The 57,671-nt window shown below is 44.3% G+C and carries 52 protein-coding genes and 2 pseudogenes (1 of these 54 running past the window's edge); 31 read left to right on the forward strand and 23 right to left on the reverse strand.

All coding sequences use genetic code 11. The features are described 5' to 3' along the window. The 6 genes and pseudogenes from L2W36_RS24645 to L2W36_RS27580 all read left to right on the forward strand — a co-directional run. Positions 1-92 (forward strand): annotated as a pseudogene (locus L2W36_RS24645) (DUF1456 family protein); the annotation flags it as partial. 627 nt (positions 93-719) lie between these two features. Next, positions 720-1,571 carry a hypothetical protein gene (locus L2W36_RS24650; RefSeq protein ID WP_198559036.1) on the forward strand — a complete coding sequence of 284 codons (852 nt, stop codon included), beginning with the start codon at positions 720-722 and terminating at the stop codon, positions 1,569-1,571. Further along, a complete protein-coding gene (locus L2W36_RS24655; RefSeq protein ID WP_198559037.1) occupies positions 1,568-2,011 on the forward strand; it encodes a hypothetical protein in 444 nt (147 codons plus the stop codon). The genes L2W36_RS24650 and L2W36_RS24655 overlap by 4 nt, the downstream gene beginning before the upstream one ends. Before the next feature lie 126 nt (positions 2,012-2,137). Continuing rightward, entirely contained in the window at positions 2,138-2,389 is a 252-nt protein-coding gene (locus tag L2W36_RS24660) for an SMI1/KNR4 family protein (RefSeq protein WP_236111832.1), read from the forward strand. Beyond that, a complete protein-coding gene (locus L2W36_RS24665; RefSeq protein WP_236111859.1) occupies positions 2,308-2,496 on the forward strand; it encodes an SMI1/KNR4 family protein in 189 nt (62 codons plus the stop codon). Before L2W36_RS24660 ends, L2W36_RS24665 begins: the two co-directional genes overlap by 82 nt. 18 nt (positions 2,497-2,514) lie before the next feature. Continuing rightward, positions 2,515-2,598, forward strand: a pseudogene (locus tag L2W36_RS27580) (IS200/IS605 family transposase); the annotation flags it as partial. 223 nt (positions 2,599-2,821) lie between these two features. On the opposite strand, the gene xylB reads toward L2W36_RS27580, so the two are convergent. The 4 genes from xylB to xylF are packed head-to-tail and all read right to left on the reverse strand — an operon-like array spanning position 2,822 to position 8,034. Next, positions 2,822-4,273, reverse strand: coding sequence for a xylulokinase (gene xylB, locus L2W36_RS24670; RefSeq protein WP_236111833.1), 1,452 nt, complete (start codon positions 4,271-4,273; stop codon positions 2,822-2,824). 15 nt (positions 4,274-4,288) lie between these two features. Next, positions 4,289-5,461, reverse strand: a complete 1,173-nt coding sequence (locus L2W36_RS24675; protein ID WP_423250104.1) for a sugar ABC transporter permease — start codon at positions 5,459-5,461, stop codon at positions 4,289-4,291. Next, entirely contained in the window at positions 5,461-6,984 is a 1,524-nt protein-coding gene (locus tag L2W36_RS24680; protein WP_236111834.1) for a xylose ABC transporter ATP-binding protein, read from the reverse strand. Before L2W36_RS24680 ends, L2W36_RS24675 begins: the two co-directional genes overlap by 1 nt. A gap of 57 nt (positions 6,985-7,041) precedes the next feature. Beyond that, positions 7,042-8,034, reverse strand: a complete 993-nt coding sequence (xylF, locus tag L2W36_RS24685; RefSeq protein WP_236111835.1) for a D-xylose ABC transporter substrate-binding protein — start codon at positions 8,032-8,034, stop codon at positions 7,042-7,044. 367 nt (positions 8,035-8,401) lie between these two features. Between xylF and xylA the strand changes: the two genes are divergently transcribed. From xylA to L2W36_RS24700, 3 genes are all read left to right on the forward strand, one after another. Beyond that, complete coding sequence (xylA, locus tag L2W36_RS24690; RefSeq protein WP_198559042.1) at positions 8,402-9,721, forward strand: xylose isomerase; 1,320 nt, start codon at positions 8,402-8,404, stop codon at positions 9,719-9,721. 152 nt (positions 9,722-9,873) lie between these two features. Beyond that, positions 9,874-11,049, forward strand: a complete 1,176-nt coding sequence (locus tag L2W36_RS24695; protein WP_198559043.1) for a XylR family transcriptional regulator — start codon at positions 9,874-9,876, stop codon at positions 11,047-11,049. A gap of 580 nt (positions 11,050-11,629) precedes the next feature. Next, a complete protein-coding gene (locus L2W36_RS24700) occupies positions 11,630-12,229 on the forward strand; it encodes a hypothetical protein (protein ID WP_236111836.1) in 600 nt (199 codons plus the stop codon). Positions 12,230-12,349: 120 nt separating this feature from the next. Here the strand turns inward: L2W36_RS24700 and L2W36_RS24705 are convergent, their stop codons facing one another. Continuing rightward, positions 12,350-14,521, reverse strand: a complete 2,172-nt coding sequence (locus tag L2W36_RS24705) for an immunoglobulin-like domain-containing protein (protein ID WP_236111837.1) — start codon at positions 14,519-14,521, stop codon at positions 12,350-12,352. A gap of 333 nt (positions 14,522-14,854) precedes the next feature. After that, positions 14,855-15,337, reverse strand: a complete 483-nt coding sequence (locus tag L2W36_RS24710; RefSeq protein WP_031494763.1) for an Lrp/AsnC family transcriptional regulator — start codon at positions 15,335-15,337, stop codon at positions 14,855-14,857. A gap of 119 nt (positions 15,338-15,456) precedes the next feature. Between L2W36_RS24710 and L2W36_RS24715 the strand changes: the two genes are divergently transcribed. Further along, complete coding sequence (locus L2W36_RS24715) at positions 15,457-16,056, forward strand: LysE family translocator (RefSeq protein WP_062462227.1); 600 nt, start codon at positions 15,457-15,459, stop codon at positions 16,054-16,056. A gap of 64 nt (positions 16,057-16,120) precedes the next feature. Here the strand turns inward: L2W36_RS24715 and L2W36_RS24720 are convergent, their stop codons facing one another. The 4 genes from L2W36_RS24720 to L2W36_RS24735 form a co-directional block, all read right to left on the reverse strand. Then, positions 16,121-16,951, reverse strand: coding sequence for a hypothetical protein (locus L2W36_RS24720; protein ID WP_062462224.1), 831 nt, complete (start codon positions 16,949-16,951; stop codon positions 16,121-16,123). Next, positions 16,951-17,808, reverse strand: coding sequence for an ABC transporter ATP-binding protein (locus L2W36_RS24725; protein ID WP_236111838.1), 858 nt, complete (start codon positions 17,806-17,808; stop codon positions 16,951-16,953). Before L2W36_RS24725 ends, L2W36_RS24720 begins: the two co-directional genes overlap by 1 nt. Further along, entirely contained in the window at positions 17,805-18,176 is a 372-nt protein-coding gene (locus L2W36_RS24730; protein WP_236111839.1) for a GntR family transcriptional regulator, read from the reverse strand. The genes L2W36_RS24725 and L2W36_RS24730 overlap by 4 nt, the downstream gene beginning before the upstream one ends. A gap of 148 nt (positions 18,177-18,324) precedes the next feature. Continuing rightward, positions 18,325-18,846: an RNA methyltransferase gene (locus L2W36_RS24735; RefSeq protein WP_006069496.1), complete on the reverse strand. Its 522-nt coding sequence runs from the start codon at positions 18,844-18,846 to the stop codon at positions 18,325-18,327. A 325-nt stretch (positions 18,847-19,171) separates the two neighbouring features. Between L2W36_RS24735 and L2W36_RS24740 the strand changes: the two genes are divergently transcribed. The 3 genes from L2W36_RS24740 (at position 19,172) to L2W36_RS24750 (ending at position 20,959) form a co-directional block, all read left to right on the forward strand. Then, positions 19,172-19,705, forward strand: a complete 534-nt coding sequence (locus tag L2W36_RS24740) for a YbhB/YbcL family Raf kinase inhibitor-like protein (protein ID WP_006069495.1) — start codon at positions 19,172-19,174, stop codon at positions 19,703-19,705. Positions 19,706-19,723: 18 nt separating this feature from the next. After that, a complete protein-coding gene (locus tag L2W36_RS24745; protein WP_236111860.1) occupies positions 19,724-20,503 on the forward strand; it encodes a helix-turn-helix transcriptional regulator in 780 nt (259 codons plus the stop codon). Positions 20,504-20,602: 99 nt separating this feature from the next. Continuing rightward, a complete protein-coding gene (locus tag L2W36_RS24750) occupies positions 20,603-20,959 on the forward strand; it encodes a DsrE/DsrF/TusD sulfur relay family protein (protein ID WP_038227068.1) in 357 nt (118 codons plus the stop codon). 104 nt (positions 20,960-21,063) lie between these two features. Here the strand turns inward: L2W36_RS24750 and L2W36_RS24755 are convergent, their stop codons facing one another. Beyond that, positions 21,064-21,531 carry a hypothetical protein gene (locus L2W36_RS24755; protein ID WP_006069492.1) on the reverse strand — a complete coding sequence of 156 codons (468 nt, stop codon included), beginning with the start codon at positions 21,529-21,531 and terminating at the stop codon, positions 21,064-21,066. A 120-nt stretch (positions 21,532-21,651) separates the two neighbouring features. After that, entirely contained in the window at positions 21,652-22,077 is a 426-nt protein-coding gene (locus tag L2W36_RS24760; RefSeq protein ID WP_006069491.1) for a MarR family winged helix-turn-helix transcriptional regulator, read from the reverse strand. Between the two features lie 97 nt (positions 22,078-22,174). Between L2W36_RS24760 and L2W36_RS24765 the strand changes: the two genes are divergently transcribed. From L2W36_RS24765 to L2W36_RS24780, 4 genes are all read left to right on the forward strand, one after another. Next, on the forward strand, positions 22,175-22,666 hold the full coding sequence (locus L2W36_RS24765; RefSeq protein WP_236111840.1) for a DUF2798 domain-containing protein: 492 nt from the start codon (positions 22,175-22,177) through the stop codon (positions 22,664-22,666). A 36-nt stretch (positions 22,667-22,702) separates the two neighbouring features. Next, complete coding sequence (locus L2W36_RS24770) at positions 22,703-23,008, forward strand: DUF3861 domain-containing protein (protein WP_006069489.1); 306 nt, start codon at positions 22,703-22,705, stop codon at positions 23,006-23,008. A gap of 109 nt (positions 23,009-23,117) precedes the next feature. Further along, a complete protein-coding gene (locus L2W36_RS24775) occupies positions 23,118-23,864 on the forward strand; it encodes a nuclear transport factor 2 family protein (RefSeq protein ID WP_236111841.1) in 747 nt (248 codons plus the stop codon). Positions 23,865-23,903: 39 nt separating this feature from the next. Continuing rightward, the gene (locus tag L2W36_RS24780; RefSeq protein WP_031494115.1) at positions 23,904-24,170 is read left to right on the forward strand and encodes a DUF5062 family protein; all 267 of its coding nucleotides are present in this window, start codon (positions 23,904-23,906) and stop codon (positions 24,168-24,170) included. Between the two features lie 49 nt (positions 24,171-24,219). Here the strand turns inward: L2W36_RS24780 and L2W36_RS24785 are convergent, their stop codons facing one another. After that, positions 24,220-25,968 carry an SgrR family transcriptional regulator gene (locus L2W36_RS24785; protein WP_236111842.1) on the reverse strand — a complete coding sequence of 583 codons (1,749 nt, stop codon included), beginning with the start codon at positions 25,966-25,968 and terminating at the stop codon, positions 24,220-24,222. 278 nt (positions 25,969-26,246) lie between these two features. Between L2W36_RS24785 and L2W36_RS24790 the strand changes: the two genes are divergently transcribed. Further along, positions 26,247-27,638 carry a glycoside hydrolase family 1 protein gene (locus L2W36_RS24790; RefSeq protein WP_236111843.1) on the forward strand — a complete coding sequence of 464 codons (1,392 nt, stop codon included), beginning with the start codon at positions 26,247-26,249 and terminating at the stop codon, positions 27,636-27,638. Between the two features lie 50 nt (positions 27,639-27,688). On the opposite strand, the gene L2W36_RS24795 is transcribed toward L2W36_RS24790, so the two are convergent. The 4 genes from L2W36_RS24795 to L2W36_RS24810 all read right to left on the reverse strand — a co-directional run bounded on the left by L2W36_RS24795 (position 27,689) and on the right by L2W36_RS24810 (position 33,865). After that, on the reverse strand, positions 27,689-30,034 hold the full coding sequence (locus L2W36_RS24795) for an exo-alpha-sialidase (RefSeq protein WP_236111844.1): 2,346 nt from the start codon (positions 30,032-30,034) through the stop codon (positions 27,689-27,691). A gap of 281 nt (positions 30,035-30,315) precedes the next feature. Further along, positions 30,316-31,317 carry a LacI family DNA-binding transcriptional regulator gene (locus tag L2W36_RS24800; protein ID WP_006069483.1) on the reverse strand — a complete coding sequence of 334 codons (1,002 nt, stop codon included), beginning with the start codon at positions 31,315-31,317 and terminating at the stop codon, positions 30,316-30,318. Further along, entirely contained in the window at positions 31,314-32,360 is a 1,047-nt protein-coding gene (locus tag L2W36_RS24805) for a substrate-binding domain-containing protein (protein WP_038221737.1), read from the reverse strand. Before L2W36_RS24805 ends, L2W36_RS24800 begins: the two co-directional genes overlap by 4 nt. An 89-nt stretch (positions 32,361-32,449) precedes the next feature. Continuing rightward, positions 32,450-33,865: a GH1 family beta-glucosidase gene (locus tag L2W36_RS24810; protein WP_006069481.1), complete on the reverse strand. Its 1,416-nt coding sequence runs from the start codon at positions 33,863-33,865 to the stop codon at positions 32,450-32,452. A 393-nt stretch (positions 33,866-34,258) separates the two neighbouring features. Between L2W36_RS24810 and L2W36_RS24815 the strand changes: the two genes are divergently transcribed. The 6 genes from L2W36_RS24815 (at position 34,259) to L2W36_RS24840 (ending at position 41,093) form a co-directional block, all read left to right on the forward strand. Next, positions 34,259-36,367 (forward strand): ADP-ribosylglycohydrolase family protein, encoded by a 2,109-nt coding sequence (locus L2W36_RS24815; RefSeq protein WP_236111845.1) that lies wholly within the window; start codon positions 34,259-34,261, stop codon positions 36,365-36,367. A gap of 119 nt (positions 36,368-36,486) precedes the next feature. Further along, positions 36,487-37,737, forward strand: coding sequence for an ABC transporter substrate-binding protein (locus tag L2W36_RS24820; protein WP_006069479.1), 1,251 nt, complete (start codon positions 36,487-36,489; stop codon positions 37,735-37,737). A 76-nt stretch (positions 37,738-37,813) separates the two neighbouring features. Further along, positions 37,814-38,899, forward strand: a complete 1,086-nt coding sequence (locus L2W36_RS24825) for an ABC transporter ATP-binding protein (RefSeq protein ID WP_236111846.1) — start codon at positions 37,814-37,816, stop codon at positions 38,897-38,899. A gap of 26 nt (positions 38,900-38,925) precedes the next feature. Next, positions 38,926-39,930, forward strand: coding sequence for a carbohydrate ABC transporter permease (locus L2W36_RS24830; protein ID WP_236111847.1), 1,005 nt, complete (start codon positions 38,926-38,928; stop codon positions 39,928-39,930). Next, the gene (locus tag L2W36_RS24835; protein WP_006069476.1) at positions 39,920-40,756 is read left to right on the forward strand and encodes a carbohydrate ABC transporter permease; all 837 of its coding nucleotides are present in this window, start codon (positions 39,920-39,922) and stop codon (positions 40,754-40,756) included. The genes L2W36_RS24830 and L2W36_RS24835 overlap by 11 nt, the downstream gene beginning before the upstream one ends. A 163-nt stretch (positions 40,757-40,919) precedes the next feature. Beyond that, a complete protein-coding gene (locus L2W36_RS24840) occupies positions 40,920-41,093 on the forward strand; it encodes a hypothetical protein (protein WP_006069475.1) in 174 nt (57 codons plus the stop codon). A 41-nt stretch (positions 41,094-41,134) separates the two neighbouring features. Here L2W36_RS24840 and L2W36_RS24845 read toward each other — a convergent pair whose 3' ends face one another. Further along, entirely contained in the window at positions 41,135-42,802 is a 1,668-nt protein-coding gene (locus L2W36_RS24845) for a glycoside hydrolase family 9 protein (RefSeq protein WP_236111848.1), read from the reverse strand. Positions 42,803-42,954: 152 nt separating this feature from the next. Next, a complete protein-coding gene (gene cra / locus L2W36_RS24850) occupies positions 42,955-43,932 on the reverse strand; it encodes a catabolite repressor/activator (protein ID WP_006069473.1) in 978 nt (325 codons plus the stop codon). A gap of 311 nt (positions 43,933-44,243) precedes the next feature. Here cra and fruB point away from each other — a divergent pair, with 311 nt between their 5' ends. The 4 genes from fruB to L2W36_RS24870 all read left to right on the forward strand — a co-directional run bounded on the left by fruB (position 44,244) and on the right by L2W36_RS24870 (position 48,880). Then, a complete protein-coding gene (gene fruB / locus L2W36_RS24855; protein ID WP_236111849.1) occupies positions 44,244-45,377 on the forward strand; it encodes a fused PTS fructose transporter subunit IIA/HPr protein in 1,134 nt (377 codons plus the stop codon). A 9-nt stretch (positions 45,378-45,386) separates the two neighbouring features. After that, positions 45,387-46,337 carry a 1-phosphofructokinase gene (gene pfkB, locus L2W36_RS24860; RefSeq protein ID WP_031495977.1) on the forward strand — a complete coding sequence of 317 codons (951 nt, stop codon included), beginning with the start codon at positions 45,387-45,389 and terminating at the stop codon, positions 46,335-46,337. Positions 46,338-46,394: 57 nt separating this feature from the next. Further along, positions 46,395-48,131 (forward strand): PTS fructose transporter subunit IIBC, encoded by a 1,737-nt coding sequence (fruA, locus tag L2W36_RS24865; protein WP_198559059.1) that lies wholly within the window; start codon positions 46,395-46,397, stop codon positions 48,129-48,131. A 167-nt stretch (positions 48,132-48,298) separates the two neighbouring features. Further along, positions 48,299-48,880, forward strand: coding sequence for a mechanosensitive ion channel family protein (locus L2W36_RS24870; RefSeq protein WP_006069468.1), 582 nt, complete (start codon positions 48,299-48,301; stop codon positions 48,878-48,880). A gap of 1 nt (position 48,881) precedes the next feature. Here L2W36_RS24870 and L2W36_RS24875 read toward each other — a convergent pair whose 3' ends face one another. The 4 genes from L2W36_RS24875 to L2W36_RS24890 form a co-directional block, all read right to left on the reverse strand. Beyond that, positions 48,882-49,934: a S1 family peptidase gene (locus tag L2W36_RS24875; protein WP_236111850.1), complete on the reverse strand. Its 1,053-nt coding sequence runs from the start codon at positions 49,932-49,934 to the stop codon at positions 48,882-48,884. 125 nt (positions 49,935-50,059) lie between these two features. Then, the gene (locus tag L2W36_RS24880; protein ID WP_236111851.1) at positions 50,060-51,133 is read right to left on the reverse strand and encodes a S1 family peptidase; all 1,074 of its coding nucleotides are present in this window, start codon (positions 51,131-51,133) and stop codon (positions 50,060-50,062) included. A 244-nt stretch (positions 51,134-51,377) separates the two neighbouring features. Then, the gene (gene gcvT / locus L2W36_RS24885; RefSeq protein ID WP_236111852.1) at positions 51,378-52,511 is read right to left on the reverse strand and encodes a glycine cleavage system aminomethyltransferase GcvT; all 1,134 of its coding nucleotides are present in this window, start codon (positions 52,509-52,511) and stop codon (positions 51,378-51,380) included. Positions 52,512-52,902: 391 nt separating this feature from the next. Further along, complete coding sequence (locus tag L2W36_RS24890) at positions 52,903-53,523, reverse strand: helix-turn-helix domain-containing protein (RefSeq protein WP_006069464.1); 621 nt, start codon at positions 53,521-53,523, stop codon at positions 52,903-52,905. Between the two features lie 394 nt (positions 53,524-53,917). Here L2W36_RS24890 and L2W36_RS24895 point away from each other — a divergent pair, with 394 nt between their 5' ends. From L2W36_RS24895 to gcvP, 3 genes are all read left to right on the forward strand, one after another. Continuing rightward, positions 53,918-55,225 carry a serine hydroxymethyltransferase gene (locus L2W36_RS24895; protein ID WP_006069463.1) on the forward strand — a complete coding sequence of 436 codons (1,308 nt, stop codon included), beginning with the start codon at positions 53,918-53,920 and terminating at the stop codon, positions 55,223-55,225. Positions 55,226-55,259: 34 nt separating this feature from the next. Further along, the gene (gene gcvH, locus L2W36_RS24900) at positions 55,260-55,640 is read left to right on the forward strand and encodes a glycine cleavage system protein GcvH (protein ID WP_006069462.1); all 381 of its coding nucleotides are present in this window, start codon (positions 55,260-55,262) and stop codon (positions 55,638-55,640) included. A gap of 229 nt (positions 55,641-55,869) precedes the next feature. Next, a protein-coding gene (gcvP, locus tag L2W36_RS24905; protein WP_236111853.1) for an aminomethyl-transferring glycine dehydrogenase crosses the window boundary here: on the forward strand, positions 55,870-57,671 show its 5' portion. It continues 1,063 nt past the right edge of the window; the window shows 1,802 of its 2,865 coding nt (coding positions 1-1,802); the start codon lies at positions 55,870-55,872; its stop codon lies beyond the right edge, outside the window.

Raw genomic sequence — 57,671 nt, forward strand, 5'->3', positions numbered from 1 at the left:
ACTACAAACAGTGTGAAGACCAACTGCTGTGCGACTTCTTAAATGGTGTGCAGTTTACCAATCGTCCCGATTCTGAAGAGTTTACTGGGTAATTTTTATTTCGAATCGAACATAGTAATTGACTCAAAAAGCGAGAACCATTTCATTTTGGCTACTCGCTTTTATCATGTTAAGGAACAATACTAGAGCTTCACAATCACGTCTACTCTTTGTCTTTCTTCAGTAGATACCTATCAAACCAAGCTGAAATCTGGTCAGCTTTTAGAATCAAGACACACACCGCCCCCTATGACCCTACCAAGATAACCCCAAGCTAAAGCCTTAAGCCAGTTAGGGGCCTCTATTCTGTTCAAGCTATTCCAGACATCTTGTAGTGATTCACTAAAACTGGCCACGTATATAGAGTTTTTCCATACTTTTGGTCATGCGAGCAGGGTCACGACTGACGACATTGGTAACACGAATTTGCCCCAAACCTTCTCAGAACCTGCAAACGGAACACCTGATCAGTACACCAATAGACCAAGTTAATCTAATCCGTACTTTTATCTCTCGTACGGAATTTTTCCGTATTTCAATCCCACAACTAGATGCCGATTCACATAACAGGTTGATACTAGTTGAGTTTCATAATAAATGGCAGCAACATAGACGGAATGCAAAGACGGAAAAAGTCCGTTTATAAAGCGTTAACCGTCAAGGGATAATTTCGGTGTATTATGAGTAGTAAAACGAACACATTCGAGTTGTTTAGGTATCAAATTCTTCCAGTAGACCGATACTTTCAAGGTGACTTCTTTAACGGAGTTCATAATGTTGAAGAATTAATCAAACATAAAAACAAGTTTTTTGCTGAAGCTTTGCAAGGTCAATCGGACTTTTCAAATAAACGGCATAAGACTGTGGTCAAGCAGCTACTTCATCACGGTGATTTTTACTTGTATCGAATTGCCCACAATAAGACTCTTCATAGAGAAACCCGTGACTTCAAAGATGAAACCATTGATAGTTGGCCGTCTATTCTCGTCGCGATCTGGAACCATCCTGATAAGCAGTACATAGCTGTTCAAAAAAGAACAACCGCATTTGCAAAATGTGAAACCGTAGCGAAACTCATACTAGAAAAAATAGAGCCGCAGTTAACTCATTTTCAACTTCGAGCGATATACGAACCATTATTTGAAAAGCAACAATTTTGGACTTTATTGCGAAAATATCGTGGCAAAGTAAAGTCAGTTGATTTTGAAATAATAACTCCAAATATGGCAAATATCTCTGGGACATTACCCGATGATCTTAAGTTGTTTGCCAAATGTACAAACTCGACAAGAAATAATTTAAAAATTGAATCTGAGCCTGACTCAGCACTGCATCTTGAAGAGGATAACTCTGCGTTGAGAGGTTTGGTTGACTATAGTAGTGAGGGGGGAGGTAATATTTCACTTAAAATTGATGGCATTAAGAAACATCATCAGACTTCCCGCACAGTCAAGGAAATAACGTTAGGCGAAATGGAATTAACGGGTAATGCAGAACAAATCGCCCAAGTTTTAAAAGAGTTGCTCAAATGATAGGACACGTTGTAAAAACCACATTCATTGCCTTGGGAGTTGGCTTCATTACTGAGCTGACAAATTCATGGCTTGGGTCTGAGTTTTTACATGCGTTTTTAGCACAAAACCTAGTTACGATACTCATTGCTTTGCTAGCAATTAACGCTACTACGATGGGCATTGTTTTGACTAAAGTGCGTGAAATGGTTGATTCTAAAGGTAGTGCTGGTTGTTTCAAACGTACACGCGACCAAATGTTACTTTCAATAAAAGAACAAATAGCACTGGTCGTCACAGCAATCAGCATACTTAGTATTAAAGGCTCAGAGCACATTATTGCTATAGATAATGCTGAACTACTTCTAAATGTTGCCATTATTGGTGTTTTTGTATATTCACTTATGGTTCTTTACGACACTGCAAAGAGTGTTCTTATCATCATCGACTTTGACGGTTAACAAAGCCTTTAATTCTGATTCGCAAACGCGTGCCGAACTAGATGAAGCTCAAACATGGCACACGTTCACTCACAGCTTAAGACGGCGTTAGTTGTACTTGTTTGCGTTGTGAAAACGGATAGGTTTATGTTTAAAACAATTACAGATGCCCAGCTAGATGAAGCTCAAGAAATCCTAGGTTTTGAATTTCCAGATGAATACACAGAGTTCATTAAATCTGGTTATGACCCAGGCGATGCGCCTATTGAAGCGTTAGACATATTGGATCCTCCCAGCTATGCGAACATTTTCGAGACATTAAAAATGCTCGCGAGTATTACGATTTACCAGAGGAACTATTACCCATATGCGAAGATAACTCTGACTATTACTGTTTAAACCTCAGCGGTGAAGTAGTGTTTTGGTCACACAACGGAGTAACAGGTGAGAAATGGGCAAATGTAGCAGATTGGCGAGCGCAAGTGACCGCGGAGTCTGAGGAGTAAACGTAAAACTAAAGGCCTAATGTTGGTGGCTATCTGAAAGGAAAAATCGCTACCTCGATAGCTAAGAAGTTCCGATGTAGGCAGCGAAATTTTATAGGTGAGCGCTGTGACCAATTAAAACTTGAAACCTATCGCCTTGAACGCTCAATGAAGCTATTTGAAGACGTCACCTAGTAATATCCAGCTCTGCCGTTGGTCATTTAACTTGTCACGTTCGTCATCTCTAAACAAAAAAAGCGACTTTACTCGAAAGCCGCCATAAACTCGTAATATACCTCGTGCTTAAAACGGGGGGCGTCAGCACAACAAGAGCAAAACATTCCAGTTAGAACAGAGCTTTCAACCTCTCATAGAGTTGACGATAAGTATCGCGTTTGACCGACAACGCTTTGGTTCTTTCCGCTTGAGGCTGATGCACCGCCACTAATTCAGGTACTGGACAAACGTCCGAAATCGTCGCGCCATGTTCAGTTCCAAGGCGTGCCAGTCTAGCAGCACCCAATGCAGGGCCGACTTCTCCGCCAGAGCGATAAACAAGCTTCATGTCAAAAATATCCGTCAGCATCTGACGCCAATATGCACTTCGAGCGCCTCCGCCAATTAGTGAAACTTCTTCTGGAGTTAATCCGGTTTGATGTAGTGCATCTAAGCCATCGGCAAGCGCAAAACCTACGCCTTCCAGCACCGCTTGGGCAATATCAGCCTTTGAGGTTTCGTGCGTCATTCCAAAAAAGACACCTTTCGCTTTAGGGTCGTTATGTGGCGTGCGTTCACCAGAAAGATGAGGCAAGAAGATAACTTTTGACTCTGGATTCGCATTAACTTCTACGTCATTGAGCATGGTCCCTACATCGGGTTGTCCTGTCAGTTTTGCTACCCAATCTAAGCACGATGCAGCACTTAAGATTACCGACATAGTGTGCCAAGTTTTCGGCAAAGCATGACAGAAGCTATGCAATGCAGAGTCAGGGTTAGCTAAGAAGCCATCACTCACCGCAAAGTAGACGCCAGAAGTGCCAAGAGACAACATCGCCTGTTTTGGTTCAGTGATCCCCACCCCAACAGCACCTGCCGCATTATCACCCGCACCTGCTACTATAGGAACACATTTCATACCCCATCGTTTTGCAAATTCAGCTATCAGGTTACCCGTCACTTCACTGCCTTCATAAAGTGTTGGCATCTGCTCTCGATTTAAACCTGTGGCGTGCAACAGTTCATCATTCCAGCTTCGAGTTGCGACATCTAGCCACAAAGTACCTGCCGAGTCCGACATATCCGACGCGAAATCACCAGACAACTTGTAGCGCAAATAATCTTTAGGCAACAGAACCTTGGCAATTTTGGCGAACACATCAGGTTCATGATTCTGTACCCACTTCACCTTTGGCGCAGTGAATCCGGGCATCATGATATTGCCTGTTATCTCGCGCGAATTTGGAACAAGTTTTTCAAGTTGTTCGCACTCCGCAAAACAGCGGCCGTCATTCCATAAAATTGCTGGGCGAAGCACTTCGCCTTGACCATCAAGCAGAGTGGCACCATGCATTTGCCCTGATAAACCGATGGCCTCAACTTTGGATAAATCAACTTGTTCACTCAGCTTATCCATCGCATCACATGTTGCATCCCACCAGCGATTCGGCTCTTGTTCAGACCACAACTCATAAGGGCGTGAAACCGTCAAGGGTTGAGTTTGAGATGCAAGGATTTTATCGTGGCAGTCTAGGAGGATGACCTTTACTCCAGACGTCCCTAAATCAATACCAATGTACATACGTTCTCTACCTCTCTAACGTTTCTGCTTAGTAGCGCTATCCATCCACACCGCAAGCAATAGAATCGAACCCTTCACTATGTACTGCCAGAACGTGGGTACATCCATCATACTCATACCGTTATCTAACGATGCCATAATGAATGCACCAATCACTGCGCCAATAACAGTACCAACGCCACCGGCCAAGCTCGCACCGCCAATAACACACGCAGCAATCGCATCTAGTTCAGCGATATTACCCGCCGAAGGAGAGCCTGCACCTAAACGTGAACTGAGGATTAGAGCAGCTACCGCGACCAAGAATCCGTTCATTGCAAAGACAGCTAGTTTAGTTTTCTCTACATCAATACCAGATAAGCGTGATGCATCAATGTTACCACCAATCGCATAGATACGGCGTCCAAAACGGGTTTTCAAACCAATGAACGACCCTACAACAAGGAAAGCAGTCAGTAATAAAACAGGTGTAGGCACGCCACGATAATCGTTTAGCAGCAGAATGATGCTCAATACTGCAATACCCAAAATGGTATTCTTCATTAAAGAAATTTGTGTGGCAGGAACTGGTAAATCGTACTTGACTCGCTGAGTGTTGCGTTTTTTCTGCCAACCAAAGTATATCGCCAAACAGCCGACACCCATCGCCAAGCTAACCATATTAGGTAAATAGCTTTGACCAATAATCGACATCGCATCAGAAGTTGGTGCAACCGTAGTACCATCAGTAATACCTATTAAGATTCCTCTAAAAGCCAACATACCGGCGAGCGTTACGATAAACGAAGGAACTTTACGATAGGCAACCCACCAACCACTCCATGTGCCAAGCAGCAAGCCAGCAGCAAGGGTAAAGATGATTGTCACGACCAAGGGCAACCCTAGCCAAACATCGAGAATCGCCGCAACACCTCCAAGTAAACCCATCATAGAGCCAACGGAGAGATCAATTTCACCGCTGATGATGACAAAAACCATACCGATAGCAAGAATACCCGTGATGGCAGTTTGACGGAAAAGGTTGGAGATATTTCGTGGAGTGAGGTAACTCCAATCAGTCATCACACTGAAAAAAAGCATAATAATCAGTATTGCCGCAGCCATAACCAGCAACTGCACGTTCATCTGCTTGAGTTGATGAACTAACCCACCCTCTGGTTTTTTATTGAGTAATGTTGAATGTTCCATCATGCTACCTCTCCTTCAGATAAAGCGCAGTCCAAAATAATTTCTTGTGTAAGATTCTCGTTAACTAAGTCGCCTTTGACTTCCCCTTCATGCATCACTAATACGCGATCACTGATGCCAAGCACTTCAGGAAGCTCAGAGGAAACCATAATGATGCTGATGCCTTGTTTTACTAGGCTAAACATCAACTTGTAGATTTCATACTTGGCACCGACGTCAATGCCACGTGTTGGCTCGTCAAGAATAAGTACTGTCGGTTTAACCATGAGAAAACGTGCAAGAATTGCTTTTTGCTGATTTCCTCCAGAAAGGTTTTTAATTGCTAATTCAGCATTCGGCGTTTTAACAGTAAGGCGTTTAATCGAATCCTCAATTGCATTCGCTTCTAGCGTGTCATTGATCACGCCTTGACGAGTGAAGGTATCGATCGCTGATAGAGATATATTGGCTCCCACGCCCATGATTGGCACAATACCGTTACGTTTCCTATCTTCAGGTACCATTGCGATACCACAGCTCAAGGCATCTCTGCTATTTGAAATAAGTAGTTGTTCGCCATGCAGAAAATACTCACCTTGATATTTTCCCTGATAGCACCCATACAGGCATTCCATCAACTCTGTACGGCCTGCGCCAACCAGTCCAGAAACACCTAGTATCTCGCCTTTTCGCAATTTAAAGCTGGCGTCTCTAACTTTAGGGATAGATGAGTTAGATTTATCCCATGCGTTTACCTTTTTAACCTCCAGAACAACTTCACCAATATCATGCTCTTCTCTAGGAAAAAGTTGTTTCATTTCTCGACCAACCATCATAGTTATGATGTCATCCGTGGACATTTCTGACGCAAGACGAGTGCCAATATGCTGTCCATCACGAATCACACAGATATGATCAGAGATCTCCTTAACTTCCCCCAATTTATGAGAGATATAAATACAGGCCACACCACTAGATCTAAGCTCTTTGACCAGCGAGAGAAGAATCTCTGTTTCTGATTCCGTTAGCGGGGCCGTTGGTTCATCCAATACAAGTAGTTGTGCATCTTTGGACAACGCCTTCGCTATCTCTACCAATTGCTGTTGACCAACGCCGAGATCACCAACGATCGTTTCTGGTGAAACATCTAATCGTACTTTTTTAAGTAGTTTCTTCGCTTCCAAATGCATCAATTCATAGTCCATGATGCCGTGGGTACATAACTCAGAGCCTAAAAAGAGGTTCTCTAATATACTGAGCTCTTTAACCAGCGTGAGCTCTTGGTGAATAATCGCAATACCTAGCGACTCTGTATCAGAGATTTTGGTCGGCTTGATTGATTGACCTTTATAGATGATTTCACCTTCGTAATCACCATGAGGATAAATACCGCAAAGAACCTTCATCAGCGTCGATTTTCCGGAACCATTTTCTCCACAAAGAGACAGCACTTCGCCCTCTTCTAGATGAATACTCACACCGTCCAACGCCTTCACTGCACCGAATCTCTTAACGATGCTGCGCATTTCCAGTAGTATGGACATAGTCACTCCTCAGTTGAGCTGGCACTGGCAAGACCGCCTCGCCAGCACCTGTTCAAATTAACGGTAAACTTCTTGTTCAGAATGGAATTTGTCAGCAATAACCGTAGTTTTCAGATTGGTTCTAGTCACTGCAACTGGCTCTAGTAGCCAAGAAGGAACATCTTTCACACCGTTGTTAAGGCTGGCATTACTCGCAGGTGTTTTCTGTTGTCCTAGTTCGACTGCAATTTCTGCGGCCCGTGTTGCTAACGCGGTAATTGGCTTGTAGACCGTCATTGTCTGAGTACCATCAACAATTCGGCGAACAGCTGCTAAATCAGCATCTTGACCAGAGATAAGAACTTTACCAGCTAGACCTTGAGCATCTAACGCTTGAATTGCACCGCCTGCGGTAGCGTCATTTGACGCGACTACTACGTCAATGTCATTGTGGTTAGCAGTCAATGCGTTTTCCATAATTTTTAGTGCGTTTTCAGCTAGCCATGAATCTACCCACTGGTCACCCACAACTTCTACGGCACCAGAGTCAATTTTTGGTTGAAGAATGTTCATCTGTCCCTGACGGAATAGCTTGGCATTGTTGTCGGTTGGGGCACCGCCCATTAGGAAGTATTTACCGCTAGGTTTTGCGTCAACTAGAGATTGAGCCTGCATTTCGCCTACTTTTTCATTATCAAATGACAAGTAGAAGTCGATGTCCGCATTGCTGATTAATCGGTCATAAGCCAAAACATTAATGCCATCACGCTTTGCTTCCTTAATAACGTTTGAAAGAACTTCACCGTTAGTCGGAATAATCACTAATACATCAACACCACGTGAGATCATATTCTCAATCTGCGAGATTTGAGTTTGCTCATTACCATTCGCAGACTGAACGTACACTTTAGCGCCCAATGACTCTGCCTTATCCACAAATATGTCACGGTCTTTTTGCCAACGCTCTAGGCGTAAATCATCAATTACCATCCCAACTTTAATATCCTTTGCAAAAGTTGGTCCGCTAAGTGCTATTAGAGCAGTACATAGAAGTGTTATTAATTTTTTCATTTCACTATCCTTTGTATCACGTTCATGTAGGGTTAGTTGCTTAATTCACAACTTGAGAAAAACTATACAATAAGAATCCAAGCCTTTCTTTTGACAGATTTAATAACGTATTTATGTTTTTTCATTAACTATTATTTTTGTGACCCAGGCAGCCTTAAAACAATCAAATTACATGAAGATAAAATAAAAACAACATAATAATCATACACTTAAGATATTTTCAAAATATGGCCAGATAATAGTTTGAGATCTAACTCACACAAACAAAATAGATAAAAACCATTACAAAAAATCGTAATTGAACCAATAAAACAAAACATAAAGAATGAAATGGAAAGCTTAAATACATTCATTGGGAGTTATCTTTATGACACAGTACTTCAAAGGTATAGAAAACATTAAGTATGAGGGAAGCGCTTCTGATAACCCTCTTTCATTTAAATATTATGATGCAGACAAAATGGTGCTCGGCAAATCAATGAAAGAGCACCTAAGATTTGCCGCTTGTTATTGGCATAACTTCTGTTGGCCAGGTTCAGATGTATTTGGTTCCGGCACCTATGATCGTCAATGGATGAAAGGTGGCGACCCGATGGAAATGGCAAGAATGAAAGCAGACGCTGCATTTGAATTTTTCACTAAATTAGGCGTGCCTTATTACTGTTTCCACGACGCAGATGTTTCACCAGAGGGTCGTAATATTAAAGAGTACGTCAATAATTTCGCTGAAATGATTGACTACTTGGAAAAGAAACAGCAAGAAACAGGTATGAAGCTATTGTGGAGCACCGCAAATGCCTTCTCAAACCCAAGATATATGGCTGGTGCAGCGACCAACCCTGATCCAAAAGTATTTGCTTACGCGGCAACTCAGATCTTCAACGCAATGGGCGCAGCAAAACGTTTAGGTGCTGAGAACTACGTATTGTGGGGCGGACGCGAGGGCTATGAAACGCTACTCAATACTGACTTGCGCCAAGAGCGTGAACAGCTAGGCCGAATGATGCAGATGGTTGTTGAACACAAACATAAAATTGGATTCAACGGTACAATCTTAATTGAGCCAAAACCACAAGAGCCAACTAAGCATCAGTACGACTACGACACTGCAACTGTCTATGGTTTCCTTAAACAGTTTGGTCTTGAAAAAGAGGTCAAAGTTAATATTGAGGCCAACCACGCAACGTTGGCTGGGCATAGCTTCCAACACGAAGTAGCTACGGCGACGTCACTAGGGCTGTTTGGCTCTATTGATGCAAACCGAGGCGACCCTCAACTAGGGTGGGATACAGACCAGTTCCCTTCAAGTGTCGAAGAGAATACGTTAATCATGTACGAGATCCTTAAAGCGGGTGGATTCACGACCGGCGGATTGAACTTCGATGCGAAGTTGCGTCGTCCATCTATAGATTCAGTCGATCTGTTCCACGGCCACATAGGTGGTATGGATACGATGGCGCTTTCACTTACCCGTGCAGCAAGAATGATCGAGAACGACAAACTGTCACAAAACATTGCTCAACGTTATGCTGGCTGGAACGACGGATTGGGTAGAAAAATCCTCGCTGGTGATATGAGCCTTGAAGCAGTAGCAAACTTCGCGCTAGATAACGACATTGAACCCACAGTCGAGTCTGGCCGCCAGGAGTACCTTGAAAACATCGTCAACCGAGTAATTTTCGAATAATTCTCGCCACTACCTCACAGTAGAGCCCACCTTTGTGAGCTCTACTATTGTGAAGCCCATCCCAACCATTTTCTTTAACTGAGTTTCGAGTCAAAGTCATCACTCTCTATAAATTATACAATTAGTTGAAATTCAATCGGTTTATCTAAGATATGGACAAACGTTTTCGAATAACACTCCTGTTTAATGCGAATAAAGTTTATGACCGCCAAGTAATAGAAGGCGTGGGTGAATACCTCCAAGCTTCCCAGTGCGAATGGGATATTTTTCTGGAAGAGGACTTTATCACCCACCTAGAGCACTTTGACGAGTGGGAAGGAGATGGCATTATTGCCGACTTTGATAACCCTGAGATCGCTGAAAGGTTAGCTTCTGTTGATGTTCCTATCGTTGCGGTTGGAGGTTCATATCAAGATCAAACTAAATACCCCGATATCCCCTACATTGCCACAGACAACTACGCACTGGTCGAGCTTGCTTTTCAACACCTAAAAGACAAGGGACTCGAAAACTTCGCTTTTTATGGCATTCCATCAAACTCATGGAAATGCTGGGCTAAAGAGCGTGAAATGGCGTTCACTTCGATTGCCCAAAAGGCGGGTTATCAAGGGGCTGTTTTCCACGGAGCTGAAACCTCCTCCAAAACTTGGCAATATGATATGAACCGCCTAGCTGACTGGCTTCAAATGCTTCCGACTCCAGTGGGAATTATTGCGGTTACAGACTCTAGGGCCAGACACATACTACAAATTTGTGAACAACTAGGGCTAATGGTACCTGACAAGGTGTCCGTCATCGGAATTGATAACGAAGAGCTGGCAAGGTATCTCACCCGTGTATCCCTCAGCTCCGTTGGGCAGGGTTGTAAAGAAATGGGATATCGAGCAGCTAAACTTCTTCATAAAATGCTCGATGGAGAAAAGAGCTATTCAAGCAACCTAGCCAGACAACTAATCCCTCCAACACGAGTTTATGAGCGTCAAAGTAGCGATTTCAAAGCACTCAAAGACCCTTATGTTATCCAAGCAATGCATTACATTAGGCACAATGCATGTAAAGGCATCAAGGTTGATCAAGTATTGACGTATGTCGGCATTTCTCGCTCAAATATGGAAAATCGCTTTAAACTCGAACGTGGTCACTCCATTCACCAAGAGCTCCACAACGCCAAATTGAACAGAGCTTGCCAACTGCTGATTTCAACCTCGCTTCCCATTGCCGAGATATCCGAGCTATGTGGTTACCCATCACTTCAATATATGTACTCGGTGTTCAAGAAGAACCTTAACCAGACGCCGAAAGATTATCGCAGCGATGAGGTGAACTGAATTGACAGCTGAACTATTTGCTTAACTTATAGGCATCCACTCCATTAAAACGGTCAAACAGCTGTTCTTGAACGTCTTCGTTAGGGCTAACTCCCTCATAACTGGAAGTAATTCGATAACGTTTTTACCTGGTTGAATAGAAGGATGAACCAGTAAAATTGGATAATTTATTAAGCGATATTCTTATCTAAAAAGTTATCTGCTTGGCAATAATTTAAGTGATTACTCTAAGTAACTTCTGTCCAAAAGCTTCTTAGAAATTGCTCACAAAGTTCATTGTCAGGCGACAATTCTCTGAAATACCCGAAATAATAGTGGGAAAAGTAAGACCCGATCCCATTGATTCTTGTTAAAGCACTGCCAGTACATGTGACCAGAGCTTAGTGCTCTCGGCCTTTCATAGCAACATTTTGAGTAACTTTTTCTGACCATACTTCGTTAACGCCCTATAGATTGTTCGTTGTGGAAATTATTCTATAAAACGCAACGCGATATGAATGTTGTGCCATACTAACTCTCAAACGCACTATCGAAGTATGAGCTGTCATTTTCACTACTAGTTATTTAAAGAGGTCATACCATGTTTCCATCACCTTTATTATTATCTCGACAGTTATTACAGCAGTCTAAAAACCTAGTTACACCAACTCAACTGTGTAATGCTTTAGCCGTTATCGACAAAACCTCTACCGCTCTCATGCCGGTGAAAAACTATAAGCTTAATATTCCAGTCTGCGTGTTTCCTAGGAATATCTTTGAGCAGTATGTGAAATCCAACAGGACACTCGGAAGAAAAGACGGTGTTTTCTGGGTTACAGACCGCAGTACATTTGATAGCTTTGGCATAGGCCTGTCACACCTAAGAATAGAGCGCTTATTGGGTATGGACCCAGGTTACTACCCAAGGGACCAAGACTTAGTTATGGTCGTCATCGATAAAGCCGAAGAGGATGACTTTCGATTACCAAGTGGTAGTGAAGGTGGTGCGAATGATAACTGGCGAGAAGGTGGCTATGCAGGTTGGCCACATGCTGGTATGTCGACTCCAGAGAGGGTTGCTAGTTCGAGAAACAGTACGCTAGCCGAAATTAGCTCCGCTATGATGTTAGTGCAAGGGCAAGAAAATCCACTCGATGTATCATGTTCAATTGATGACGTATTCAGCCGCTTTCAAAAATAGTGCTGTTTAGTCTACGAATCACGTAAAAGAACACATTTCCGAGCAAAGCTTACTCTCCTCCAACAAAAAAGCCCCTTTGATATTCAGAGAGGCTTATCTTTGGAACTCAGAAGTTAATTATTAGAGTTTGTCCCAAGCGTCTGACCAATGCACCGTTTCACCCGGTGCATACGATGGGTTTGAGCACCAACCTGTATAAGGCCATGGTTTACATTGGTATAAGCCGCCATCAGAGCCAGCGACGATATCCCCTTCGGTATAGGTCGCGTTAGGATCGTAAGCCGGATGCTCTCCCGGAGGAGGTGTCACTGATTCATCCACCACTTTAAATCCATGAGTCGCTACTTCCGAGTTGCCGTCACCGTCTGTCGCAGTGGCTCTGAATACAAAGTTACCAGCTTCAATAGCTGACAATGTCACGGTTAACGTCGCTTCATCATTCACCTGCTGGGTTTGCTCGTATATCTTAGCGCTAGAGCTATCTTCAACTGTAACGGCAACAGAAGCAGACTCACTGGTATTTATGACTGGGTTTAAAGTAACGCTACCACCAGTCAAAGTGTACTGAGAGCTCAATCCATCGATAGTGAGGTCAAAACCCGGCGCTGGCGTTCCGCAACCATTATCATCCACTTTTCGCCATACTCCCCACTCTCCAGTAGTGCCTGGTTCATCACCACGAGTCCACCATTCAGCACGCCACGTTGAGCCGTTATGAGAAACGAGATCTCCTTTAGAGTATGTAGCGCTAACATCCCATGCGTTTGCACAAGAACTGCCATCAGCGACCGTTACCACACGATTTGCCGTAGTGGTTTGATTAGCACTGTCTGTTACTCGGTAAACTAAGTCGTATTTACCTAGTTTGTTTACATCCACGCTGCCTTCTACACGCACTTGAGAGGTTAAGTCACCATCTTCTGCGTCAATGGCTTTTACCCCTTGCATTGGATCAAAGCTATCGCCCAATTTGATGGTGACGTCGGCGACGCCTTCAAACTCTGGAGCTAAACTGTACACTTCCACATTACGGCTCTGTTTGGTCTCGTTACTATCACTATCTGTCACACTATAAATCAATACATAAGTACCGATGGTGTTAGTGTCGACCGAGCCTTCAACAGAAATGCTATTGGTTAAGTCTCCATCTTCTTTGTCTTTTGCGGTCACGCCTGCATAAGGGTCGAACGCATTACCATGACGCACACGAACATCAGATACTCCACTAAATACGGGCTTACCTTCACTAGGTGGTGGCGGTGTCTGACCATGTACAAACGCACCGTAGTCGTTAATAAACTGTTCACCGTAAGCCTGACCTGAAGCGTTGGTGCCCATGTCCCAGTTTACTGACCATGTCATCACACCTCTCAGCGCCTGACCTTGAGCCTTTAGTTGGTTAAACGCGTTATAGAGGTCTTGAGGATCTTGGACAAAACCAGTCGCCGCAGCGTCAATATTGGCAGGAATACCAAATACTAATTTATCGTGCGGAATCTTGTGGAAACCTCGTGTTCCGTTAGCAAGAGAATCCGAGATGTAATAAATAAATTCTTGTTTCAAAGCGTCGTTGTTCTGAGCAATCCAACCAACGCCATCCACCCATATACCATCCCCACCTTGGTTATAAAACTGTGGGTTTATCCAATCGTAGTAGCCTTCTAGTCCGGTGATATACGGAACATATTTGCCACCTTCCGTTAAGTAAGGAAATTCAGGGGCCATCGTGATTAGGAAGTTCTTACCTTGCTGCTGGTAGTGCTCTTTTACTATACGTAGCGCAGCAGGAATGACAGTTTGGTTGTCTGAAGCGGTTACCGCCGACTGTTCTAAGTCGATGTCCAAACCATCAAAACCGAACTTGTCAGTCAGTCGAATGATCTCTTGTGCGAATGCTTGTTCATCACCTGTCTTTAATTCGACATGAGCATCAGCACCACCTAACGCGATCAACACTGCTCGATTTTGCTGATTAAGCTTCTCAATTTGTGCGATAAATTCCGGTTCAGAAAGGCCAATAGCAGGGTCTAGTTTAAAAGTGGGAATACGGCCTTCGCTGGTGTTAAATACCTTCATAAATGAAACGTTGACAACGTTGTACATAGGATCAACATCATCCAACGTAATACAAGGCGAATTACCACCTTTATAGCCAGCGCCATCACACCAGTTATGCCAATAACCAACTACAACACCAGCTTCCGGGTTCACCATCTCATTCGCTGATGCTGCACTCGCAATACTGCCTAAACCTAGAGCCACAGCAAGATAGAGCGTTTTTTGCTTCATCATATTACCTCTTATTTATTCAATTTCATTACGGGATTCACTCAGCATTTAGATACAGCAACGCATTGAGTTCCGTAAGAATTATATGATTGAAGTAAGAAATTAATCACATGATATACAGATACTTTTTGTATAGATTTTCGATATCGTGATCTTAATTCACGATGAAAAATCAATTAGTGAATAATTCTAGACCAAGGTAATTAAATGAGGCATATAGGCGAAATTTGCTTATATTTTTATCAAAGAGTAGGAAATTTCACCAAGCAACCTATTGATAGTTTTCTCTAGAAATTAAGTGACAGTGGTCAACGTTTGAGCTGAAATTGCTCGTGTTCAGCCAATCGGTAAGTGGGAGGTACTCTTTATTTCTTTTATCGACATATTCGACTGTAGCGCCGTGACACCTTTGACACGTCGCAACTCGCTAAGCCTGTCGTAGTATTGCTCAAGGCTTTGGGCAACTATTTGGACAATGTAATCGGCGCTGCCAGCAATGCAGCTACACATAACCACCCACTCTACCAAACCCACAAATTCTTCAAACGGTTCTGTACTTTCAACATCGTGATTACCTAGCGTTACCAATGTAAAGCCTGACACTTGTAGGTTGAGTTTCTGTCGATTGAGAACCGTTGTGTAGTTGTCGATATAACCCGCTTCTTCAAGTCGTTTCCAACGCCTCCAACATGGCGTTTCACTCAAATTCACTCGTTCAGCAAGTTTATTATTACTAATTCGACCTTCACGTTGAATGATCCTCAGTATGGCAATATCTATATCATCCAACTCATATGTAGCGCTTTCTTTCTTATTCATAGTTAATTTGGAAATTTCCTGCTCAATATGAGTTCGATATTAACGTAAATGGCAATTCTATTTCTAGTGGTTTCGATAAGCTAAATAGTGACTGCAACATTACACTATCAGGGGATTTTATGAGTGCACAATTGCTCTTTGCGTTTATCGTTTTTTCATTTTCTATATCGATAGCACCTGGCGCTGGTAATATCGCGCTACTTAGTTTGTCGAGTCGGTATGGCTTTGTTGCTGTGTTACCTTTTATCGCAGGCAGTGCTTTAGGCGTCTCGATTATTCTTGTTGGCTCAAGTCTCGGACTGACTAACCTTTTGAACTCCGAACCAATGTTATACACAGCGCTAAAAGTACTAGGGACCTGTTACCTACTTTATCTCGCTTGGTCGATTTCAACCCTCAAACTGAGCGATAGTGAGACGGACAAACAAACTGGCTTTTTCAGTGGTACGCTGGTTCAAATTCTGAACCCCAAGGCTTGGGTTGCGTCTTTAACTCTACTGACGCAGTTTCTGCCTGGTCAAAACAGAGTTCTATCGGATGACGCGGTGATTATGGCTATTTTCATTGCAATTGGAGTGTCGTCTATGTGCATTTGGGCATACTGTGGTTCAGCACTCAATAAGCTACTGACATCGCCTAAATACTTCTTGTGGGTCAACCGCGGCCTTGGAGCAAGCTTAGGAGTTGTTGCCATTGTGATGGCTGGACAATCTATTTAACCTCAATACAAAACAGCCGTCCCTTGTTCAAGCAGGAGACGGCTGTCAGTTAGAGTGATATCGATTAGCTAACGGTTTTACTAAACCTCAAACTCAATGTCCAAGCAGCGAACCCGATAATTGCGTACACACTAACATTCATCCAACCGGCGGCTGGAATCGCACTCAACGGATTTGGTGCCAAGATCGCATGTAATGGCAGATAGAAAATGTCCGAAAAGAACTGGTCGACACCGTAAAATCCAAACATGGCTATCGGCATCCATCGCAGTACATAGATTGCAATAAGCATAATCAATAATGGAGAGTTTACTTTTTGCGATATTGCCATAGCGCTAAGGGCCAATGGGAGCAAGAGTACACCGGCTATCACCATTCTCAAGTAGAAGCCTACCCAACTAAACATAACTGCTAGTAAAGAAGACTGTTTATGTAACAATGCCAATTGATGATCGGTTGAAGTATTGAGCAACCACAACAGAAAATCGGCAAAAAACACCAATATTGAACACACCAGTGGAATCACTAGCAATCCAAAAGCTAACTTAACTAGGTGCGTTTTCACATCACTGACTGGCATACTACGCCAAAACATAATGCTGCCTTCAGTACGTTCTTTACGCAGTGTTCGTGGAAAATACTGAGTACCCAGCAGTATTGATAAAAGCCCCGCACCACCTGCAATCAGCATGTTGACGTCGTTAGCCATTTCTTTATGGATGTCACTCACGTCACCACTAAAGTTCATGTGAAAGAACATATTGTGCTGCAAGGTCGAACTGCTCATTAAGCTAATAAACAAAAGTAAACCACAAGCAAATAGGAATAACGGAACTCGCGTTACAAGCGGGTTCTCTATCCACTCTTTACGTAGCATTGCCATAATAGAACGCATTACACCGCCTCCTTTTGCAAAGCCAAAAATAAGTCTGCCAATTTCACGCCGTATACCGCCCCTAGCGTTTCTGCCTGTTCTGAATAGTGTGAGTGCAGCAACCACTTGGTGCTGCCCAGTCCTTTCTGAGAAGAGAGCGGCTTCATCGCTTCAATTTCAGCGCGATATTCATCGCTAGCATCCAGAATGAAGTAATCTTCGCTGATGGCTTCCATTGAGCTTTGTAGCACTGTACGCCCTTGTTTAAGAATCAACACATCGGTAAGTAGATGCTCGATTTCACTCACCTCGTGGCTGGCGATAATTAGTACTCGATCACCATCATGGAACCACTCTAGAAGGTGGCGGTAGAAAGTATCTCGATAAACCAAGTCGAGTCCTAATGTTGGTTCATCTAAAATCAGTATTTGGGTATTGGTCGCAATGACTACCGCTAGGTGCAATTGCACTTTCATACCTTTAGACAAAGCTTTGATTCGAGCACGTGGTTTGATGTCAGTTTGGCGCAGTAGTTCATCCGCTTTACTGCGGTCAAACCCTGTGTGCACCCCTTCGGTGTAATCCAATAACTGCGCCACGGTCATCCACCCAGGAAGCACATTAACATCCGAAATGTACGACAAGCTTTGCATGATCTTGTCACGCTGAGTTATCGGTTCGAATCCATTGATACGGATGGTTCCGTTGTAATCGTGTGCGCCGAGTAAGGCGTTAATGAGTGTCGATTTACCTGCACCGTTGTGTCCAAGCAAACCTAGTACCTGACCAGCCTGTAACTCAAAACTGATATCGTGCAAGCCTTCACCTTGCTTACTATATTGCTTGGATGCATTTTGCACACTGACTAAAGCGCTCATTGGTCACCTTTAATATGGGGTTTAATTTGCTGGACAAACTCGTCTAATGACATATCCAGACGCTGCAAAGTTACAGCAATTTGAGGGATTTGCTGTTCAAGAAAACGGGCTTTTTCATCAGCCAGTAATTTGTTTTTAGCCCCTATCGCCACAAACATGCCTTGGCCACGCTTCTTTGCTACTAGCCCTTCATCTACCAACAACTGATAACCTTTCATTACCGTTAAATGGTTAATCTTCATGTCTGCAGAGACATTACGAACTGACGGTAACGGCTCGCCTTCTTGCCATATACCTTGGAGTATTTGTTGAGTAATTTGATCAGCCAACTGACGGAAAATCGGTTGACGATCATGCCAATGCGTCATTAGCGCCCCTTGACTGAAATGGTGTTATATATATGTATAACACCTAAGCTAACAGATTGGAAGGTAATTGTTTTTCACATAGGATTAGTGAAAACAAAGCCCACCTTAGAAAGTGGGCTTTACTCAACTATTTGAGGTCTTGAAGTCGTCACACGGCGACTGTTTTCACCTTTAGACGATTCTTATTATCTCGATTGCTAATAACTTGTTGATGATCGTCGATCGGTCCTAACGACTTGGCCAAACGGTCATACAAGACAACATTGACGGTTGCCGCAAGATTCATGCAGCCATGGGTAGGCACATAAACCACATGGTCGGCTTTATCTACTAGTTCTTGTGGTAATGAGCCATCTTCAGGGCCAAATACATAAACGGCATTGTCTGGATGATTAAATGAAGGAAGCGACGTCGCGCCGACGGCGAACTCGACACAAACAACTGAAACGTTATCTGCGACGTCAGCCGTTAAGTCATTCATCTCAACCAGCTCAATCCGTTCATGGGTGTTTTGCGTGTCCGTTTGAAATCTCACAGCTCGGCTATAACGGGTTCCGTTATAACGAACTTGGGTTGCGTTATAGCACCCTGCTGCTCGCATTACGGCACCGACATTCGTTGGGCTCTTCGGATTGTGTAATCCGATAATGACGGTAGATTCTGTTGTCATTGATAGGGTTCTACTTGGTTTGTCAGATAATAAAAAGCGTACTTTGATGGCGCAGGATTATGCCATAGAAACGTTATTCGTGCTGTTTTTGGTGCGCGTCAATATCTAGTCACCGTTCAGAGTTAGGGGTCTTCCTACTACAACAATATCTTTCCTATACAACAAAAGTGGCACCCCAATTCATTTAAACCTCTATTGAGGTGTTTGCCTTTATCATTAAGTATCATAAAATTATTAATTACCGTTAACTTTGACACTTTTTGATAACCTGAAGTGTGAATGAAGGAATACACTTAGCTTCGAACTCACACAAAAGGACACCACAATGAAAGTATTTACTCCGTCAGTATTAGCGCTAAGCCTGTTAGCCATGGGATCAGCACACGCCTTTGAATTAAAAAGCAATGATATTCAAGAAGGCCATCCAATGGCTAAAACTTTTGAATATAACAGTTGGGGTTGTGATGGTGGCAATCAGTCACCGCAACTAACATGGAGCGACGTTCCAGAGGGAACAAAGAGCTTTGCAATCACCGCCTATGACCCAGATGCCCCAACCGGCAGTGGTTTCTGGCATTGGGTCGCCTTTAATATTCCAGCTTCTGTGACCGAGTTACCGCGAGGTGTGGACATCAAAAAACTAGGGGGGCAAGAATCTCGAATCGATTATGGTAGTGTTGGATTTGGTGGTGCTTGCCCACCGAAGGCCGATGGTATGCATCGTTACCAATTTACCGTCTGGGCGTTGCCAACAGAGAAACTCGATCTTAATCAGGACACACCATCTGCGGTTATCGGCTTTACGCTTAATAATATGGCGATAGGCAAAGCAAAACTGACTGCTACTTATACACGCTAACTTATTCAAGGGGGAATGATGAACCATCCATACCAAGTAACGTTATTTCGAGCCGAACAACTTCAACGACTCAGAAATGTGCGGATTCATTCCCCTAGTATTATTCAAATCATTTCTGGCAGTAAGCGACTTTTTTGGAAAGACAATGCCATGGATGTGTCGCACTCTCAATTGCTGCTTTGCGAAGCCTCTGCATCACTCAGCTTTGAAAACCTACCACAAAAAGGACGATTTCTTTCCAGAGTATTCAGTTTCCACTGCTTACCGACACAATCCATGTTAGAGACAAGCAGAAACCGTAGCCAAGAAGACGACCTACCACTCTTAGAGGCGACAAACGCCTTACAAGACATACTCAATGCTTTGTTTTCATTTGAACAACACCACATGAGTAACGCAACCCAGACTTTCTGGGTGATGGGGCTTTACCAACAATTAGCGGAATGCGGCGCGTTGCATCAGTTGTTCTCTGACTCAGAGGCTCGATTTAGTCAAAAACTGAGTCGCTATCTTTCCTACTCACCAAGCGAAGAACATGCCCTAGAAACCGTCGCACAACATTTCGCTATGAGTCGTGCTACTCTGATTCGTCGGTTAAAACAAGAAGGTACACAGTATCGAGAAGTGCTGGCAGAAGTGCGTTTAAACCATGCTCTGTTTTTAATCCAAAACGGCTCTTATAACGTCGCACTATTAGCCCAATCGTGTGGATATCAATCCGAGGGTCGATTCAGCCAACGCTTCAAAGGAAAATTTGGTTTATCACCTCGAGACTATATTAAGACAGTGGCAGTCTAAGCTTGCGAACAGAACCTATAACGTGATCCCATTAACCCTTTAATTTATGGGGTAATGTTACCCTTCTTACGGTTATTTTTTGCGAGAGGGAAAATTCAAATGCAGCAGGTCCTGATTATCGTCAATGATGCACCTTATGGTTCCGAGAAGCTCTTTAATGCCTTGCGACTCGCCATTCAACTCAATGAGCAAGACAGTCAGAACGTTAAGGTGAATCTATTTTTGCTTTCCGATGCTGTCACTGCAGTCTTACCAAGACAATCCCCGAACGAAGGCTACAACATACAACAAATGCTAGAGATAGTGATTGCCCAAGATAGTGAGGTCAAATTCTGCGGCTCTTGTATTCAGGCGCGTGGATTATCAGGACTTGATGTTATTGAAGGCTGTGAACTCGCCACAATGGATGATTTGGCAAATTGGGTATTAATGGCGGACAAAACAGTCAGTTTTTAGCTAGGTAATCATTCGGCTCTGAGCGATAGCTCTACCTAGCTATGCATTGAGAAGGCGCGACCACCTTCTCAATTCATATATAACTAAACTCTAAATGCCAGCAATTATTCGGCGTCTTGTTGCGGATTCTGTTCAGCGTTTATCTTCGCGTACGTGTGCAGCAGCTCAGTGAGTATTTTGACCCAGCCAAACGCATCTTGTGGCGGATCAATCAGCAGTTTTTCGACCTGTTCACAGTGCACCTCTAGGGTAATTGCCTGCTCTAAATTGAATGAGATGGCATAGAAATGCCACAAAACAAGTCGTGTCATTCGCTCACTGTTCTGTTTTGCATTTTCAGAATCATCAAATGCCTGTTGAATCTCGCTCAGAGCAATTGCCGTCATTCGCAACGTTGCGTCAAGACGGGCCGACATCATGCGCTCTTCGCTGTCCACTTCTTCTTGTTCAAAGGTAAACAGCTCACTCATAACATCTTCTGGCACCATTCGGCTAATCATTCGAAGGCTGAATTCTTCCAGTTCATGACGAGGCATGGTCACAAGGCAGTTAAAGGTGTAATCACGAAGCATAGTAAGTTGCTCTGGTTAACGATCAAATTGAACCGCGCATTCTAATCAGATTGCAGCAATTTTCCAATTTTTCCTATATTGCGGACCGTTTAGGTAACCCACACTATCAGGACTGCTACGCTAGTTTGTTAGGTTATCCGTCATCGCGTCCGCAACGGCAGCAAACTTGGCCAAGTCTTGCTTATCAATACCCGCCGTCATTTGAAGCAACATCGCTTTATCAATCTCAGCCACTTTACTCATGATGGTTTCACCTGCGGGCGTCAATATCAGGAAGTGGCTTCGCTTGTCTTCAGGGTTTGGTGCTTTCTCCAACAACCCTTCTGAAATCAACGTATTAATAAGCCTTGTAACCTGCGCTTTATCTCTACTTAGCAGGTTCGCAATATCAATTGATGTACAAGGTGCTCGCTTAGTAATGATCTTCATTACTCTGATATGCATCGGCGCAACATCGCAATCAAGGCTTTCAATTTGTTCACTCATTTGACGCTTCAGCGTATGGACGAGGCGGAAAATTGATTCAAGTGAGGTGTTTTCAGACATAGTGATCCTTAAAAATATAGTTGACATTATCAACCATCATATTTATAGTTGACATTATCAACTTAATTCTACGCAATTTCAAGACCGGAGAACCTAAATGACGACACAAACAATGACTGCTTCCCCTGTCACTAATGATGCAAGCACCCCTATCCTATATAAGGTGCTTGTCATTGTCAGTTTGATGACAATGATTGGAGGAACTCTAACAGGTGTGATGACTTACATGAATGTCGGCTTAGGTGAAACCTTTTACAGCGATTGGTTATCTTCATTTGCCCTAGCCGCTATCGTAATGATGCCTTTCGGGATGGTGATGATGACTTTACTTACTAAGCTAGCTAATCGACTGCTACCGTCAAAAAGCGCAACATTTCGCAACCTTATCGTTGGGATAAGTATGGCGGTCGTGATGGAATCGCTATTGGCTTTGGTTACCGCAGCCAACAACATTGGATTTGCTGATATGACGGTATTCACCAATGAATGGTTCAAAGGCTTTATTGCCGCACTACCTGTTGGCCTAACGATCATGGTCGTTATGTCAATGACAGTGAAACCTAAAATCGAAACCTTCTTAAAAAGCTAGACTTTAGAAAAATAATCCCCCCTACAGGAGCGCACTATGAATTCACTCAATAGTAAACACAACACTTATCGAATCACTATCGAAGAAACTAATACTAAAGCGGAACGCGAGCTTCAAACCATGACGTTTGAAATCGAGGATAGAGAAGATATGTTTGCCATTGTCGAAAAAATGAAGCAGTCGAGTGGACTGGATGAGCAAGCGGCGACTCGTCTTGGAGTCAGTATCCGTCTATTGGGTCCTTTGATGATGCAAGATCGTAAGCATCCGCTATTCTCTGACTTTATGCCACACTTCAAAACCTTCATGCAAAATTTGAAGAAGACCATTAAAGGACAATAGTCTTATCCTAGCCTCTCGGTAACGCGAGGCTTTTTGTTTCTCTCCTCATTAAATAAGATTCAACTACGCTTAATACTCTAACAATGACACTTTATTGACGGGGTTAGATATGAGCAAGAAGCTGGAAAATGCCACCAATCTATATATGGAAGGAATTCGCGATGGTCACGTAAGAGAAGCTGTGACCAAATATACAGGAATTCGTTATACCCAGCACAGTACTGGTGTCCGAAATGGAATTGAGGGTTTCGTGGAGTTTTTTGAGCCATTCATTGAACGCTGTCGAGTCAGAGATATCCAGATCATTCGCTCTGTTGTCGACGGACAATATGTTTTTGTTCAAGCTTATCAAGATATCAATAACGGCGAAGCTTATTGGCTCACAACTGACCTTTTCGACACCGACCAACACGACAAGATAGTTGAGCATTGGGACGTCATTTCTGCCTATCAAAATAGTCCGGATGACCAACTCGACCAGATCAGTGGGCCAACTGAAATCACTGATTTAGAGCACACCGAGTCCAACAAAGAACTAGTACGTCGCTTTCTTTGTGATGTAATGGTTCTTGGTCAAACGGAATCAATAGACAACTACATCACCTTTGACGATATTCCTATTCATGCCTCCTCGAACGTGGTTCACCCATCAAAACTCATCGGCGCTTACAACCAAGTATTTAAAATCATCGGACAGGGTGATACGGTGGTGGCGTACAGTCGCGTAATCCATCAAAAACAAGAGTATGCGCGCTTTGAGATATTCAGAGTGAGTAATGCGAAAATAGTCGAAATTTGGATCAATGAAGAGCCTGTTCCACCAAAGCATGAGTGGGTCAACGGCGGTAAATTCTAATCGCAGAACAGCACAGTTATCAGTGTACGAGGTAAACAGATGTCAAAAACAACCAAACTTGAGAACGAAGACAAGTTATTCAAAAAGGCATTGGAAGTTGGCTGCAAAATGGCAGCAATGCAGGGATATCCCATTCAGGATCAATCAGCGACACCAGCAACGAAAGCAAAAGCTCTCTATCACTTTCTCGTAGAAGTGAAACAAATAGTCCCTCTCCCGGAAGACAAAGAAGATGGACCTCACATCAAAAAACGACTCGCCATTTGGCTCCACAGTGCCTTACCTGACAATGATCCTCTGAAATAACGAATACGTCATGGAGCACTCTCTTTTTATAAGCTCCATGACATCTTCTCTATTGCTCTAACTCATCTTCTATCCAAACATTTCTAAAATCTGGCCACGACCAATCCGTAATGGATACTCCCTGCAACACTCCTTTCCAACGCAGTGTCTGTCTGTGGTGAAACAGCGGCGTGAGCCAGTTCTGATAATGCATCGTTGTGGCAATAGACTCTAGCTTCGCTAAATACTGAGTTACTTGGCTACTTTCACGAAGGCTGATCATTTCTGCCCTTAGCCACGCAGATGCATCGTCCGATAAACCTTGGTGTAAGATAGAATCTGACATCAACCATCGATACACAGAAATCGGCAAGTTGTCATCTACATTAAAACTGGCAATCACTAAAGGCTCACTGAGCTGACGGTGTTGCGACAACTTATGCATTTCTTCTAACGAGTAGACATTGATGGTGCAGTCTATACCCATTTGATTCAAAGTATGTTTCATCACCTGAGCACAATCTTTTATTACCAGATGGTCGTAGACTGCTATATCTAGACAACTTGGAAGCGATGCCGGCTCTGGTTGACAAGGTTTAATCTGTGTCCAACTAGGTAGAAAGTTGTGAGCTGGAATCGACGCCATTAACAGTTCTGACAATTGATCATGCTGTAATATCGTTTCAGGTGAGAGCACACTCGCCAACCAACGCCGCTGTGCGAGGGTTAACTGTTGCTGACTGGCTGTATTGAACAACATATACAGGCAACCATTTTCGATTCTGGTCTGGGTACTTTCCTGAACATCACTGCGGTTTTCTATTAAATAGTCAGGCCGATCTAGAAGATTAGGCTGATCATAATGACCTAACTGAATACGTTCACTTGGTGTATTGGCTAATTGCCAAATCGTCACAGTGTCGGTCAAAGAACGCAGACCAAAATAAAAGTCGTTCGCTTGTAACCTTAAACGCTCGTCCGATTGCTCAACGACTTGGAAAGCTCCAGAACCGTCTATGGTTGCTACTATGGGGGAACTGATTTGCTTAGGAGGTTGAATAGAATAGCGCAAGTCAGAGAGCAATGCTGCAAAGCCTAGATCTGGACTACTAAGTTCAAACGTCACACTTTGCTTTGTAAAGAAGATAGCCATCACATGCGACAGTTCTTCACGGTATTCTGGAAGCCCGCGCAATTGCTCAAATAGCTCTTTGATGAGTGCGGCGGTGATAACCTCACCGGAATGAAATTTAAGTTGCGGGCGAATATAAAAGCGCCAAATGGTAGCGTCTTCATTGCTGGTCCACGCGTGAGAGAGCTGAGGGGTCAACTGCCCTTCTTTGTCACACCCTGTCAAACAAGCATAAACCTGCCTTACTAAGAATCGCTCGCTGTTTCTCAATGGAGTGTGAGGCAACAGTTCATCGAATACGCGTTGATACGTTAGTTGAATATGCAGCTGATCTTCACGAACGATCGCGCCTGAAGTTTGGCGCAGTAAAGCGGCAAACTGCTGTTGGTCATCTTCGAGGAACGTCATCGCATTTTCATAGTATCCAGCTTCAATCTGCACTCGAGCTAATACTTGGCGAATTTCGGCACGTTCAAAAGCAAGGTGTATTACCGAACGCTGATTTCGCCCGACTTTGGGCTGCCAGGTAAGCCATTGTCGCTGTTGAAGCTCTTGCAACAAGGTGCGGCTGTGACGAGTCGTAGTACATAGTTTTTCTGCCACCTCAGACAGAGAAATAAACACATCACATTTGGTTCCTAGAGGCAGTAAACGTTCATAATAATGCAGTGCGCGTTGGTCTTTCATTTCATCCCTCAACTACAGAAGCGTGCTGATTTCGAAGCACAATCAGGAAAATTACGATACATTTTCTTCCTCATTTAAATCCCGCGACCTCTATTTAGCACTAAAATTCGCTAATAAACACATATTAAGGAAGATTATACAAAAACATTCACTCTTTTTTCATTCCTCATATTAATCAATACTAGGTCTATAGTAGTTTTACTTACAGATTGTTGCTTGCAGCAAGCTCATTAGCGACAAATCCAAATCAATAAAGCAAATAAGCTTAGAGGTTTCATATGACTCAATTTCCGGATAACTTTCTGTGGGGTGGTGCAATTGCTGCCAACCAAGTTGAAGGTTCTTATAACCTTGATGGCAAAGGACTCTCGACCTCAGACATGCTGCCTTCAGGCATTTTGAGTCCTCATCAAACTCGCGATGAACGTACTCCTGGTATCAAAGATCTTGCTATCGACTTCTACAACCGTTATCCAGAAGACATTGCGCTTTTTGATGAGATGGGCTTTAACTGCTTGAGACTTTCTATCGCTTGGACTCGCATTTTTCCAAATGGTGACGACACACAGCCAAACGAAGCGGGACTCGCTTATTACGACCGTCTATTTGATGAGTTAGCGAAGTACAACATGACACCATTCGTGACCTTGTCTCACTACGAGATGCCTTACGCGTTAGTAGAAAACTACGGCGGCTGGGGTAATCGAAAACTGATTGAGATGTTTGAACGTTACGTTACAACAGTGTTTGAACGTTACAAAGACAAAGTAAAACTGTGGCTGACATTCAACGAAATCAACATGTCATTGCACGCACCTTTTACCGGTGTAGGTTTGCAAGAAGATGCTACAGAACAAGAAATCTATCAGGCTATCCATCATCAGTTGGTCGCCAATGCCAAAGCGGTAAAACTGTGCCAAAAGATCGTTCCAGATGGCAAGATTGGTAACATGCTGTTAGGCGCGTTAAACTACCCGTACACGTGCAACCCTGATGACGTGATCGCAGCGATGCACGAAAATAACAAATGGCTCTTCTTCGGAGATGTACAAACTCGTGGTCAATACCCAGGCTACATGTTGCGTTACTTCCGTGAAAACCAAATTGAACTCGATATTCACGACGGAGATTTAGAGACCATCGCACAAGCGTCAGTCGACTTCATTTCGTTTAGCTATTACGCCAGCGGCTGTGCAAGTGCCGATCCAAAGCAAAAAGAAGTAGGTAACATCGTTGACAGTGTACCGAACCCATATCTGGAGAAAAGCCAGTGGGGTTGGTTGATCGATCCGAAAGGACTGCGCGTTTTGCTTAACTTCCTGCACGACCGATACCAAAAGCCGTTGTTTATTGTAGAAAATGGTTTAGGAGCAAGAGACGAAATTGATGCGAATGGCAACATTGAAGATGACTACCGCATCAAATACCTAAATGACCATTTAGTACAAGCGAGAGAAGCGATTGAAGATGGTGTTGAATTAATGGGATTTACTAGTTGGGGTCCTATCGATCTTGTAGCGAACTCCACCGCAGAAATGAGTAAGCGTTACGGTTTCATTTATGTCGACCGTCATGATGACGGCAACGGCACACTAGAACGTAAGCGTAAAAAAAGCTTCCATTGGTATCAAGAAGTGATTAAAACCCAAGGTAAATCACTAAGCGAATAACCAAAAAGAAAAAAGCCAGACAACTCGTCTGGCTTTTGTTTGCGCGCTTTTTAAGGCAGCGCCAACGCCTTTTGTTTTAGCAAAGTGACAGGCACTCGCAGTATACGCATATTGGAACTATTGGTTTCGACAATCACAATTGCTGTTTCAGCATCAAGTTGATAAATATCTGAATAAGCCGATGCACCTTCGACCAATTGAATTGGACCTTTCCAGCTGTTGCCCTCGTCAAAACTAAACCATAAACCTAAGTCTTGACGATTGCTCGCTCCAGACGGACTACCTTGGGGATTGGTGAACAGCAGATATCGACTACCATCCGCTTCTTCGAAGCGAGTAATTGAAGCGTCGACGGTTCCAGAGCTTATACCTGGGAAAACATCGGCATTGTTACCGCTGAGCATAGCCCATGTTTTACCGCCATCTTCACTCAAGAACTGTTGACGCGGACCGTAATTAACACCACTTACGGTCTTGTTAAAATCAAGGCGTGCAGTTAAGAGCAAATGACCATTATCTAGTTCAACAAGATCCGATTCACTCGGCTCAAGCGTTTCCAAACTGCTCGCACTCTTCCAACGATAAGGAAGCGGTAAGCTTGCCCCTGTTTGCCAGTTTTGACCACCGTCGTCACTGTACACAGACATGACGTTTAAGAAGTATCGGTCTAGTGTAATAGCGGGATATATTAGGCGTCCATTATGACTACCAGCAATCGCTTGCTGTCGTTCAAGCTGGATCCCGTGACCAGGCCCAGGGTTCACACTGGCGTGTCCGTAAAAGCTCATGGTATTGCCGGACTTCTGTTTACTCCAACCTAATTGTTCTAGGTCAGTCGTGGTACTCGCTGGATCTTGTTGAGCTAAATAAGCCGCATCTAGGCTAACCAAGGTCACGCCTGATTGCTCAAGAGCGATATCCTGTAGATGAATTCGGCCATCAACACTGCTGTCTGCGTTACCAAACTCCACAAGATTGCTACTCGACGTTTCACCTGACCAACTAGCCAGAGTATTGCCATCGACCAATAGAGACGCTTGATTACTCAGGGCTGAATAGGCAATTTGGTATTGATGAAAACCATACACATCACCACTACTTAGCGCGACAACAACAGGCGAAGACTCACCATTTAATTGCGCGGTAAGCTGTCCTGACGGGTCTACAGCAAACGTCACCACAAAAGTACGAGCTCCATCTGCCGCCTGTATTCGGTTAGCAGCACCGTCAAAGATTCGTAGTGTGGCATTCAACTGCCAGTCCTGATTACTGTTTAGAATGGCTGATTTACTGTAGAGCTCTGAACCTCCCCAACCTGCAATTTGATAGCTGTGCTCCTTCACTTGATGAGTCACATCCACCGGAGCCAGCCAATTTGAAGTAGCGATATCGTAGGTACTGTAGAAGACCCCGCTTGGCATCCATGACTTGATCTTATCGCCATTCTGCGCGGCGTCAGTCGGCCAACGGACATAAGAAACAATAACACTGTCAGACGCTGAATCGTAAATAGGACGAGGATCAGAGAAATCATAGTCGTCGTTAGCGTTGATCTGCTCGGTTAAGTTCAATTCAGTATTCCATGTCACCCCTGAGTCGGTAGAGACGCGAGTAATAATATCATTGGTGTTGGCGGTTGAACCTGGGTCACCTCCCCCCACTCGTTTCTCTGCAAAGGCTGTCACCACACCGGGTGTTTCTGTGCTCGCAACTAGAGATGGTATGCGATCGGGGCCGTTGAAAATCACATCGCCTTGCACTTCGAACTCTATATTCTTGTATGCTGAGACACCATCGGTATAGGTTGAGCCGTTACCCCACACCAACATATTTTGTGACGTTGGTGAAGGAGATATCTGATCGAGAATTAGCTGTCCATCGAAGTAAAAGCTCGCATTAGGGTTATCCCCCGGGTGAAAGACCAATTCGTACTTATGGTAGTCCGTTGCCGCCGCGCCTGTCGCCAGTACAGTAGTACCACTTCGACCTTCAAACTCCACCACCAGCTCACCAGCACTGTTTATGGATAATATTGGCAACACACGCTGACTGCCATCGGCGTAATAGTTGGTGATCATGCCACCACTAACCACGCGCATTTCAGTCGATAACCTCCAGCCGTAGTTCGTTGCTTGACTCTTTAACGCGTCAGATAACACCGTTTTCCACTGTGCTCGTCCGCCTTCACCTTGAGCGACCCATGCTGTTACCCCATCTACTGTTGATAGCGCACCACTACCACTTTGGCTATGATCTGCAATCCAGCCTTGTTCACTTGGCTGATCTTTGACGGGGTCCGTTGTTGCCATGTAATCAAACAGCTCTGCGTTTGCCAGCGGAGCGGTACCTATTGCCATAACGAGCCAAACTGCTTGTCGGTTTTTCCTAAAAACCATATTTGTTCCCTTCTGTCTAAATCCAAACTAACTCATAGTGTTACTTTGCGACAACGACTCGACAACGCTCTGAATCACAACAAAGTAGGCCTGAATAAAAAACTGAGTGACGCAAAATGGTCACTAGCATGTCATACAGCCTAGTTTACTTTTGCATTAATAAAAATTTACTTCATCGATCAAGTTCTCAAAAAAATATATTTTCATTTAATAACTAAAAGGACAATAGTAACGTTTAGAAGGTAACGAAAATGCGCCCAGATCCACTAAGGGCGCACCAATTAACTGTGTGCTTGAGTGCTGTCTCGAATGATAACTTGCACAGGGGGGATGTCGTAATTTGGTTTATTGCCACTGATAAGATCGAGTAGATATCTGACACCGATCTCACCCATTTCTGCAAATGGTTGGCGTACTGTAGTTAGACGAGGAATGTAGTATTCATCAATAGGAAGGTCATCAAAACCAATTACCGAAACATCGTCAGGGACTCGTAAACCATACTGATGCAATGCTTGAATTACGCCAAACGCACTATGATCATTAGCTGCAAATATTGCAGTGGGCTTGGCACCGCCCTTTAATGCAGTCGTAAGGTTTTGGAAAGCATTTCTTGATTCAAAGTGACCGTCGATAACCATACCGGGTTCTGCCACTAACCCTGCATTTTTCAGCGAGCGCAAATAACCAGCAATACGGTTCTCAGAATCAATATTGCCACTTGGTCCCGTCAAATGCATGATTTTCTTATGACCTAGCTGAACCAAATGGTTAGTGGCAAGATATCCCCCCATTTCATTATCAACGTTTATGAGAGGCAAAATTCCTTTACCTCTACGACACATCAATAATGTCGGGATCTTCCCTGTTAGTGCTGCGATATCTTCTTCTGCCAAATCACCACCGACAACTATAATGCCATCCACTTGCCGTGAAACCAGATCTTGAAGCTCGTGACGTTCACGGCTTTGTTCCCAGTTCGTGGTTTCGATAATAATATCGTAACTGTGGTTACGCATTCTACGATCCATGCCATATAGGATGCGGCTTACATAAGGGGTATCAAATGAAGGTGCAACAACACCGATCTTCATGTTCCGCTTTGTCTTAGGCTGGGCTTTACGACCTTTAGGTTTAAAACCAAGGTCAAAGATAGCCTTTTCGATGGTGTCGACTTTGTCTTTAGCGATGAAGGTCGTTCGATTTAAATAACGTGAGACGGTGCTTGGCGAAACGCCAGCTTTTCTAGCAACGTCGTATATGGTGGCTTTTTTCTCTTTCATATGGCCGATTTCACCGCATTCCTTTGTGTACTATTTCGGACAATTACCTCCACAGGAGGGACTTGGTAGTTTGGCTTAATTCCACTAATCAAATCAAGAGCATAACGTATCGCAATAGATCCCATGATTTCGAGTGGCTGTTTAACCGTGGTGAGTTGTGGAATTAGGTAGCTGGAAAATGGCAGATCATCAAAACCTATGAGTGAAATGTCATCCGGAACAGAATAGCCTTTTTGATGTAATGCCTGAATTGCTCCATAAGCGCTTTCATCATTAGACGCGAAGATAGCCGTAAACTCAATCCCTTGCTCTATTGTCTCTTTAACCACTTCAAGCGACTGCTCTGACTTAAATTCACCTTCAACAATCAACTCATCCAGCACTTCGATTCCCGCTTTTTCCAAACTGCGTTTATACCCGACTACCCGCTCGTCAGAATCGTTATTACCGATGGCTCCGCGAAGATGAAGGATTCTGGTGTGACCTAACTGAATCAAATGATTGGTCGCTAAGTACCCACCAAGCTCATTATCGACTAAGACTTGAGGAATACCGGTAATGCTATCTGTAGGAGCTAGATAGACCGGACTTCCCAGTAGTAACACCGGCGTTTTGCCAAGGATCGTTTTTACTTCAGCATCATTGAGGTAGCTACCAATTAACACAATAGCATCGGCATTTCGCTGCTTAAACTGTTTGAGGATTTCAGTTTCGCGGGCTTTATTCCAATGGCTCGTTTCAACAATGATCTGGTATGAGTGGTTGAGCACAGTACTGTCCATGCCCTTTAATATTCTTGCGATATGTGGACTATCAAATGATGCAGCGACAACCCCAATCGACATACTGCGCTTGGTAATAGGTTGCGATTTTCGAGGTTTACTCTTGAACCCAGACTCAAACATCGCTTCTTCGATAGCACGCACTTTATCTTTAGCAATGAAGCTGGTTCGATTTAAGTAACGAGAAACAGTACTTGGAGAGACACCCGCTCGTTTTGCTACCTCGGTTAAGGTAACTTTGCTTTCCTTTTCTTTTTTCATGGTTCTACCAACATCAGCGCCCATAAAAAAAGCGCCTAAACATAGACGCTTTATAACTTACTCGAAACGGCAGGGTCAAACCGAGAGCGTTAACAAGTATTTCGGTTAAAGTCGCTCGGTTTCATCCAGCCTTGCAACGCACTCGTCTCTCCTAATGACGCGCCATTTGATTCGATCACTGACTTATACCAAAGTGCAGATTCCTTAGGCGTTCTCTTCATCGTTTCATAATCAACGTGAACCAAGCCGAAGCGCTGCTTGTAACCTTCCGCCCATTCAAAGTTATCGAGTATTGACCATTGGAAGTATCCCATGATGTCGACACCATTCGCGGCCGCTTCTTTCAAACCTAATAAGTAACGATGTAAGAAGTCGATGCGAGTCGTATCATGCACTCTACCGTCTAAACTGACCCAATCATTGGTGCTAAGTCCATTTTCGGTGACAATAATCGGCTTGTTATAACGCTCATACAAAAATTCAGTGCCCCACTTGAGTGCTTCAGGCGTAATCGGCCAATCGAAATGGGTCTTAGGATAGTTATTCGGATACTCCACAACTTCTGGTGTCCCATCGGCTGCTGCACGTACCATTTCCGAGCTGTAGACATTAATTCCAACAAAATCCAGAGGCTGACAAATGGTTTCCATATCACCAGGTTTGATAATAGGTGCATCAGCGCCAAATAATGCCAATCCATCCTCTGGATATTCACCTTTGAATGCAGGATCCATCCACCAGCTCGCGTTAAACATTTCTTTATTAATAACATTAAAGGTATGCGCTTTTGCAGCTGCAATATCTTCTGGGCTGTTGGTCATAGGTACAGCGGTTCGGAAACAAGGTGCTGCCCCTACCTTAGCTGGACGTTTCGAATTCGACCGAATCACTTGTACCGCTTTACCGTGGGCAAGTAGTGCATTGTGCCACGCACGATTCACTTCCTTCGCAGGGAGTTCAAGACCAGGGGCATGCATTCCGGTTTGGTGGCCAAGCCCAATGAAACATGCTTGCTCATTTAACGTAAACCAGTTTTCCACTCGATCAGACAAACGGTCGACAATCACTCGAGTATATTCAGCGAACCAATCGCTAGAGTCATCATTTAACCATCCACCTTTGTGGAACAGCGCCATCGGATAGTCCCAATGAAATAACGTCACCCAAGGTGAAATGCCTTTAGCAAGCAACTCATCTACCAAACGGTCGTAAAAATCCAACCCTTGAGTATTCACTTTACCAGTTCCTTCTGGCATCACCCTTGGCCACATAATGCTCAATCGATACGCTTGTAGAGCGATTGACTGCATGATTTTTACGTCTTCTTCATAGCGATTGTAGTGATCGCAAGCCATAAATCCTGTGTTTCCACCCTTTACGAATCCATCACGGCGAGAACACATGTCCCAGACGGAATCTGCACAGCCATCAACACCTTGGGTATTACCTTCAATTTGATAACTGGCGGCAGCAGCCCCCCAAATAAAATCATCTTTGAAAGCCATCGTTTCTCCTTAATCTCATCTGCTTTGGTTTGTGTGACTTACAACACTTCACGCTTGCTTTGTAATCACTCAAGGCTAAACAAATTAATGTGCTAATTGAGTGATATCTGTCTCACTACTTCTGCTGCAGATTTTATTTATATCGAAACCATGAACCATATTTAGAAATACAACCAAGCTATGAAATATCTTTTTATTTTTCACAATTTAACTATATCAATCAAATAGTTATAATGAAAAATATTTCATGCCCGTTAGTTTTATAAATTAGACATGGTGGATTAGATCACAAAACATCTCATTATTGTTCGTTAGCATAAATTTAGAAATTCACTCGCTGCATGTTTGTCATGTCCATATTCAGTCGGATTTATATAGAGACCATAAGCAACAATGAAATTAGATAATACATATTACGAAAAGCTGTACGCTGGAATCTTAGGCAAGATAATTGGAGTGTATGCAGGACGACCTTTTGAGGGTTGGGTTAACGAGCATATCGTTGACCAATTCGGTGAGATAAACCGCTACGTCAACGAACAAGTTAACCATCCTCTTATCGTCAGTGATGACGACATTACCGGCACCTTTATGTTCACTCACGCTTTGGAAGATCATGAGTATCGCTCTGACTTTTCTAGCCAGCACCTTGGTCAATCTTGGCTTGATAATTTAATCGAAGGAAAAACCATTCTTTGGTGGGGTGGCTATGGACAATCGACCGAGCACACTGCTTGGCTCAATTTAAGAAATGGGTTTGAAGCACCGCATAGTGGCTCAATAGAAACCAACGGAAAAACCGTCGCAGAACAAATAGGCGCACAGATTTTTATTGATGGCTGGGCACTCATCAACCCTGCAATGCCAGATAAAGCCGCGCAGATGGCAACTGAAGCAGCTAAGGTTAGCCACGACGGTGAAGCCGTTCACGCCGCAGTTCTACTTGCCGTTATGGAGTCTCAAGCGTTTATTGAAACCGACTTGCACGCTCTCATCGACCTCGGCTTGAGTTATATCCCCAAAGAATCGAAAATTGCTGAAGTCATTAACGCTGTTCGTGGCTGGCATGAAGAGAATCCACGCGATTGGAATTGGGCATTTTCGCAGCTTAAAACTCACTATGGCTACGACAAGTTTGACGGCACTTGTCATGTAATTCCCAACCATGGATTAATCATTTTATCTCTTCTTTACGGAGGTGAAAGCTTCCACGAATCAATGAAAATTGTGAATACATTAGGTTGGGATACCGACTGTAACGCGGCGAACGTAGGTTGTCTCAACGGTATTCGATTAGGCTTAGCCGCTCTTGATGATGGCTTTGATTGGCGCACACCAGTCGCGGATAGAATTCTTCTTCCAAGTGCCAATATTCAAGATCATATTTTCGATGCAGTTCAAGAAGCCGATAAGCTCTACGCGATCGCTCATCAATTACATCATAATGAGCGCCTACCTAAACGTCCTAGATTCCACTTTACGCCTAAAGGGTCATTGCAAGGTTTTGCTATTAACCCTGACTTGAACTACAACCAAAACGCACGCCTTAGCAACAGTGAGCAAGCGCTGCGACTGGACTTCTCGCATTTGGTATGTGGTGTACCGTTGCAAGTGAGTACCGCAACACATACGCCACTTGATAGTAAAGTAAACGAATCGTCGTACCACATAGTTGGCAGTCCTACACTCTATCCGTCTCAAACTATCGAAGCGAGCGTGTCAGGTGCAACCGATTATGACCACGCCAGTGTCAGTTTCTACGTCGACGCTTACGACAGCCAAATGAACGTTGAACGCATTTTTAGTGAACCATTCACCTTGTCAACGCAACCACAAACTCATCAATGGACCCTACCAAAACTCGATAACGTAATGATTGCCACCGTTGGACTGCAAATTAGTAACCCTCACTCAGGAAACGATGCTGGATATATCAAGCTGCATTCATTGGACTGGCAAGGCACACCATCGCAAACCATAGGCATTGATAGCAACCCAATCCATGAAATATGGGAAAGCAGCTTTATCAATACTATGGATACCTGCATCAAGTTCGACAATCAAGATATCTACCGCTTAGTCAATAACGACGCGTCTCACCCTGGCCTCTACGTATACGGCAGTAAAGATTGGCACGACTACTCTTTATCCATCGCGCTTAAGCCTCAGATAAAACAAGCTTTTGGTCCTATAGTTCGCTACCAAGGGTTGGAACGTTACTACCGAGTCGAACTCAATACGGATGATCAGATCTCATTGATACGCAGAGAGTTTGGCAAAGATGTCGTTATCGCCATAGAGCCATTCCAATGGCAACCACACGAGCGCTATCACTTCGACCTTTCAGTGAACGGCAATTTGTTTGCTTGCTCGATTAACGGCAAACAAGTTCTGACGTCTATTGATGAAACCATGCCTGACACCTATCAGTCTGGCGGTGTAGGTTTTTACAACCAATTAGGCCCTGTGCACTTCACGGATATGACGGTAGTCGCACTCTAGAACAAACTAACGCTTACCTGACCTAGCGACCAAATTGGTCGCTAGCATCAACCACAAAGTGACTCAGCACTAAAGAACAAAAACTGAGCGCTTACCCTAATAAGAAAAGAGATAGAGCAATGAAAACAGCATTAAAATACTCCAAACTTGTCTCTGCTATCGCGCTAGCAACACTGTCTGGCACAGCATGGGCGCAAACGACGCTAAATGTGGCAGCATTTGCAAACTACGACCAGGCAATTCGTATGGCGATCCCGATGTTTGAAAAAGAGAATCCAGACATCAAAATCAACCTAACCTCTTTGGCATTCGATGATCACCACACAGCGATGACAACCTCACTGTCAACGGGTGCGAACGTACCCGATGTAATGGCAATTGAAGTGGGCTATATTGGCCGATTCGCCAACGCAGGCGGCTTGGAAGATCTTAATCAACCACCTTACAACGCAGGCACATTTGCTGATACTTTCTCACCATTTACAGTACCTTTAGGCCAAAACAACAAAGGCGAGCAATCAAGCCTACCGGTTGATATCGGCCCGGGTGCGATTTTCTATCACAGTGAAGTATTGGCCAAAGCTGGTGTGACCCAAGAAGAACTGCTGCGTGACTGGGACTCATTCATTGAATCTGGCAAGAAAATCAAAGAGAAAACCGGCTCCTACCTTGTTGCAGACGCGGTGGACATTAAAGATATCGTTATCCGCTCTGGTCTAAAAGATGGCGAATCTATCTACTTCGATCAAGACAACAAAATCATGGTCGAGTCCGATCGTTTTAAAGAAGCTTTCAAACTCGCAAAACAAGTGCGTGATGCTCATCTCGATGCGCAGGTAAAGGCATGGAGTACGGAGTGGACCGAAGGTCTGCGTCGCGGTGATATTGCCAGCCAGATGATGGGCTCTTGGCTTGGTGGGCACTTTAACGGCTGGATCTCTCCTGGAGAAAACGTCTGGCGCACCGCAGACCTTCCTGCTAATACATTTGCAAGCTGGGGTGGCTCATTCTTGGCAATTCCAAAACGCGCGGACCATAAGGATGAAGCATGGAAGTTCATTGAATTCATGAGTCAACGTGTTGATATTCAAATGGAAGTGTTCGAGCAGCTCAATATCTTCCCTTCTCTTATCGAAGCGCAAAATTCCGAATTTATGGAACAACCTGTTGAATACTTAGGTGGAACTCAAGCTCGCATGCAGTGGAAACTGGCCGCCGCCAACATCCCTGCAATTAAGGCACATCGACATGATCCTATTGCCGAGCAGATCGTCGATGACGCGCTTCAATCGGTACTGACTCGTAATGTAGAGATCGATAAGGCGCTATCAGATGCCGCGCGTCAAATTAAGCGCCGCGCTCGTCGTTAATCCCGTTTCATCAATTTTTAAGACATCCTCCTAGCGATTGCTAGGAGTGATGCTCGATTTAGGTAAGTAGAAAACTATGGCTTCTGTAACATTTAAGAACTTAAAAAAGCGCTACGGCAAAACTGAAGTCGTTAAGCAGTTTGATCTGCATATTAACGATGGTGAGTTTGTCGTATTTCTGGGACCATCTGGCTGCGGCAAATCCACGACGCTACGCATGTTGGCAGGATTAGAAGAGATTTCTGAGGGCGAAATCTATATCGGAGACCGCTTAGTCAACGACCTTCACCCAACTGATCGTGATACCGCCATGGTTTTTCAAAGCTATGCCCTTTACCCACATATGACGGTGGAGCAAAACATCGCATTTCCTCTTAAAATGGCTGGTCGCAGCAAAGATGATATCAAACAACAAGTTGCTGCCGTAGCTGACTCCTTGGAACTCACTCCGTTACTCAAACGTTATCCAAAAGCCTTATCCGGTGGACAAAGACAGCGCGTGGCGATGGGGCGAGCGATGGTACGTGTTCCCTCTGTCTTTCTGTTTGATGAACCACTGTCTAACCTTGATACCAAATTAAGAGGCAGCATGCGCGCTGAAATCAAAGCGATGCATCAGAAGTTAAAAACGACAACGCTATACGTCACTCATGATCAAGTAGAAGCCATGAGTCTTGCCGATCGAGTCGTGATTTTAAAAGATGGCTATGTGGCACAAATTGGCACACCTAAAGAGATTTTCGACGCACCATCGTGTCGTTTTGTCGCCACCTTTATCGGCAGTCCTGAAATGAACATGATTCCCGCGACTATGCCTCACTCACGTGGTCTGAATATCAGCAATCAAGTTGTTGAACTTGACCGCTGCCTGCACAATTCACATGAAGGCATCGAGTATGGTGTGCGTCCAAGCGATTTGTATCTTAATAAACAAGCCATTGAGTCAGACAACATTGCCAGCGTTAAAGTACGTTTAATTCACGCTGAACTTCTTGGATCTATGTATCACTTACACTGCCAGTTAGGTGACAACAAAATTCTTGCCGAAATCGATTCGTCAGACTCCCTCACTCGACTTGAAGGTGAAGACATCGAGCTGTTTTTCGATGCTAAACGAACACATGTATTTAATGCCGAAGGCAAAGTTTTACATGCAGCCTAATCGAGTATCGTTACAGGAAGTCCAACATGTCTGTTAGCATAACCTCTACCAATAAACCCAGTGAAAACACTGGTACTTGGCATCAATGGCGAGCCAAGAGTCATAAATGGGTACCCTACCTGTTTATTAGTCCATTTTTCATTATTTTCTTAGCATTTGGTGTGTTCCCAATGCTGTTCTCTCTCTACCTTTCCTTTCATTATTGGGAGCCAGCGGCTGGTCTCAGTGCGATGGAATGGGTGGGTTGGGAAAACTACCAATTTGCGCTTACCGACGATTGGTTCCACAAATCGCTCTACAACACATTCTGGATGGCACTGGCATCAGGCGTTCCACAACACTTAGTCGCCATACCTCTGGCTTTCTTCATCCATACCAGTTTTAAGCGTGCCAGAAATGGAGTCATCGGCGTCTACTTTCTGCCTTACATTACTTCAACCGTTGCGGTGGCGATGATCTTTACTACGCTATTTTCACGAGACTATGGCTTAGTAAATATGGTCCTTACCTCTATAGGTACTATTTCCATTGGCGGTATAGAGCCGTTTGCATGGTTCTTCCCAACGCAAAACATCGACTGGAATCAGCCCGAATATACTAAAGGCATGATTTCATTCGTGGTGTTTTGGCGTTATGTGGGTTGGAATACCATTCTCTACCTCTCAGCGATGCAAACTATTCCAAAAGACCTGTATGAAGCTGCCACCATTGATGGGGCAAGCAGAATAAAGCAGTTCTTCTACATTACGCTGCCAATGCTTAAACCGATGATGTTCTTCGCGATTACGCTGTCGATCATTGGTAGTCTGCAAATTTTCGAAGAACCCTTCATCATTACCAATGGCACGGGCGGTATAGACCAAGCCGGTAAATCTGCGGCTATGCATATGTACATTACTGCATTCCAAGAAGGTGATTTTGGTACTGCCTCCGCGATCTCTTGGATTCTATTTATGATTATTGCCGCTCTATCTTGGGGCAACAACAAACTGTTCTCTGAGAAAAACCGAGGAGCAAACGATGAAGACTAATTTCTCCGCAGGACAAATCACCGCCTACAGTTTCGTCGCCTTTGGTGCGATCGTTATGTTAGCTCCGTTCTACTTTATGTTTGTTTTTGCGACTCACGATAATACGGCCATTATGTCGGTGCCGCCTCCACTGTGGTTTGGTGACGAGTTAGGCAACAACTTAACCGCGCTCATTGATTACTTACCCTACTTTTGGAAAAACTTAGGTTGGAGCTTCTACATTGCTGCTATCACAACAGCCTTGAACCTGCTGTTTTGTTCACTTGCTGGCTATGCATTTGCTATGTTTGAGTTTCGATACAAAAAGATGTTGTTCGTGTTCATTATGGGCACACTCATGCTACCCGCGTTTTTGAGCATGATTCCGACCGCTTTAATCATGTCGATTCTCGGTTGGATGAATACGCCAAAAGCGCTCTATGTCCCTATGGCATGTGGGGCGATGGGCATCTTCTTGATGAGACAATATATCGGCAGCGCCATTCCAAGAGAGCTGATTGAAGCGGCGAGAATGGACGGTTGTAGCGAGTTCGGAATTTACTGGCGCATTGTTGTGCCATTGATCAAACCTGCGTTGGGTACGCTGGGTCTTGTGGTATTCATTGGTCAATGGAATAACTTCATGGGTCCACTGGTTGTTATGAACGATATGGAAATGTACACCGTTCCGCTCGCGTTGCGTGCGTTGCAAGGTAGTACCGGACTGGTTCCTTACGGCGCAATTTTCAGTGGTGTCGCTATCGCCGTGCTACCGCTAATGGTGATGTTTGTAATCAGCTCTCGTAAGCTTATCGACGGTTTAACCGCAGGAGCCGTGAAAGGTTAATCCTACCTAGCTGGGCGCTTAATACCAAAGCGCCCTTCGTTCTGTCCTCTGCCGCTCAATTCACCAGCAACCAAATTTCATATGGTTGTATAGCCATCTCTTTCAATCTATAGTGTTTGCTTATAACTACAATATAAATGACCCAAGGATTAGGAGTGGTAACATGAAAAAGTATCAAGCACTATTGGCAATGGGCGCTCTTATAGTGATCGCAGGTTGTGCACCATCAAATGAATATCGCAATAACCAAGAAATTGGCAACAAAATGGAGCAAGACGCTCAGCGTGAAAAAGAGATTTGCACTGCGTTAGGCGATATTAACTGCGCTCAGCAGTAACCAATTCTACCCTCTTACACTCGGTAAGAGGGTGACTTATCTTACTCTTCCTGATAGTAGTCAATTACGGCGAGCAAACCGATTAATGCCGCATTGTAGTCAATGGCAAACTCATTCACAGCGTACGACTTTTCATCATCAACATAACTCAGCATTCCCAAGTCTTTAGGCGCGATGCCTGCTTGCCCTTTTATATTTGGTCCTCCCACCAAGAAACCTGGGAGACTTACACCTGTGCCAATTCGATATAAATGATGGAGATGTCTTACCGCATGAGTTCCAAAGTGGGTCACGTAACTCATATTAAAACCATTCGCACCAAGCAAGTAGTCTAGTTGAGCTTGAACCAACCACTGGTAATCCCGTTTACCAGAGATAATATCGTTCCAAGCAAGCAAGATACCAATCTCGGCAACCATTTTGTTGGAACCCCAAATGAACTTTCGGTTGGCAACATAGAAGGGTGATTGCTGAGCGCTCTTAGCATAATCACGCGCGACACTATCTAGATCCCTTTTCATAGATTCAACCAACTTGGTGTTGGTTTCAGTCATAATGTGCCATACCCCCATAAGCGCTGGATTTTTCCATTCAAAAAAATCGAGCATTGGGCGTCCGGTGGCAACAAGCTGGGAATAATGCGACTCAACATAGGACAGATAACTCTCTTTGTTAGCTGTGATATAGAGTTCTGCTGCCGCCCAAATTCTATCGTCGACGTCGGTCTCCAGCGCAATTTCTTTATCAAACTGGTTGTAAATGTAAGGGCCAGAACCACTGTCGTCCTCTTTTTGCCAATCGATATATTGCTCAGGTTGAGTCTCTAAATAACGCCATGCCAATTCTGCCGCAGCGAGCATTTGCTTTGACAAGGTTTTATCAAATGGTTGATAGATGCGCGATGCGAACGCTAGTGTAGCGGCAAACTTTGCGGTATCTGGCGTACTGACGCCATAGATATATCGAGTTTGGGTATCCAACCAAGGTGGAATTTTAGCAGGCCACGTCGCACCAGATAGCTTGCGATACACTGCTCCGTCTTTGCGCTGCATCTTCATCATCCAGTTCAGCTCATATAGCGCTTCAACTAAGATTGGGGGCATTGCTCCGTTAGGAGAATCAAACTGATTCGGTGACTGTCGGTAAGCGTCAAGCATTCTCGCTACGGTAATTGTCGCCGTGGCGATATATTTACCAAAGTCACCAGCATCATACCAACCTCCACTAGCATCAATAACTGTCCCTTTAGGGTTAAACTCATCTCCACGAAAAATCTCACCGTCTTTGATATGACTTGGCGGCCTCGCCATGCCTGTCACTGGTGAATACACGGCCTCACCAGAGCGCTGCAAAAACAACGCGTGTACTAAAGCAGTTTGCAATCCTTGGTAAACATTGTTTTTTATTTCGAAGGGTACCGAACGCTTATCTGCTGATTTTAGGACATACCAGCCAGGTTCGGCGACAACAGAAAAATCAGCAACATAAACCGGTTTGCCGTTGGGTAAATGGCTATTGTAGGTCAGGGGAAACCGAGCGACCTTAGCGTCATTGGGAATGGCAAGCAGATCAAGGTGCTTGCTTTCTGGATCGACCCAATACGCCCGTTTATTTGCGGAAGGTTCATAACCTAATTGGTTAACGACAATATCGTTGGCGTACGTCACCCAAGACAACATCACCGTAGCCCAAATCATCAAACCTTTCATCACGACTCCTTTACCGTCTTCCACCGAGAATATCGTTTGAAAGCAGTCTAGTAATCGGTTGATTGGTTTCCAGTAAACCCGCGATTAATTGCTTGAAATGTCGTGGGAAGTAGAGTGAAGCAATGACTTCAGATAAAAACGGCTACGCTGACCTACCTCATCTTTAGTTTCCTTGGAATAAGTTCAACTCCATGCTTATAACGCTTCGCAGACGCGTTTAACGCCAGCTCCAAAGCGCTATCGCAAATCAGCTCAAACTGCTGAGGTAACGAGTTTACTTTGGTCGGAAGAAAATCCAATAAACGGTTGTCACCAAATGTGGCGAGTTTAATCTTGCTCATTAACTCGGGCTGTTCGATAAGGACATCCAACACCCCTTCAAGTAAGGTATAAGACGTTGTCACAATAGCATCAGGAATAGAGTTCGCCTCAACCCAGTCACTAAACACACGCTTACCTTCGTCGTTATTAAAGTGCTCACCATACGTTACGTAACACTCGATACCCGCATCTTTCGCCGCGGACTCAAAACCCAACTGACGTTCACGAGAAATATTCAGTTCGGGCAGAGCTCCGATAAGTCCAACCGATTGCGTGCTGGTATCGATAACCGAGTTAGTAAGTTCAAACGCTGCACCAAAATCTTCACTAATCACACAACTAAAGTGTTCATCGTCCAACGAACGGTCAATCGCAATCACAGGGGTGCCACGATTTTGGATCGTAAGATAAAAGTCACTGGCTTCTGTTATAGCACTGGCAACAAACAACGCATCAATTCGACGAGAAACCAAGGCATCAGCTACAAGTTTTTCCGTTTCAGGATCATCATCTGAGCAACCGATTAGAATTTGGAACCCTGCTTTACGAGAGTTTTGTTCGAGCAGTTTTGCAATACGTGCATAACTGGTGTTCTCCAAATCAGGAATAATCAAACCAAATGAACGACTATGGCCAGCACGGAGTGATGATGCCGCATGATCTGGGCGGTAATTATGCTGTTCGACAACGGCCATTACCTTTTTTTGGGTTTTTTCAGAAATTCGATATTTCTGTGCTTTACCGTTGATTACATAGCTTGCTGTGGTCTTTGAGACCCCCGCTAACTTCGCTATTTCATCTAAAGTCATAACTCGATCCTTTTTGTGCGATGGATCATATAAATGAATTCCAACCTAACTGACAAGTTGAATTATAAGCTGAATCGGTTCAGTATAAAAGCTGAAAGGATTCAGCAAAGTTCACAGTTTTGAAAACTGACCTATATTTACAGTGACGTTGTCAGATAAAAATGTCAGTGAACATAGGAACTAGCACAGCAAAGTCGGTACAGCAAATACGCTTTGCTGAATTTTTTTAAAATTTTGCTGAATCGATTCAGTTTAGCTTAAAGCAGAACAAAGAATCGATTCAAGAACAAGAATAACGTGGGTGAGCGAACATGCTTGAACTAAACAGTAGTAACATCAAACTAAATCAATCGTCGGACGACAAACTAAGCGCAATCAAAGTGATTGCTGCTGATCTAACAGAAAAGGGCTTAGTTCAAGAAGGTTATGTCGACGGTATGCTTAATCGTGAAGGTCAAAACTCTACCTTCTTGGGCAACGGTATTGCCATTCCACACGGCACAACAGACACACGCGGTCTTGTAAAACAAACTGGTGTTGCGGTTCATCACTTCCCTAACGGTGTTGATTGGGGCGACGGCAACACTGCTTACGTCGCAATTGGTATTGCCGCAAAATCAGATGAGCACTTAGGCATCCTAAAACAGCTTACCAAAGTACTGTCTGCTGACGGCGTTGAACAAAAGCTTAAGCAAGCGAAGTCAGCAAACGAAATCATCGCTCTACTTAATGGTGATGTTCAGCTTGAAGCAGATTTTGACGCATCACTTATCCAACTTAACTTCCCTGCAAGCGACATGGTTCAAATGGCAGCAGTCGCTGGCGGTCTGCTAAAAAATACTGGCGGTGCTGGAACAGAATTCGTTGCAGACCTAGTGACTAAATCCCCTACTCACTTAGGTAAAGGTTTGTGGCTAGTGAGCAGCGACAAGGCGGTGACTCGCACAGGTATGGCGTTTGTTTCAACCATCAATCAATGTGAGTTAGACGGTACACCAGTACACGCTCTGATCGCATTTGCAGCTTGTAACAATGCTCACCAATCTATGCTCAACAAAATCACTGAAGTGGTATTCAAGCAAGAGCAAGAGAAGTTGCTATCACTATCCGCAGAACAGGTGCTGGGTTTCTTCACTGGCGAAGAAGTAGCAAGTGCCGATGTGACAGACGGAAACGTTGCCGTATTTAAGATTAAGAATGCGCATGGTTTGCACGCTCGTCCAGGTGCAATGTTAGTGGCAGAAGCGAAGAAATTCGAATCAACCATTACGGTTTCTAACCTAAACGGTGAAGGTAAAGCGGTTAATGCGAAGAGCCTAATGAAAGTGATTGCTCTAGGAGTAAAACATGGTCACGAATTGCAGTTCTCTGCTGAAGGCCCTGATGCAGCAGAGGCACTAGAAGCCATTGGTAAAGCGATCGCTTCCGGCCTTGGTGAAGGTTAAGGAGCCGTCATGACAGCACAAACTAATAAAGTGGTAACTATTACACTTAACCCCGCACTAGATCTCACAGGGAGTTTAGATACCTTAAACACAGGTTCGGTCAGTCTGGTTAATCAAGGTTCTCTGCATGCTGCGGGGAAAGGTGTCAACGTAGCGAAAGTGCTTAGTGATTTAGGTGCAGACGTTACTGTGACAGGTTTCCTGGGCAGCGACAACCAAGAGCTGTTCTGCCAACTTTTCGAGCAGATGGGTGCCAAAGACCATTTTATTCGAGTCTCAGGCTCTACTCGCATCAACGTGAAACTGGTCGAGAAGAACGGCGCAGTGAGCGACATTAACTTCCCAGGTGTAGAAGTCGACGAAGCAGCAATCCGTCAATTTGAAGCCACGCTTGATGAGTTGATGCAAGAGCACGATTACTTTGTCTTCGCGGGGAGTTTGCCTCGCGGTATTAGTAGCGAGCAATGTGCAAATTGGATCGAACGATTAGAGCAAAAAGGCAAACGCGTACTGTTCGATAGCAGCCGCGAAGCGCTTGCCAAAGGTCTAGATTCTAAGCCATGGCTAATCAAACCTAACGACGAAGAACTGTCTCAGTTCGTTGGTCGTCATTTAGAAACTCAAGAACAATGTTTAGAAGCAGCAGAGTCAATTTCAGACAAAGGCATTACCAATATTGTTGTTTCTATGGGTGCCGATGGCGTGCTTTGGTTTGAAAACAACCAATGGCTACAAGCAAAACCACCAAGAATGAATGTCGTTAGCACCGTTGGTGCGGGCGACACTCTGGTTGCAGGACTATGTTGGGGTCACATGCAATCATTCGCTAAAGAAGAATTACTCTCCTTTGCAACTGCACTGTCTGCTTTGGCGGTAAGTCAAGTGGGTGTTGGAGTGCCAAGCATTGAAGAAGTTAAATCACTACAACAACAAATACTGTTACAAGAGCTGAGCCGCTAATCGATCCGAATCTTTGATTCTGATTTTGTGGCACTTATGGACACAAAGGTCAAACCTATGAAAATTTCAATTATTACAGCCTGCCCTAGTGGGGTAGCAAACAGCATTATCGCAGCCGGATTGCTCGATCAAGCGGCTAAAGCACTTGGATACGATGCAACTATCGAATGTCACTCAAGTGTTGTTGAAACACAAACACTAACTGACGCGCAAATTGCTGACTCGGAAGTGGTGATTGTTGCCGCAAATGCGCCTGTGGATACACAGCGCCTAGTAGGTAAGAAAGTCTACCAAGCGAGCATTTCCGAGTGCACAACGGATCCAAAAGCGTTCCTAGCTAACGCAATCGAAAAAGCGACTGAGCTAACCGAAGGTACATCAGTTACTCCAGTTGCAGTTGAACAAACTGGTGGCGCGAAGAAAATCGTTGCTATCACGGCCTGTCCAACAGGTGTTGCACACACCTTCATGGCAGCAGAGGCACTAGAAGAACACGGTAAACGTCTAGGTCACACAATTAAAGTGGAAACTCGCGGCTCAGTAGGCGCCAAAAACCAGCTGACTGCTCAAGAGATCGCTGATGCTGACTTAGTCATCATTGCCGCTGATATTGAAGTGCCGCTTGATCGCTTTGACGGCAAGCTTTTGTACAAAACCAGTACAGGTCTAGCACTTAAGAAAACTGAGCAAGAAATCGATAAGGCCTTCGCTTCAGCGACTACTTACACTCACTCTGGTGCAAGCAACCAAGCAGGCGCAACGGAAGAGAAAAAAGGCGTTTATAAGCACCTTATGACTGGTGTATCTCACATGCTACCTGTTGTTGTAGCAGGTGGCTTGATCATCGCTCTGTCGTTCGTATTCGGTATCGAAGCATTTAAAGAAGAAGGCACACTAGCGGCTGCGCTAATGACCATCGGTGGTGGCAGCGCATTTGCTCTGATGATCCCTGTATTAGCAGGCTTCATTGCATTCTCAATCGCAGACCGTCCGGGTCTAGCTCCGGGTTTAATCGGCGGTATGCTGGCAAGCTCTACAGGTGCAGGTTTCCTTGGTGGTATCGCAGCAGGTTTCATTGCGGGTTATTCAGCAAAGTTGATTGCTGACAAAGTGTCTCTGCCACAGTCAATGGAAGCGCTTAAACCTATTTTGATCATCCCATTCCTAGCAAGTTTGTTCACTGGTTTGGTCATGATCTACATCGTTGGTGGTCCAGTTGCAGGCATCATGGCAGCAATGACTGACTTCCTAAACAACATGGGCAGCGCGAACGCAGTACTGCTGGGTATCATCCTTGGAGCAATGATGTGCTTCGACCTAGGTGGTCCAGTCAACAAGGCAGCATACACCTTTGGTGTTGGTCTACTAGCTTCTCAAACCTACGCTCCAATGGCAGCAATCATGGCTGCAGGTATGGTTCCTGCGTTAGGTATGGGCTTGGCAACGTTCCTAGCTAAAGACAAGTTCGAAGCAGGTGAGCGTGAAGCGGGTAAAGCATCTTTTGTACTGGGTATGTGCTTCATCTCTGAAGGTGCGATTCCATTCGCAGCAAAAGACCCAATGCGTGTTATCCCATCTTGTATGATTGGTGGTGCGTTAACAGGTGCTCTATCTATGTTAGTCGGTGCGAAACTAATGGCGCCACACGGTGGTCTGTTTGTTCTACTGATTCCAGGTGCCATCTCACCAGTGCTTATGTACCTAGTGGCTATTGCGGCAGGTACGGCAGTAACTGGCTTCACTTACGCTTTCCTAAAGCGTCGTGAAGAAAGCAAAGAAGTGGCGACAGCCTAACCCATTTAAAAGTCCAAGTGAGCCTACTCACTTGGCACTATGCCACCCCCAAATAGGCATTTTCAGCGCTGCTCCTCGCAGCGCTTTTTTGTGTTTTTACTATTAGCTTGTATTCCGTCCCTTTGGGCTCCATATTCCTTATGACTTGTTAACGAACTCTGAATACCATGGAACATTTACTACGCCTAGCGAACTCAATTCCGCATACCCTCTCGGTCCAAATCTTACTTGCGATCGTGCTATTTCTTGGTTATTACCTGTTTACTAAGCTGGTAAATGGTTGGATTAAACGGTTATCAGAAACCAAGAAAGTATCTGCCGCTAGAAGCAGTTTTATCCTGAGAACTTTCAATATCGCTTTTGCCTTCATATTTATTGCCATATTCTCTATTACTGTGGGTGTTGGATACGGCGACTTATCACTGTTCTTCTCCTCAGTTTTTGCAGTATTAGGTGTCGCTCTCGTCGCACAGTGGTCAATGTTGAGCAACATAACCGCTAGTTTCTTGATCTTTTTCGTCTTTCCTTATCGTGTTGGTGACCGAATTAAGGTGGTTGATAAAGACGAGGATATTTCTGGCATTATTCAAGACATACGAATGTTCCACGTCTTAATTAGGCACGACAATGGCAACTTAATTACCTATCCAAATAGCCTAATGCTACAAAAAAGTGTGATTAAACTTGCACCTAAGAAAAAGCCGAGTACAACGACTCGACTTTACACAAGAATCAGAAAGGACTCATAACTTAGCCAAGGCGACGTCTGTATCCCGCGATAACAAGTAACGCCAGCGATGTGAACCAGGTCAGTGCCCCACCACCGCCACCCGAAGATGTGTTGGAGGAAGTCGTGCCACCAGTGTAGATAACCTGACCATTAGCTGATAGATAGTCCAATCGCGCTTGTTCATCGGAAACAATAAACGGCGTTTCCGATCCGGCTAACACACTATCAATCCACGTCGCATAATCCGCTATTTCTGTATATGCAGCCGTTACCAAAGATTGAGGGTCACCACACGTCGCTGGACCAAAACTCGTAATACCAACCTGCTGGTAACTACCATTATTGTTCCAGTAAATAGGACCACCGGAATCTCCCTGACACGTCCCCGCTTTCAGCCCAGTTGATTGACTAACATCGCCACTGAAACAAACCTGCTTATCTGTTAAATTATTGCCATTCTGAAAGTTTGAAGCACAATCCGCATTACTTACCCAAAACAAATTCGCCTTTTGCAAAATCGGTGTGCCATCTACACCGGAGCGTGTGTTGCCATGCCCTACAGCAACAAAGCTCTCATTGGCGTTTCGATAGCTTTGCGTCGTAACACGATTAACATTACTCCCTGAAGACGCTGGTGATTCCAGTTTCAAAATAGCGATATCATTAGGCAGTAGTAAGGTAATGTTGTTGTTAAAATCAGGATGAATATATACTTCGGTGACACGGCGCCGGTCCGCATTCAAGAAATCTCGTTCACTTTCCAACATGGCAACAGCGGATGTGAAAAGTAACGCCCCCATATCACCTTCAATACAATGAGCCGCCGTCATCACATATTCCGACGTTAAGAACGTTCCCCCACAATAGGCTCCACTTGAGTAGCGACCATCGTAATCCGTAGAATCAATGTATAAGCTAACAAAAGAATCAAAGTCGTTGATTGAAGCGTCTTCCCCACCAACAATCATAGGTGCAATATCAATTTCATCCGCGTTAGTTGGTAACGTCAAAACACTTAATGAACTTAAAAGGGCAAGTAACGAACCGGAATGGTTGGCGAACCATGATTTCATAAAAAACTCCCTTTGCAACCCAACTTATCGACGACGCCATCGGAGCGGTCGTTCATAAATAAGTATAGAGCTCAACCAAGGGAGTTCGAGAAATTGTTGTTAAGCAGCAGTATCGAAAGTAAGACTCAGACTTGAATTGTCTTTCGGCGTCTCATCCAGCCCAAACCAACCAGTAACGCAACAAAAGAAAAATGCACCGCTCCACCACCTCCAGAGCCCGAAGAGGAACTCGAAGAAGAACCATTATTGCCAGATGAACCAATGTTATAGCCTTTACTGATCAGATAATTACGCCTCGCGGTATCGTTGGACACATGTTTAGCTACCTCTTGTCCATTAAGGACACGATTAATCCAATCAGAATAATCCGCTATTTCGGTAAATACCGCAGTTACCGAGCGATTTTTGTCGCCACAAGGTACGGGTCCAAAGCTTGTAACACCAACCTGAACTTGCTGACCATTGTTATCCCAATAAATAGGTCCACCTGAGTCGCCTTGGCAAGTACCTGCTAACAATTTCGTCGCGCTGCTGTAATCACCTGTGAAACAAATTTGCTTCGGGGTTAGGTAACTACCATCCGAGAATGCACCGGCACAAACAGTGTTGTCCACATACGTTAGATTCACTTTCTGCAGTACATCAAACGCATCGTGACCATAACTTGTATTACCATGGCCTACAGCAGTAAACACGCTCGCAGGGTTGCGATAGCTTTCATTATTTGGACGGTTTATTGCCGTCCCCACTCCTAATGCAGACTCTAGTTTAAGTATCGCAATGTCGTTGGGTAATAATTTATTAATGTCATCGACATAGCTAGATGGATAAAATATCTCAACTACACGTCTTTTTTCCGAGTTAACGTAATCTGACTCATACTGCAAGTTAGGTGCAGCCATTGTAAGTAGCTGCGAGTCGCGATTGCCATAAACACAATGCGCCGCGGTCAAAACATATTCAGAATTAAGAAGTGTTCCCCCACAATAAGGAGAGGAAGAATAACCCACGCCATACTCTTGACCGTCCAAATATAAGCTAACAAACGACGGATAATCGGCAACATTCGCCGTACTACCGTTAACAATATAAGGTGTGACTTCGACTTGAGCGTTAGCTGGTGAAGTGATAGAAAACGCTAGCACTGTATACGCGAGCGATGTAAATGCAGCGCGTTTATAAGGTAATGATAGAATCACTAGACAGTTACTCCTTGTACACTATCGACGAACTGAGATTCATTCTCTTTTGATATCACTCTCGCAAAAAACATGCAAACAAGATATGACTTTTGTGTGGGGTTACCTCACTAATTATTTAATACCATACGGTTTTTTCATTTTGTGGCCTTTTCTATCGTTCATAGAAACAATGTCCTAAAATGAAAAAAGCACCGCTAATGCGATGCTTATTATCACCTAGTTCTGTGTTGTAGAACTGTGTTTAGCCACGGTAGTAGCGTTGAGGAACGAATGGCATTTTCTCTACTGTCATAGCCAGCTTTTTACCACGAACATCAGCAAATATTTCGGTACCGATTGCCGCGAATTCAGTCGCAACATAAGCCATTGATACAGGCTTGCCTGCTGTAGGACCAGCAGTACCACTTGTCACCATGCCGATTTCGTTATCATTAGCATCAAACAACTTCGCACCTTCACGAACCGGCGCTTTGGTTTGGCCAACAAGTCCAACACGTTTGCGTGCCACGTCTTTAGTTTCGATTTGCTTTAGGATAATGTCTGCACCCGGGAAGCCACCAGCACGCTCACCGTCAGCACGGCGAACCTTTTGAATGCCCCATAGCAGACTCGCTTCAACTGGTGTCGTCGTAGTATCCAGATCATGACCATATAGACACAGGCCACATTCCAGACGAAGTGAGTCACGGGCGCCAAGACCAATCCACTCTACTTCTTCAAAGTCTGTTAGAGATTTCGCCAGTGCTTCTGCATTTGCAGATGGAACTGAAATTTCATAACCATCTTCTCCAGTGTAACCTGAACGGCTAACAATGCACTCAACGCCATTGATGTCGAGTTTTCTCACGTCCATAAATAGCATATCTGCTACTTCAGGTTGTACACGAGCCAACACTTCAGCGGCTTTTGGCCCTTGAAGCGCAAGTAGAGCACGATCTTCAATCACTTCCATTTCTACGCCATCAGTAAGGTGCGCTTCTAAGTGAGTGATGTCTTGTTCTTTACATGCAGCATTTACGACTACAAACAAGTGGTCGCCTAGATTCGCAACCATCAAGTCGTCCATGATGCCGCCTTCTTCATTAGTGAAGAAAGCATAACGCTGCTTACCTTCCGGTAAATCGATAATATCAACTGGCACCAATGACTCTAGAATCTTCGCTGCGTTTTCTCCGTATAGACGCACTTGTCCCATGTGAGACACATCAAACAGACCAGCCGCATCGCGACAATGCAAGTGCTCTTTCTTCACACCAAGTGGATACTGAACTGGCATATCATAGCCAGCAAAAGGAACCATCTTCGCCCCCACTTCCACGTGTAATGCATGCAGTGGTGTTTTCAACAAATCTTGGGTTGCTTGTTCTTGAGCCATTGTATTCTCCATTGGGTCGGGCTGCATTAATTAGCCCTGCTCCTAAATCGGGGATGTCTAAATTCCGCTATCCCTAATTTATCTGCTTTGCAGTAGGAATGGCGGAGCATGAGTTATCGCACCTTACGTCTTATAGTTGACGCCTATACGAAGTTAGATTTTCGTCATTTGGAAACCTTGTTTCCTATAATAAACAAGAATGCGCCCATTTTTCACCTTTAACAAGATATGAACACTCAAAAATGTGACATTTAACATTCCATTCACAGAGTGACAAGCATGAAAAAAGCGTGGTTTCGACGACATTTTCATCAAAACCACGCTCGTTCACGACTTTTAAACACAAAAGCAAACGTTTGCCTTTATTATAGGAAACTATCTCGTTTGACGATTATTTCGCCGTCACCCACAAAATATGGGCATCTTCTTCACTGACGGATATCAGCATATGACCCATATTTGCATCGTAATACACACTATCTCCCGCCGACATTATCATCGGCTCATAAAACTCAGAAAAGAACTTCACTTCCCCTGAGAGAATCAGCAAAAATTCCTCACCATCATGTCGTACCCAGTCACCATATTCTTCGAAGGTTCTAGCCCTAACAGTACTCTTAAAAGGCATCATCTTTTTGTTTGATAGCTGAGTGGCAAGTAACTCATGCTCATAGGTAGGTGTTGGGTGAGGTTTACCTTCACCTCGACGAGTAAAATCACGACGACCGGTTGCCACCTTTTTCTTAGGTGGTTCAAATAGTTGCGGCATATCTATATGCAAGCCCAATGCAAGTTTTTGCATGGCTTGAAACGTTGGCGATATCTGTTCGTTTTCAATCTTACTTAACGTTGAACGTGCAAGGCCAGTTCTTTGACTCGCTTCTTCTAACGTCAGTCCTAGTTTAGCGCGAATATCTTTAATTCTTTCGCCTAGTTTTAGAGGCTCAATGTTCTCATCACCTTCCTTCGCTAAAGTCAGCGATGGGTATTCATCATAGATGTCTTCTGACATGCTTTCCCTCTTCTACCAGTAACTTCCTGTGACTCATTTTCATTGTTGCATGAAGCTGTGTCTTTATTAAAGACCATGTACAAAAATAAAGCGTGCTCTCCGTAACAGTTTTGGAAACTGTGTTTCCTATAGGAAATTTTTGATTGATTGTTGGTGCCGAGCGAGGTATGTTATCGGCTTGTTAGATGAAGAGATGCATTAGCGAGTACAGGTCCGTTGCGTTGTTAACTCCAACCTGTGCCGTTTTTTTGAATGATTTAGTCCTACTTTTTGGGACATTCTCGCGCTGCAACATTGGACTTTTGTTTCGTCCAAGCAGTACTAAGACAAGCCTCAGTCAGTACCAACAATAGGTAATAAAAGGCACTGATTGAACAATGGAAGGTTCACCGCCATGAATGCTCAGTACTTGAAAAGCTACCAAAATCACAGCCTAGAAAGCTTCTTCTCAACCAACCTGTCTGCTACAGACGACGCAGTATTCACCGGAATACAAGCCGAGTTTGTCCGTCAAAATGAACAAATCGAGCTTATCGCTTCTGAGAACATCGTTTCTAAAGCGGTAATGCAAGCACAAGGCACATGCCTGACCAACAAATACGCAGAAGGTTACCCAAACCGTCGCTACTACGGTGGCTGTGAACACGTAGATACAGTCGAAGCTATTGCTATTGAACGTGCAAAAACCCTTTTTAAGTGTGAATACGCAAACGTTCAACCTCACTCTGGCGCACAAGCAAACGGCGCAGTTAAGCTAGCCCTTTTACAGCCGGGTGACACCATTATGGGTATGTCGCTTGATGCAGGTGGTCACTTAACTCACGGCGCACGTCCAGCACTGTCTGGTAAATGGTTTAATGCTGTTCAGTACGGCGTTGATAAAGATACATTAGAAATTAACTACGACGACGTTCGTGCCTTAGCCGTTGAACACAAACCAAAAATGATTATCGCAGGTGGTAGTGCCATTCCACGTGTTATTGATTTCGCCAAGTTCCGTGAAATTGCTGACGAAGTGGGTGCAATCCTGATGGTAGATATGGCACACATCGCTGGTCTTATCGCAACAGGTGCTCACCCTAGCCCATTACCGCATGCGCATGTTGTCACTACGACAACACACAAAACGCTACGCGGCCCTCGCGGCGGCATGATCCTGACTAACCACGAAGACATCATTAAGAAGATTAACTCTGCGGTATTCCCGGGTCTTCAAGGTGGTCCACTAATGCACGTCATCGCAGCAAAAGCCGTGGCATTTGGCGAAGCTTTAGGCCCTCAGTTCTCAACTTATATCGATTCAGTGATCGCTAACGCAAAAGTTCTAGCCGAAGTATTGCAAACTCGCGGTTGTGACATTGTGACTGGCGGTACAGATACGCACCTTATGCTTGTTGACTTACGACCTAAGGGTCTGAAAGGCAACAAAACAGAAGAAGCATTGGAGCGTGCGGGGATCACATGTAACAAAAATGGCATCCCGTTTGATACAGAAAAACCTATGATTACTTCTGGTATTCGCTTAGGGACGCCAGCTGGAACCACTCGCGGTTTCGGTACTGAAGAATTCAAACTCATCGGTGAGTGGATTGGCGATGTTCTTGACGGTCTGGTAGAAAACCCTGAGGGTAACCCAGAAGTCGAACAACGTGTTCGTAAAGAAGTGAAGGCACTGTGTGCTCGCTTCCCACTTTACACTTAAAGAATAAAACATCCTTAATTTTGGAGATAAAGCAATGGATAACACTTTGAAGTTTTCTGACAGCCACGAATGGGTACGTGACAACGGTGACGGTACTGTGACTATCGGTATTTCAGAGCACGCTCAAGAGATGTTAGGTGACGTAGTATTCGTTGACCTACCAGAAGTAGAAGACGAAATCGAAGCGGGTGAAAGCTTCTCTCTAGTAGAGTCAGTGAAAGCAGCTTCCGACATTTACGCGCCAGTTTCAGGTGAAATCGTTGAAATCAACGAAGAGCTTGAAGACAGCCCTGAGCTTATCAACGAAGAGTCGTACGAAGGCGGCTGGATTGTTAAGGTGAAAATGTCTGACGCCTCTGAGCTTGAAAACCTTAAGAGTGCAGAAGAGTATCAAGCTTCTATCGAAGACGAGTAAGCAATATACAGACGTTGCTTGTCTGTTTTAGTGTCGCCTAACTTGAACCGACGCATCCGTAAAAAAGCGTCGTCATCCCTGCGTAGGCAGGGATCTCATTTTATTTGGGCACATACTTTTAGTAGATTCCTGCCTGCGCAGGAATGACGTAAAAAGTAGGAATGACGTTAAAAATTCGAGCAACGATTTTAAAGATCTCGCAGAGGATCTTTGAGAAGGTAAAGGAATCATGACTGAATTACTTCAAAGCCTAAGCACGCAAAATGAATTTGTTGCACGCCACAATGGGCCAAACAAATCTGACCAACAAAAGATGCTGGACGCGATTAACGTACTCAATCTAGATACGCTAATTGAAGAAACTGTCCCAGCGCAAATCCGCCTTGAAACGCCAATGACGCTAGACGCTCCAATGAGCGAAGCGGACATGTTGGTTGAAATGAAAAAGTTCGCGGATTTGAACCAAGTTAAACGCACATTCATCGGTCAGGGTTACTACAACACCTTCACGCCAAACGTGATTCTGCGAAATGTTCTGGAAAACCCAGGCTGGTACACAGCTTATACACCTTATCAGCCTGAGATCTCTCAAGGCCGTCTTGAGTCACTTCTAAACTACCAACAAATGGTCATGGACCTAACTGGTATGGAAATCGCTAACGCGTCGCTACTTGATGAAGCAACTGCAGCGGCAGAAGCGATGACCCTATGTAAGCGTGCTGGTAAGAGTAAGAGCAAAGTCTTCTTTGTCGCTGACGATGTACACCCACAAACATTAGAAGTTGTGAAAACTCGTGCAGAGTTCATCGGCTTTGAGGTTCAAGTTGGTTCACTTGAATCACTACCTGAACAAGACGTGTTTGGTGCACTAGTACAGTACCCTGGCACAACAGGTGAAGTTCGCGACCTAACTGACATCATTGCTAAAGCACAAGCAAACAAAACGCTAGTAACGGTAGCCACCGACCTTCTTGCTTCTGCTCTACTTAAGCCTGCGGGTGAAATGGGTGCAGACGTAGTTATCGGTTCTGCACAACGCTTTGGTGTACCAATGGGCTACGGCGGTCCACACGCAGCGTTCATGGCAACAAAAGATAAGCATAAGCGTACTATGCCTGGTCGTGTTATCGGTGTTTCTATCGATACTAACGGCAACCAAGCACTTCGTATGGCAATGCAAACTCGTGAGCAACACATCCGCCGCGAGAAAGCGACATCCAACATCTGTACTGCGCAGGCACTGCTTGCCAACATGGCTGCGTTTTACGCGGTTTACCACGGTGAAGAAGGCCTTAAAACTATCGCTCGCCGTACACACCACATGACAGCTATCCTAGCAGCAGGTCTGACTAAATCTGGTTACGAACTGGCTCACAACAGCTTTTTCGACACCATCACAGTCAATACTGGTGAGAACACAGATAAGCTGCTTCAAAAAGCCGTGGCGTCTGACATCAACCTACGTCAACTAGATGGTCAAATCGGTATCAGCTTCGATGAGACAACAACGATTGAAGATATCAACGTCCTATTTGCCGTCTTCGAAGTTAAAGAGAAAGTAGAAACTCTATCTGCTGAAATCGCTAGTAATGAGTTTGCTGCTATTCCAGAGAACTGCCGTCGTACTTCTCGCTACCTAACTCACTCTGTGTTCAACACGCACCACAGCGAAACACAGATGATGCGCTACCTAAAACAGCTTGAGAACAAAGACTTCTCACTGACGCACGGTATGATTCCACTAGGCAGCTGTACCATGAAGCTAAACGCAGCAGCTGAAATGATTCCAGTAACTTGGCCAGAGTTTGGTTCTATTCACCCATTCGCTCCAATTGACCAAGCGGCGGGCTACACAGCCCTAGCGACTGACCTTAAGAAGAAGCTATGTGAAATCACAGGCTACGATGAGTTCTCACTGCAACCTAACTCAGGTGCATCTGGTGAGTACGCTGGTCTGATTGCGATTCAACGCTATCATGAAAGCCGTGGCGAAGGTCACCGTAACGTTTGTTTGATTCCAAGCTCCGCACA

It is taken from the genome of Vibrio sp. McD22-P3, assembly GCF_021568915.1.
Lineage (GTDB): Bacteria > Pseudomonadota > Gammaproteobacteria > Enterobacterales > Vibrionaceae > Vibrio > Vibrio mediterranei.

Coding starts and splice junctions, on each gene's coding strand:
- L2W36_RS24680 (WP_236111834.1), bottom strand. CDS start 6,984: ATGTCCATACTACTGGAAATGCGCAGCATCGTTAAGAGATTCGGTGCA.
- L2W36_RS24715 (WP_062462227.1), top strand. CDS start 15,457: ATGAGTGCACAATTGCTCTTTGCGTTTATCGTTTTTTCATTTTCTATA.
- gcvT (WP_236111852.1), bottom strand. CDS start 52,511: ATGGCTCAAGAACAAGCAACCCAAGATTTGTTGAAAACACCACTGCAT.
- L2W36_RS24780 (WP_031494115.1), top strand. CDS start 23,904: ATGTCAAAAACAACCAAACTTGAGAACGAAGACAAGTTATTCAAAAAG.
- L2W36_RS24765 (WP_236111840.1), top strand. CDS start 22,175: ATGACGACACAAACAATGACTGCTTCCCCTGTCACTAATGATGCAAGC.
- L2W36_RS24725 (WP_236111838.1), bottom strand. CDS start 17,808: ATGAGCGCTTTAGTCAGTGTGCAAAATGCATCCAAGCAATATAGTAAG.
- L2W36_RS24735 (WP_006069496.1), bottom strand. CDS start 18,846: ATGACAACAGAATCTACCGTCATTATCGGATTACACAATCCGAAGAGC.
- L2W36_RS24870 (WP_006069468.1), top strand. CDS start 48,299: ATGGAACATTTACTACGCCTAGCGAACTCAATTCCGCATACCCTCTCG.
- L2W36_RS24835 (WP_006069476.1), top strand. CDS start 39,920: ATGAAGACTAATTTCTCCGCAGGACAAATCACCGCCTACAGTTTCGTC.
- L2W36_RS24810 (WP_006069481.1), bottom strand. CDS start 33,865: ATGGCTTTCAAAGATGATTTTATTTGGGGGGCTGCTGCCGCCAGTTAT.
- L2W36_RS24745 (WP_236111860.1), top strand. CDS start 19,724: ATGAACCATCCATACCAAGTAACGTTATTTCGAGCCGAACAACTTCAA.
- L2W36_RS24695 (WP_198559043.1), top strand. CDS start 9,874: ATGGACAAACGTTTTCGAATAACACTCCTGTTTAATGCGAATAAAGTT.
- L2W36_RS24755 (WP_006069492.1), bottom strand. CDS start 21,531: ATGCTTCGTGATTACACCTTTAACTGCCTTGTGACCATGCCTCGTCAT.
- fruA (WP_198559059.1), top strand. CDS start 46,395: ATGAAAATTTCAATTATTACAGCCTGCCCTAGTGGGGTAGCAAACAGC.
- fruB (WP_236111849.1), top strand. CDS start 44,244: ATGCTTGAACTAAACAGTAGTAACATCAAACTAAATCAATCGTCGGAC.
- L2W36_RS24775 (WP_236111841.1), top strand. CDS start 23,118: ATGAGCAAGAAGCTGGAAAATGCCACCAATCTATATATGGAAGGAATT.
- L2W36_RS24655 (WP_198559037.1), top strand. CDS start 1,568: ATGATAGGACACGTTGTAAAAACCACATTCATTGCCTTGGGAGTTGGC.
- L2W36_RS24660 (WP_236111832.1), top strand. CDS start 2,138: ATGTTTAAAACAATTACAGATGCCCAGCTAGATGAAGCTCAAGAAATC.
- L2W36_RS24815 (WP_236111845.1), top strand. CDS start 34,259: ATGAAATTAGATAATACATATTACGAAAAGCTGTACGCTGGAATCTTA.
- L2W36_RS24845 (WP_236111848.1), bottom strand. CDS start 42,802: ATGAAAGGTTTGATGATTTGGGCTACGGTGATGTTGTCTTGGGTGACG.
- L2W36_RS24760 (WP_006069491.1), bottom strand. CDS start 22,077: ATGTCTGAAAACACCTCACTTGAATCAATTTTCCGCCTCGTCCATACG.
- L2W36_RS24710 (WP_031494763.1), bottom strand. CDS start 15,337: ATGAATAAGAAAGAAAGCGCTACATATGAGTTGGATGATATAGATATT.
- L2W36_RS24650 (WP_198559036.1), top strand. CDS start 720: ATGAGTAGTAAAACGAACACATTCGAGTTGTTTAGGTATCAAATTCTT.
- cra (WP_006069473.1), bottom strand. CDS start 43,932: ATGACTTTAGATGAAATAGCGAAGTTAGCGGGGGTCTCAAAGACCACA.
- xylB (WP_236111833.1), bottom strand. CDS start 4,273: ATGTACATTGGTATTGATTTAGGGACGTCTGGAGTAAAGGTCATCCTC.
- xylF (WP_236111835.1), bottom strand. CDS start 8,034: ATGAAAAAATTAATAACACTTCTATGTACTGCTCTAATAGCACTTAGC.
- xylA (WP_198559042.1), top strand. CDS start 8,402: ATGACACAGTACTTCAAAGGTATAGAAAACATTAAGTATGAGGGAAGC.
- L2W36_RS24675 (WP_423250104.1), bottom strand. CDS start 5,461: ATGGAACATTCAACATTACTCAATAAAAAACCAGAGGGTGGGTTAGTT.
- L2W36_RS24720 (WP_062462224.1), bottom strand. CDS start 16,951: ATGCGTTCTATTATGGCAATGCTACGTAAAGAGTGGATAGAGAACCCG.
- L2W36_RS24795 (WP_236111844.1), bottom strand. CDS start 30,034: ATGGTTTTTAGGAAAAACCGACAAGCAGTTTGGCTCGTTATGGCAATA.
- L2W36_RS24740 (WP_006069495.1), top strand. CDS start 19,172: ATGAAAGTATTTACTCCGTCAGTATTAGCGCTAAGCCTGTTAGCCATG.
- L2W36_RS24790 (WP_236111843.1), top strand. CDS start 26,247: ATGACTCAATTTCCGGATAACTTTCTGTGGGGTGGTGCAATTGCTGCC.
- pfkB (WP_031495977.1), top strand. CDS start 45,387: ATGACAGCACAAACTAATAAAGTGGTAACTATTACACTTAACCCCGCA.
- L2W36_RS24770 (WP_006069489.1), top strand. CDS start 22,703: ATGAATTCACTCAATAGTAAACACAACACTTATCGAATCACTATCGAA.
- L2W36_RS24700 (WP_236111836.1), top strand. CDS start 11,630: ATGTTTCCATCACCTTTATTATTATCTCGACAGTTATTACAGCAGTCT.
- L2W36_RS24890 (WP_006069464.1), bottom strand. CDS start 53,523: ATGTCAGAAGACATCTATGATGAATACCCATCGCTGACTTTAGCGAAG.
- L2W36_RS24875 (WP_236111850.1), bottom strand. CDS start 49,934: ATGAAATCATGGTTCGCCAACCATTCCGGTTCGTTACTTGCCCTTTTA.
- L2W36_RS24895 (WP_006069463.1), top strand. CDS start 53,918: ATGAATGCTCAGTACTTGAAAAGCTACCAAAATCACAGCCTAGAAAGC.
- L2W36_RS24825 (WP_236111846.1), top strand. CDS start 37,814: ATGGCTTCTGTAACATTTAAGAACTTAAAAAAGCGCTACGGCAAAACT.
- L2W36_RS24785 (WP_236111842.1), bottom strand. CDS start 25,968: ATGAAAGACCAACGCGCACTGCATTATTATGAACGTTTACTGCCTCTA.
- L2W36_RS24800 (WP_006069483.1), bottom strand. CDS start 31,317: ATGAAAGAGAAAAAAGCCACCATATACGACGTTGCTAGAAAAGCTGGC.
- L2W36_RS24730 (WP_236111839.1), bottom strand. CDS start 18,176: ATGACGCATTGGCATGATCGTCAACCGATTTTCCGTCAGTTGGCTGAT.
- L2W36_RS24750 (WP_038227068.1), top strand. CDS start 20,603: ATGCAGCAGGTCCTGATTATCGTCAATGATGCACCTTATGGTTCCGAG.
- L2W36_RS24705 (WP_236111837.1), bottom strand. CDS start 14,521: ATGATGAAGCAAAAAACGCTCTATCTTGCTGTGGCTCTAGGTTTAGGC.
- gcvH (WP_006069462.1), top strand. CDS start 55,260: ATGGATAACACTTTGAAGTTTTCTGACAGCCACGAATGGGTACGTGAC.
- L2W36_RS24840 (WP_006069475.1), top strand. CDS start 40,920: ATGAAAAAGTATCAAGCACTATTGGCAATGGGCGCTCTTATAGTGATC.
- L2W36_RS24820 (WP_006069479.1), top strand. CDS start 36,487: ATGAAAACAGCATTAAAATACTCCAAACTTGTCTCTGCTATCGCGCTA.
- L2W36_RS24805 (WP_038221737.1), bottom strand. CDS start 32,360: ATGAAAAAAGAAAAGGAAAGCAAAGTTACCTTAACCGAGGTAGCAAAA.
- L2W36_RS24830 (WP_236111847.1), top strand. CDS start 38,926: ATGTCTGTTAGCATAACCTCTACCAATAAACCCAGTGAAAACACTGGT.